This window comes from Heyndrickxia sp. NPDC080065 (assembly GCF_050281185.1).
Lineage (GTDB): Bacteria > Bacillota > Bacilli > Bacillales > Bacillaceae_C > Heyndrickxia.
Genome location: NZ_JBNNWS010000031.1, coordinates 1 through 43,317 on the forward strand (window position 1 = coordinate 1; position 43,317 = coordinate 43,317).

Genomic DNA, 43,317 nt, shown 5'->3' on the forward strand with positions numbered 1-43,317 from the left:
GCAAGCTCCCATCAGATTCGCTCGACTTGCATGTATTAGGCACGCCGCCAGCGTTCGTCCTGAGCCAGGATCAAACTCTCCAAAAAGATGTTTGAACGAATCAAAATCTTCGAATTTGATTTAGCTCATAAAAAGTTAATTAATTGACGTTTCGTTTTGTTCAGTTTTCAAAGATCAATTCCTCGCCGTTTTTTAACAGCGACTCTATTATCATATCAAGTTAATTGTTTTTTGTCAATAACTTTTTTTATATTTTTTCGTCACTACTGAAGTTCGTTTTTCAGCGTTGTTCAGCAGCGACGTTTATTAATATACCAAGTATTATTCTTTTCGTCAACACCTTTTTTAATATTTCACGATAATTTTTTTCTAACCATATAATGACGATGATAAATACTAGGACTTTTCGTTTCAATCTTAACTTCCTCGATAATGTTTTTATCAATTAAAAACTCTAAAAGGATTCCTAAATCAACACTATAATGTTCAAGATCAGGATTTGAAAGTAAGTCATTGATTGTCCATTCTTCTTGATCTTCCATAATCTCCAGTATATGTGAAGCACAGAAACGTGTTCTTGAGTGGATTAAAAACTCACTTGCCAAAAAGAGCAATTCGAGTCTTTTTTCAATCGATTCATCACTCGTAATTAATTCTTCATATAACTTAAATATTTCCGGCTCAATTTGCTTCACTTGATTCCAAACAGTGATTTCTGGATGAAAACCATTCTCTATAACAGCAAGTCGTGCAAGGTGATGGAGAGCATGAACGACATGGTTATAAGCATCTAAGTAGTGTTTATTATCAAAAAACACTTTCCCATCCATATATCTTCTTACAAGCTTTGCAAATTCTAAACCAATTTTTAATTTCCTCTTATAGAAAGGAAACTCTCTCAGTTCATTTTTCAAATTGGACATATACTCATTACGATCGAATAGGATTCTTCCCTGGGCAATCCATTCCACAATTTTACGATTAGAACCTAATAGAAGCCATTCCTTTAATTGGGCTTCACTTACAATATGAAGCGATGCTTTTTGATTTTCGTAAATATAATGTTTTAAAGAAACGGGAACTTCTAACTCTTTTACAATTATTAATAATACAGCATCAAATGTATCAGTAGCTGAACCTTCATTTTGCTTCTTTTCAATTAATAGTACAGCTAATGTGTTTGCTTGACTTGCTCTTTCCTGGTAAATAGGTCGAAGGATGTCCTCCATAATTTATTCCTCCAAAATATCTAGTAGAGATATTACTTCGACAATAATAATAAATTTCCTGCTAATTGAAAAGCTGTTTTTTCTGGGATTACATTAAAATTTCAAACTCTTAAAGTACATGTTCAAAAAGATCCGAGAAGTTCGAGGAAGTGTGAGGAAGTGCGAGAACCGAGTACCAGAGCGAATGCTTTTAATACGTGAGGAGCTAAAGTTGCATGCTGATGAAAAAATTCGACAACTATTTTTCCCGGACTTTTTTGAAAAACTTCTTATATAACCTTTTGTCCCAATTTATCGCTTTATGGTATATTACTTTTAGGAGGGAGCACCGTGGCAAAATATTCGAATAAAATAAATAAAATACGTACATTTGCGTTAAGTTTAATATTTGTTGGATTTATTATTATGTATTTTGGAATCTTTTTCAGAAAACATCCATTAGTCATGACAATATTTATGATTCTTGGTCTATTAAGTATCATTGCAAGCACTGTTGTTTATTTCTGGATAGGAATGCTATCAACGAAAGCGGTCCAAGTTGTTTGTCCAAACTGCAATAAACCGACAAAGCTTCTTGGTCGTGTTGATATGTGTATGCATTGTCGTGAGCCACTTACCTTAGATCGTAATCTAGAAGGTAAAGATTTTGATGAAAATTATAATCGAAAAAGTCAACAAAAGAATTAAAAAAAAGAATTGTTCGATGTTACATCGAACAATTCTTTTTTTAATGCACCTCGCGCTTACTGCATTCCGGACATGTTCCGTAAATTTCCATGCGATGATGACTTACCTTAAAGCCAGTGACATGTGATGCTAGTTGTTCCACCTCATCTAACCCTGGATAATGGAAGTCGACGATTTTCCCGCAACTTTCACAAATAATATGATAATGACTTGTTGTGACAAAATCGAATCGACTGGATGAATCCCCGTAAGTTAGTTCCTTCACGAGACCAACTTCACGAAATACACGTAGATTATTATATACGGTAGCCACACTCATATTCGGGAATCTTCCTTCAAGTGCTTTATAAATGTCATCAGCTGTTGGGTGTGACATTGATTGAATTAAATACTCCAGTATCGCATGACGTTGAGGTGTGATACGAACTCCAGTTTCTTTCAAAGTTTCAATAGCCTCTTTGATTTGATGTTCAGACACCGTCATGCACCTCTTTTCTAAAAAAATTTATTATTATTTTATAATGTTTATAATTAGTTTACTAATGTTCAAGCCTATTTGTCAATTAAATCAATGCTATAATCCTTGATGTAACGACATTTCTTGTTCACCTAAGCTGCTATTGATATAACGTGCTGAAACAAATAGCAAATCTGAAAGGCGATTTAGGTAAGCTAACACAAGTGGATTTACATTCTCAATTGCAACCGCACATCTTTCAGCTCTTCTTACAACTGTACGAGCACAATGTAATGCTGCACCCGCAGGATGTCCTCCTGGCAAAATGAAGTTTTTAAGCGGATCTAATTTAGCATCCCATGTATCAATCGTTTGTTCCAACTCTTTAATATCCTCATCTTTTATCTTCCATTTTACTTCTTTCCCCTCTGGTGTAGAGAGTTCGGCCCCCACATGAAAAAGTGCTGTTTGGATCTTGTGAAAAAACGTATTGATTTCTTCTTTATTGTCAAACGAGGAATTTTTCAAATAGCTCAAAGCAAGCCCTATCATCGAATTTGCTTCATCACAAGTACCGTATGCTTCAACTCGTATATCATTTTTAGCGATACGTTGTCCATAGACAAGGGATGTCGTTCCTTTATCACCAGATTTGGTGTAGATTCGCATCTTAGTATCCCCTTTCAAGATCAATAACATTTATAAAACGTTCTTTGTTATTAGTATATGTATGTAAATTTATTCGAAATATATCCAAGGCCCTAGGCAAATAATTTTTTGTTGTACTTGAGATATGAGGTGTGATGGATACATTCTCCATACTCCAGAAAGGATGATTCTCCGGTAATGGTTCAACTTGGAAGACATCCAAATATGCATGGGCAATCTCTTTATTTTTTAAAGCGTCCATTAAAATTTCCTCTTCGACAACATCACCACGACCAATATTGATAAATACGGCCGTTTCCTTCATCTGTTCAAAATGGCTTCTTTTAAAATAGTGAATGGTTTTCTTTGTACTTGGTAAAATCGAAACAATGAAATCTGCTTTATCAAGTACTGCTGAAATATTTTCTAATGTAACCATTTTATCAAAATTCTCGAGAGATCCGCCACTAGTATTGACACCTATTACATTCATTCCAAAAGCTTTTGCAAGCCTCGCAATTTCCTGACCGATTGCTCCAGCACCAACAATCATCATCGTCTTGTTATGGAGTTCGTTCAAAGGAGTGCTTTTATCCCAAACTTTACTGCGATTGTTTTTCCAAAGTCTTTGAAAGCTTTTCGCATAATCAAGAATTAATCCAATTGTGAATTCTGCCATCGGTATTTTGTGTATTCCTCTAGCATTCGTGACTAGGATGTTTTTTTCTTTAATGGCTTTAAAAGGCATTCTTTCTAGACCAGCTGAAGTGACCATAATCCATTTTAATTTTTCCGCTTGATAAATATGTTCATCGTCCAAGTCTTCTCCATAGGTAACAATGACTTCCGTATTTTTCATATCTTCTTTTGCAAGCTCAGCATTTTGAAAATAATGAAACTGAATATCTGGATAACTTGAATTTAAATCTGCTTTCATTTCAAAAGGAGGTTCAAATGTAAACACAATTTTCATAACATCCATCCTCGGAATTTTTACTTTAATCTTATCATATCCTCAGTATTAGTTTACTTGGATGCTTAAATATTCCGAAAAGGGGAAATCCTTGGGCTCAATTGTCTAGACGATGAAGCTCAAATAAAAAAAGGGACCGAGGTTAATCGGTCCGAAAGATTATCTGAGGAGGTATGCCCTAATATAAGGTATGTATTTTTGTTCTTTTTGAGTGGACAATAGCCGCTATTGTAAAAAAATAGGCCAAATTTATTGAAGTTTTTCTTTAATAAGGCACTTTTTACATTTCTCCGCTTTTTGAACATCTTATAATAACTACTTTCACATTGTTAAAATCGGCATTAAGATTTTAACTAATTATTCCAAACCATTCTTTATAAAAGTAAGTGCTTCCTCAACATGACCAGCTACTTTTACTTTTCTCCATTCTTTTACAAGCTTTCCGTCCTTACTAATAACGAAAGTGGATCGTTCAATTCCCATATATTCTTTACCAAAATTCTTCTTTAACTTCCAAACATCATATTCTTCCGCGACCTTGTGATCACTATCAACTAATAATAGAAATGGAAGGCCATGCTTTTCAATAAACTTTTGATGACGGGCAAGAGGATCCGGACTAATCCCTAAAATAACCGTATCTAATTCTGCTAAACTTTCATATTGATCACGAAAATCACATGCCTCTGTTGTACAACCTGGTGTCATATCCTTTGGATAGAAATATAGAACGATATGCTTATCTCCTTTAAAATCGGACAATTTTACGATTTCTCCGTTACTTGCTTCTAGTGCAAAATCTGGTGCCATATCTCCAACTTGAACTGTCATGACATTTCCTCCTTAAATTTTCCCACCAAGGACTCAAACTACAAGTCCATCTTTTTCACAAGGATATCCAATATCAATTTTTATCGCAAATAATATTATTTTTTCAATTCATTATTTTGTTCATAATCAATTACAGATTTAACGACAAATGCAGCTGGAATGGTATATCCGATTAAAGCTTCAACTACAACAAGAATTCTTCCAATTCCTATTGGGACGATATCTCCATACCCTACTGAAAATAAAGTTATCGCACTTAAATACATTGATGAATTTAGTTTATCAAAATAACTTCCTGTGAACAGAGATCCTTGTTCAACAATTACGTGAAATCCTTTCATCTCTAACAACATAAATAAGAGTCCAAAACCAATCATAATGACACTATAGGTAAAACCTAAAAAAAGAAAATTTTCAAAGGATACGAGTTTGTTTTTTAATTTTGAAGGAAAAAAAAGCGTTCTTAAACTCATGAATATACATATGATTACAGCTAACATGAGTGAATAAATCATAAACTGTCTCCTCAATTTTATTTTCATAAATATGCTTGTCATTCTATTCTACTCATACTTAATCCATTGTATGAAAAACAATATTAGAAAAAGCCTAATTGGACACATAATCATTTCGGTACTACAATATTAGAGAGGTTTATACTAGGAGGAAATCAAATGAATTTTTCTAATTCCAATCATTTACATAAGGAAGCATTAGAGCATATCGTTGGCGGAGTGAATAGTCCTTCTCGCTCTTATAAAGCTGTTGGCGGAGGATCACCTGTTGCAATGAAACGTGCACAAGGTGCTTATTTCTGGGATATGGATGATAATCGCTATATTGATTATCTTGCAGCGTACGGACCGATTATAACTGGTCATGCTCACCCGCATATAACTAAAGCTATTACAAAGGCAGCTGAAAATGGAGTATTGTACGGAACTCCTACTCCGTTTGAAGTTGATTTTGCAAAGATGCTGAAAGAAGCGATGCCATCACTTGAAAAAGTACGATTTATGAATTCAGGTACAGAGGCTGTCATGACAACAATTCGTGTAGCTCGTGCTTATACTGGCCGTGATAAAATCATTAAATTCGAAGGTTGTTATCATGGACATTCCGACCTTGTCCTTGTAGCTGCAGGATCAGGTCCTTCACAGTTAGGGATGCCAGATTCAGCGGGAGTACCGAAAAGTATCGCAAATGAGGTAATCACTGTCCCATTTAATGACATCGAGCCTTTTAAAGAAGCTTTAGATAAATGGGGAAATGAGGTTGCTGCTGTTTTAGTAGAACCTATCGTTGGTAACTTTGGTATCGTTGAGCCTCATCCTGGATTTTTAGAGCAAGTGAATGAGCTTACACATAATTCCGGAGCCCTTGTTATTTATGATGAAGTGATCACTGCTTTCCGTTTTATGTATGGGGGAGCACAAAATTTATTAGGCGTCACTCCAGATTTAACAGCAATGGGAAAAATTATTGGAGGCGGACTGCCGATTGGTGCTTACGGTGGACGCCGTGATATTATGGAAAAAGTCGCACCACTTGGACCTGCTTATCAAGCGGGAACTCATGCGGGAAATCCGGCATCGATTTTATCTGGAATTGCTTGTTTAGAGGTATTAAAAGAAGAAGGAGTTTATGATCATTTAGATCGTTTAGGAGCACAACTTGAAACCGGGATTTTAAATGCTGCTGCTAAATACAATACTCCGATTACAGTCAATCGCTTAAAAGGTGCGTTAACTATTTATTTCACAACAGAAAAAGTAGAGAACTATAAGCAAGCAGAAGCTACCGATGGTGAAATGTTTGCTAGATTCTTTAAACTAATGTTAGAACAAGGAATCAATCTTGCCCCTTCAAAATACGAGGCATGGTTTATTACAACTGCCCACACAGAAAAAGACATCGAAGAAACCATTCAAGCTGTTGAACATGCTTTTTCAAAACTATAAGATTAGATCAAAAGCGGAAGCGCCTTGCTCATCGACGTACAGGGAAAATTGGCAGTAAAATTTTCCTTGGAGGGACTTCGACTGAGATAAAGGAAACACGATGAGCCCTAAAGGGCGAATCAATGTTGACTTATCGTAGGGAGGAGTCCTGAAGCACGATAGGCGCTGGAGCTAGACGTAGACCGTTCATATAATATACTTATATAACTACCACTAACTGGCTAAACTTTCTGCTAGTTAGTGGTTTTTTCTTCGCGAATATTCTTCGAATCGCCTTCATACAAATAAATAACTAAAATCTTATAAATTTTTCTTGATATTCTTTTGCTGACATTGTATATTACTGACTTAGCGTTAATATGTTATATATATTATTAATATAAGGATTATTTCGAGAAAGGATACAAAGTATTTATGAAGCTAGGAGCCCGCATTTTCAAAACGGGAATTGCAATTGTTTTAGCATTATATATCGCAAAAATACTAGGAATGCCTTCGCCTGTTTTTGCAGGAATTGCTGCTATTTTTGCTATCAAACCGACTATATACCGGTCTTATTTATCGATTGTTGAACAGGTTCAAGGTAATTTAATTGGTGCGGTTATAGCAGTTATCTTCGGTTTAATATTTGAAAACAGCTATATTCTTGTTGGACTGGCTGCACTTATTGCAATCATCATTATGTTAAAGCTCAAACTGGAAAATAGTATTAGTTTAGCTCTTGTTACACTAATTGTTATATTAGAATCACCAGATCCTGATTTTCTCCATTTTGCCTGGATTCGTTTCTCGACCATTTTAATCGGGATTCTATCAGCATTTATTGTTAATTTAATTTTCTTACCGCCAAAATATGAAACAAAGCTTTTTTATCGGATGTCACATCTTACCGAAGATATTTTTACGCTCATTCGATTAGTATCTAGACATTCATCAGAGCATCAATTAATGAAAAAAGAAATTGATAAAATAAGTGAACGTTTAACGAAGGTAAATCAATTTTATACTTTATTTAACGAGGAGAGACGTTATTTCAAAAAAAGCAGCCCAGAAAAGAAACGAAAAACGGTTATCTACAGACAAATGGTTTCCACTTCACAGGATTGCTTTGATATTTTGAAATTACTTCATCGTTATGAAAATGATCTCATGCAATTACCTGAAACCTTTCAAGTTCAAATACAAGAACGTTTGGATTTCTTAGTGAATGAGCATCAAAAATTATTATTCCAATTTTTAGGGAAGATTCTTCACAACGATTTAGATGCTGAAGAAAAAGTGGATCCACAGCAGGTTGAATTATTAAATCTCTTTTTAGAAAAAATGAATGATGAAAGCTTTAGAGGAGATTTCCAAGCTTATCATCTAATGCGACTTTTATCAGCAATGGTCGATTATCAAGAGCAATTAAAGCATCTCGCTATATTAATTGACAGCTTTAAAAATTTCCACAAGGACGCCAATGAGATATCTATAAAAGAAGAAGATGAAGTATTATAGTAAAAAGGCGGTCCAAAAGTTTTGGTAAAGGGTTCTGTTTTAGGGTGCAAAACGTTAAATTAATACAAGAAATGGCATAAGAATTGACTATGCCATTTTTCTTTTTATATAAAGGCTTTTTTTACTTTTTACAGAGAATTTGACAGCCTAAGTGACATAGTTATTTTATAGGACAATGATTGTTGTACGCTAAAAAATAGTTGCCAATTAACATGTCAAATGAACAGTCAATTTCACTGACATTTTGATGTTAAATCATAAAAATTACCTAAGCTTATTCAACAAAGTAGTATTGTGGAAGTTAATCCTACAAAATGGTGCACAAAATGTCGGATGAATACATTCAACTCCTGTTATTCTATTGATGAAAGGAGGTCATCTAAATGGATTTGCTTAAGAACATGAATGCTGCTATGAAGTATATCGAGGAAAACCTTACTAACGAAATAGACTTCAAGATGGTGGCAAGGTTAGCTCATTGCTCCGAATATCATTTTAAAAGAATGTTTTCTTTCCTTGCAGGAATTACGTTATCAGAATACATTCGCCGTAGACGTCTTAGTTTAGCAGCATTTGAGCTTCATAATAGTAACAAAAAAATTATTGATGTTGCGATTAAATATGGATACAATTCTCCGGACTCTTTTACTAGAGCTTTTCAAAATTTACATGGTATAACACCGTCAGTAGCAAGAAACAATGGTCAGCAATTAAAAGCCTATCCACTGATGACCTTTCAATTATCAATTAAGGGAGGAAATGAAATGAATTATCGAATCGAACAAAAAGAGGCATTTAACATAGTTGGTATCATGAAAAGAGTTCCAATTATTTTTAAAGGAGAAAACCCGGAAATTACCGCAATGTGGAAATCTTTGACTATGGAAAAAATAGATCAATTAAAAAAGCTCTCTAATGTTGAACCTAAAGGGATGATTCAAGCATCTACAAACTTTTCCGAAGGACGCATGGAGGAAAAAGGAGAGCTTGATCAGTATATAGGAGTAGCAACAACACAAGAATGCCCTAAAAACTTTTCAAAACTTGAAGTCCCTGCTTTAACTTGGGCGATATTTGAATCAACTGGACCTTTCCCTAGTACGCTACAGGAAACTTGGGGAAGGATTTATTCTGAATGGTTTCCATCTTCCAACTATCAAGTAACAGAAGGACCTGAAATCTTGTCGACTAAAAGTAAAGATTTAACTTCACCATCAGTAAAAAGCGAAATTTGGATTCCGGTTTTGAAAAATAAATTAAATTTTAATTACTGAGCTGTCTCCGCAGCTCTTTTTTATTCTTACCAAATGGAATGATTGTGAATTTATAAACTAAACTTAAACTATCAGGTGCATTCCTTAAAAAAAGGATGCTTTTTTCTTATTGAGGTAAAGGGCAGTTTAGTTGAAAAAGAAGGGGAATAGACTTTTCTAATCGAAATTATGAATGTAATAATGTTTGGAGGGATAATTTTGGGTTTAGGTGATTTGTTATTTCAATTTGTTTTTGAAGGTGAAAAAGAAAATATAATTTTAAGTTCTTTTACGAATCCTTCAACCACTGTTAAAAATAACTATTATAATTTTCCAACTCCTGTTTGGAGAGATGCTATGTGCAATTTAATAAATAAGATTGTTATAACAGCTATCTTGGAGGAGAATTGATGAAACGATTAATCATGGTATTACTATTAGTTGGTTTGATTGTTGGAGGATTCGTTCTAAATAGTGAGAAGGGAACACTCACCTTACATGATCCAAAAATGGCGGCTGCCATACAAACCATCGCCCGCGATAAAGTAAGCGTGCTTCAAACGAACAAACTTGGTGACAAATCAGCGATCGCCTTCTTTAGCGTCAAAAGTGAAAAATACGGAGAGATGTACGGATTTGCATTGCTAGAGAAAAAATGGAACGGGAAGTATCGGATTCCACCCATCACAGAAAAAAACGATTGGATGGTCCAGTGGGGGACAAATGATCTGACAGCAAGTGTCATCGAAACAAAAGATGGTTTAAGTGAAATCCTATACGGAAAACGAATCAATGATTTATACGGGAATGTACCCATTGCAAGCGTCGTGTTACAAGCACAACAATTTTCCGTCACCAAACAAAAACATGTTACATCACACATCAAAACAACCGTTTCCGTACCAAAGAACAAAGACGCTTTCTTCATCGCTAAACCAGTCCCAAAAGACCTGTCACTACCATACTACAAAGGAGACAGAGCCAATCAAATCGGTTTAACGTTTAAGTTATTCGATGAAAGCGGTAAAGAAATCAACGTAAGGTAAGAACTGGTTTAGTTCTACCTTATTTGATCACTAAATGGAGGTAGGAAATTTAAAGTGATTTAACTTCTTCAACTAACGGGTGCTTGAGTTGAACAAGACATTTGTATTTTTTGCAGTCAAAAAGACTATATAAACCAGGAAATGGCTTGCCAAGACTGATGTCATTTAGCAAGCCATTTTTATTGTCATTTATATGATATACCTCTCAAAACGGAACCCTTTAAAGTATTGGGCAGCCATTTTTTAGAAAGGTAAAAAAGCATAAAATTCACTAAGGATATTAGGCATAAAAAGTGTCTGCTGTGCCTAGCGCAAACAGCCGTCGGCTAGCGGATTTCTCCGTCTTCTCCCTACGATAAGTCAACATCGGGTGAAATTTGAAGTGCCAATTTCACTACCTCGCCGTGACTCCTTTATCTCAGTCGAAGACTACGAAATCCGTACACTAGAGCTGCAGCGCTTGCGCTTTTATTATTTAAGAATCCAGCTTTTGAACTTGAAAAAGATTATAATAATGCCCTTTTTTACTCATCAATTCCTCATGAGTTCCTATCTCAGCAATCTTGCCATGCTCAATTAATACGATCCTATCTGCATGAGTGATAGTCGAAAGCCTGTGAGCAACGATAAAGGTTGTGCGATCTTTTGCTAATTTTTCCAGTGCTTCTTGAATTAAATGTTCGCTTTCTAAATCAAGTGCAGAGGTTGCTTCGTCCAAAATTAATATAGGTGGGTTTTTTAAAAATACGCGAGCAATTGCAATTCTTTGTTTTTGTCCACCTGAAAGCTTAACGCCTCTTTCTCCCACCTTCGTATCATATCCATCTATAAGATTCATAATAAACTCATGGGCGTTAGCTGCTTTTGCCGCTGCTATTACCTCAGCATCAGTAGCATCTGGTTTTCCAAGGAGGATATTTAATTTTACCGACTCACTAAATAAAATATTATCCTGTAAAACCATCCCGATCTTATCACGCAGACTTCTTACTTTAAAATTCCTAATATCCTTTCCATCAAACAGGATTTCTCCTCCGGTCACATCATAAAACCTTGGAATCAAGCTGACCAAGGATGATTTACCTCCACCGCTCATCCCGACTAAGGCAATCGTTTCACCTGCACGAACGTCCAAATTAATATCATTTAACACGATAGATTCGTTTTCATTATATGAGAAATTGACATGATTGAATGTAATATTCCCTATAACTTCCTTACATTCAATGGCATTAGGTGCATCATCTATATCATATTTTTGATCTAATAGCTCAAATACCCGATCCATCGAAGCAATGGATTGTGTTAATGTTGTTCCTGAATTCACTAACCTTCGTAAAGGACTATATAATCGATCTATATAAGCAATAAACGCTGCCATCGTTCCAATTGATAAATTCCCATGAATCGCTTGATAGCCTGCAAATCCAATTACAATTAGCGGTGCTATATCGGTTATTGTATTGACCACCGAAAACGCCTTCGCTGTCCAACTTGTATGCTGTAATGCTTTATCTAAAAAGTTTCTATTATGCACACGAAATCGCTGCTGCTCATGGTCTTCGATGGCAAAGCTTTTGATAACCGGCATTCCCTGCACACGTTCATGCAAATATCCTTGAACTTCCGCTAAGGCTTGAGAACGGACACGAGTAAATTTGCGTAAATTCCCGAAAAAGTATTTTACTGATATTGCGTATAAAGGAAAAACAAGTAGAGAAACAAACGTTAGTGGAACATCCATCGTAAACATAATCGAAACAGCAATTAAAATCGTTGCTGCATCAAGCCATACATTCATAAGGCCAGTCATGACAAAATCCTTCGTCTGTTCTACATCGTTAATGACTCGTGAAATAACCTCCCCCGCTCTCGTATTCGAATAATATTTAAAACTAAGCTTCTGTAAATGAGTGAATAATCGATCACGAATATCGTATAAAATTTTACTTGAAGTCCATTGAGCAAAATATTGACGATAATATTCAATAGGCGGTCTCAATATAATAAATACTCCAAGCATAATCGACATCGTCGTAATTAGTTTAGAGGTCTTTTCATCCGCAGTTAAATTACCATTTGTAACAACACCATCGATGACATATTTTATTAAAAGCGGTATAAGCAATGGTATAGCAAATTTAATTAATCCGATAATTAACGTTCCAATGATTTGAAAGGTATATGGTTTTACAAATTTCATGTATCTTTTAATACTGCCCAAATTCTTTCCTCCTACCTAAGGCCTTAGCTGCACTCTCATATTATCTACAAAGAAATTAGAACAAATGCGAAAGCGTCTTGATCAGCCCCCAAGCAAATAATCTATCACTAAGAAAGTCCTAAAGTCGACTTTTCTGCTTCAGGTTATTTGACGCAATGAAAAAACCTGTGGCTTCTGCTGCCCACAGGTACTCAATAATTTAGAGCTTCATCTCCGATATGTTAAATAACGTTCATACCATATATCGATAAAATCAGGGGAAAAGGGGCCTTTTCTCTGCCTGATCCACTTTACAAGGTTGTCTACATTTCGTTTTAAAATATGATCTATGACATCTGGATAACCCATTTTCTTTCTATGGTATTCATACTCATCCTCGTCTAAAAGCGTATAAGTCATATCTGGAAAAACTTTAATATCCAAATCATAATCGATATATTTCAATGCTTCTTTGTCATATACAAATGGAGATCCTAGATTACAATAATAATAAATACCATCTTCCCTGATCATCCCAATGATATTAAACCAATGATCCGCGTGAAAATAGCATATTGCCGGCTCTCGGGTAATCCAAGTTCGACCGTCAGACTCAGTTACAACCGTTCGATCATTCCCACCAATTACGAGAGATTTCGTACCTTTTAAGACAGTCGTCTCTTCCCATATTCGATGTATGTAGCCGTTATGTTTATAACTTTGTATTTGTATCGTATCACCTTCAATGGGAATACCCATACCTTTTTTCCCTTCTTTCCTATGTAATCCGTGCTCTATCCAAAATAGAATTTTTTACTATTATAACGTTTTTTGTGAAAATTTAAAACAAAAAGAGCCCTACTACTACGTAAGAGCTCCCTCTGTAGATACTTTAAACTCTTGATATTGACGAATAACATCATCTGTTTGTGATTCAAATATTTTATGAATTTTATTTAATTCTTTTTTCATTTGAGAGATTTCACTTTTCAAACTCTCTAATTTTTCCTTCTCTTGATGCTCTATTAGCTCTTGTTCTAATTCCTGGCAGCGTTCTATTTCCGTTTGTAAATTAAGCATTTGCTCCATGGTCTGCATCTGACCTTGAATCAATTCATTAAACTGTTTCATTTTTACACCTTCTTCGCTTCTATCATATATCTCATATAGGTATATTCGTTCTTTAAAGAAAAATTCCTTTGACTAGTTCTGTCACTTTCGATATGGTTTTGTCGAATAGAAAAGAGGATTTTTTTTAGATTATATCTGGATAGTAAAGCTACATAACAAAAGGGCATCCGATAAAATCAGATGCCCTCATTTTTAATTTATTTATTGTCCAGCGTTTTGCGATTTGCGAGATTCAGCTTGTTGGTTTTGTTTTTTTACTTGCTGCACATTTGTTTCACTACCGAACTCAGTTCCGAATTGTCCTTGTCCAGCAGCACCTTGTGCACCTTGCATACCTTGTGCAGATTGTGCGTTTTGTTGTCTTACTTCATTTACATTAGTTCCAGCTTGTGATGTTTTGTTAGTTTGCTTTGCCATTGTTATCACCTCCACGCTCATTAATGTAACCAAACATGGAGGGAGTTATGCTAATTTTTATATAGAAAAAATTGTCTTATGGATTATGTTGGAATTCCTATTTTACACTAACAAAGAGCGACCACCATCTACAATGATGGTTTGCCCTCTAATCATAAATGAATCGTCAGATACTAAAAACTTTATTACTTTCACCATATCTTCAATTTCCACCATACGTCCTGCTGGTGTGTGAAGACGAGCATCCTCCAGCAATTCCTCACGATTCGGAAAATGCTTTAATGCTTCTGTATCAATTGCTCCACCTGAAACCGCGTTAACTACAATATTTTTAGGTGCAAGCTCCACAGATAAATATCTTGTTAACGCTTCAACAGCTGCCTTTGAAACACCGACAGTTGTATAATTTTTTAAATAGCGGATCGATCCAAGTGAGCTAAGGCTGACAATTTTCCCGCCGCCGCTTTCTTCCATTAATTTAGCCGCTTCTTGGGCGCAGAACAGTAATGCTTTACTATTTATATTCATTGTCCAATCCCAATGAGATTCTTCAAGCTCCATTATAGGACGAAGTACACCTGAGGCAGCATTATTAATAAATACATCCAGACGACCAAAGTTGATTCGAATTTCTTCAAACATTTTTTTTACTTTTGAAACGTCCCCGACATTCGCTTTTACAAGCAATGCCTTTCTACCAAGCTTCTCAATTTCCTCTACTGTTTCAAGTGCAGCTGATTTACTGCGTGCATAATTTATAACAATATCATATCCTTCTTTGGCTAATGCAATCGCGGTTGCTTTACCAACACCACGGCTGCTTCCAGTAACTAAAGCAACTTTATTTGTCATAGCTATCACCTTCCTTTAATTTCATTCTCTATTTTATCGGTAAAATGAATAACAAACAACGTTTGTCTAAAAACTAAGAATTATTAAAGCTTTTTTCTAAAATATTAAGTTTAATATTAACAATAAGGAGGCCCTAACGATGACAATCGTAAGAGATATGACAGAATTATCAATGATGTCCATTACTGATTGGACTAATACCGAAATTAAGCATTTCCACTACAGCTTTCAACAAATTCTTCCTTATTTAAATGCAGAAGGTCAAACCATTTATAAAGATATTGTTGAAGAAATAGAAAGACGGAGCAGTCACTAGACTACATTTGAAAACGGTAAAGACGATCATAAAAAGATTTTAAAAATTGATATAGGAGCTTTTCCGACGGGGCCAGCTCCCTTTTTTTAGGAGTAATCACTCCCACCGAGCGGACAAATGATGGATCACTTATTTCCTTTGTCCTAACATCCTTTGGTAAATTATAAGAAAAAGCAAGCTCTGGTAAAATAGCAATTCCTACTCCCGCAGCAACAAGCCCCTTAATCGTATCCATATCTTCCCCTTCAAAAGCAATAATCGGCTGGAATCCTGATTGATGGCATGCTTTCTCAATCGTTTCCCTAATAAAGAAACCCGAACGGAAAGTAACAAACCTTTCCTCCTTAAGCTGCCCAATCCTAATGACTGGTTCTGAGCATAGATAATGATTTTCTGGAAGCAAAACAAGCATTTTCTCTGTAAAAAATATATCCCCTTTTACTACAGGATGATCACTTGTCACTGGTGCCACAAAGGCTATATCGATATCCCCTCTTTCGATTTGCTTGATCAAATATGGGGTAGTTCCTTGATGAAAATGAACATGTAAGTTAGGATGATTTTCTCTAAATTGAGAAAACATCATCGAAAAAGTACTTACAGATAGACCTGTTGAAAATCCTAGGTGAATAATTCCTGCCTCTGGATTTAAATATTCTTCTACTTTTTCTTTCGCTTTATCAAGCTCAATGACGACTCTCTCAGCATGCTCTAAAAATATCTTTCCTATATGTGTAAGCCTTACATTCCGGCCTTCTCGAATAAAAAGTGATGTACCTAATTCAGCTTCTAATAATGAAATTTGGCGGCTTATCGCTGACTGAGCAACATGTAAGTTTTCAGCGGCTTTAGTTACATGCTCCCGCTTTGCTACTTCGATAAAATAAATAATTTGGCGTAATTCCATTAAAAATCCCACCAATCTAATTTTGAGATTAATTCATTCTTAACTATATATTGTATAGATGAATTGTTTTAAAGTAAAATTTTTTAAAAAGTAAGAAAGTATAAAATTAATTAAGGATATTAGACATGAAAAGTGTCTGCTGTGTCTAGCTCCAGCGCCTATCGGCTAGCGGATTTCTCCGTCTCCTCCCCACGATAAGTCAACAACAGCTCGTGAACTACCTCGCTGTGTTTCCTTTATCTCAGTCGAAGACTACGAAATCCGTACGCCGATGAGCAAGGCGTTTGCGCTTTTCTTATTATCAAACTATTCGGATTTTATTTATGGAAGGAATGGTACCAAATGACTTTAGAATATAAACAACCGAATAATATAGGTCTATACCAGACAGAATTTGAACACGATGCTTGCGGAATTGGCTTTTATGCAGATATTAAAGGACGTCCTTCTCACGATATTATCTCATCGGCACTAATAATGCTCCAAAGACTCGACCACCGTGCAGGAAAAAGCAGTGATAATCGTACAAGTGATGGAGCGGGGATTCTAATGCAAATTCCCCACGAGTTTTTTCAAGAAAACTGCTCCTTTCAGCTGCCTGATCAAGGTAACTATGCGGTAGGAATGTTATTTTTACCCCATGATGAAGTAATTCAAAATCAAATCATTGCTGATTTCATATTGGAAGCCTCTAAATTAAATCTTCCCTTTATTGGAGAACGTACTGTCCCAGTCTCTTCTCAAGTTCTAGGTGAAATAGCAAAATCTACTCAACCACAAATCAAACAAATATTTTTCAAAAATACGAAGGATGTATCAGAAGAAATTTTCATGAAACAACTGTATGTATTGAGAAGAGTGATGGAAAAAAGATATAACGATCAAATTTATATTTCCAGTTTATCAAATCAAACCATTGTTTATAAAGGATTACTCTCAGCTGAGCAATTATCAAGTTTTTATAATGATTTAGCACATCCACAATTTAAATCTGCACTTGCCCTTGTACACTCAAGATTTAGTACAAACACATTTCCAAGCTGGGAACGCGCACATCCAAACAGAATCATCGCACACAATGGAGAAATTAATACAATCAAAGGAAATGTAAATTGGTTTAATGCGAAGATCTCTTCACTTGCAGATGACCTTGAACAACTAGACTTAGAATCCGTTTTACCAATTATTCAAGCTGATGGCAGTGATTCCGCTATGTTCGATAACGTTTTAGAATTTTTAACATTAAATGGATTATCGCTACCACAAGCTATAATGATGATGGTTCCAGAGCCGTGGGAGAACAATGATGAAATGGCATCTTATCTTAAATCCTTTTATGAATACCATAGTCTATCCATGGAGCCATGGGATGGTCCAATGGCTTTAGGCTTTTCAAATGGAAAACAAATTGGAGCTATTTTAGATAGAAATGGATTGCGTCCAGGCCGTTATTACATCACAAATGATGATCGAGTTGTCTTTTCTTCTGAAGTGGGTGTAATTGATATTGATGATGAAAACATAAAAGAAAAAAGACATTTAAAGCCTGGTGAATTATTATTTATTGATACTGAATTAGGAAGATTGATTCCAAATGACGAGCTTAAATCAAAAATTAGTAATAAACAACCTTATAACCAGTATTTAAAAAAGAATGTGATTCCATTGAAAAATAACATCAAGCAGTTACCTTTTCCTTCAATCCATGAACAGAAACAATTGATTTTTTTTCAAAGAGTGTTTGGGGTTACTTATGAAGAAGTAATGAAAATGATTCTTCCAATGTCAGTTGAAAAGAAAGAGCCGACTGGTTCAATGGGAATTGATACACCACTAGCCGTACTTTCAGAAAATCCTATGCTTTTATTTCATTATTTTAAGCAAGGCTTTTCCCAGGTGACAAACCCGCCTATCGATGCCCTTCGAGAAGAATGTGTCATTTCGACAGTAACCTGGCTTGGTCCCCAAGTTAAATTATTTGAGGGAAATCTTAAAGAACAAGCACTTCTAAAACTTGAACATCCATTTTTGAAGACTGTGGATTTTCTTTCATTACAAAACTCTGATTTTAAAATCCAAGAACTTAATATACATTTTTCCAAATCAGATGGAATTGAAAATGCTTTGAATCAAATATGTCAAAAAGCTTTAAATGCTATTAATGAAGGGACAGAGCTTTTTATTTTATCCGATCGTCAAACGGATATTAATCGGATTCCGATTCCCTCTTTATTAGCTACATCCTGTCTGCATCATTTCCTAATAAATAATGGAGTAAGAACGAAAGCAAGTATTATTGTTGATTCTGGTGAGCCAAGAGATCCCCACCATATGGCGATGCTACTTGGATATGGGGCTGATGCCATACATCCTTATTTAGCCTATGAAACGATTCATCAATTAGTTTTAGATAAGCATATTCATCTCCCTTTAAAACTAGCTTTACAAAATTATATTAAAGCCCTGACAGACGGTGTCGTAAAAATTATGTCTAAAGTCGGCATCTCTTCTATTCAGAGCTATCGTGGGGCACAAACTTTTGAAGCTCTAGGAATTGCGAAAAAAGTTGTTGATCAATATTTTACCGGGACTGTTACTCAAATAGATGGAATTGGTTTGAGTGAAATCGCAAGAGAATCCTTGATTCGTCATGAAAAAGCTGTTTCAGGGCTGACAACGCATGATTCCACACTGGACTCTGGTAGTGAACTACAGTGGCGAAGTGAAGGTGAACATCACCAATTTAATCCTTTAAGTATTCATACATTGCAGCGGGCTGCTAGAACGAATGATAAAAACGTATACAAAAAATTTGTTGATATGTATCAGCAAGGACCTTTTACAACAATCCGAAGCTTACTGGAAATTAAAAGTGATCGATCTCCTATTCCGCTTGAAGAAGTTGAGTCCATTGAAAACATCTTTAAACGATTTAAAACCGGTGCAATGTCCTATGGTTCATTAAGCAAAGAAGCCCATGAAGCACTTGCCATTGCCATGAATCGAATTGGCGGAAAAAGCAATAGTGGTGAAGGCGGAGAAGAATTAGATCGCTCTTTCATTGATGAAAACGGTGATTTAAGGAGAAGTGCAATCAAACAAGTGGCTTCTGGACGATTTGGTGTAACAAGCCAGTATTTATCAGAAGCAGATGAAATTCAAATAAAGATGGCTCAAGGTGCAAAGCCAGGAGAAGGCGGTCAATTGCCTGGAAATAAAGTATACCCTTGGATTGCCGAAGTAAGAGGATCTACACCAGGAGTGGGATTAATCTCCCCTCCACCCCATCATGATATTTATTCCATTGAAGATCTGGCCCAACTGATCTTTGATTTAAAAAGTACCAATCCAAAGGCAAGAATAAGTGTCAAGCTAGTAGCTAAAGCCGGAGTGGGAACCATTGCGGCGGGAGTAGCAAAAGGGCTTGCAGATACAATTTTAATTAGTGGACATGATGGTGGAACAGGTGCATCCCCGAAAACGAGTATTAAACATGCCGGAATTCCTTGGGAAATCGGACTTGCTGAAACCCATCAAACTCTTTTATTAAATGGTTTAAGAAACCGAGTCAAATTAGAAGCAGATGGGAAATTAATGACTGGCCAAGATGTAATTATTGCCGCATGTCTAGGTGCAGAAGAATTTGGATTTGCTACTGCTCCATTAGTTGTTCTTGGGTGTTTAATGATGCGTGCTTGTCATTTAGACACATGCCCTGTAGGAATTGCTACACAAAATCCAAAACTCCGAGAAAAATTTATGGGCAGCCCAGATCATATTGTTAACTACATGACATTCATTGCAGAAGAAGTTCGTGAAATTTTAGCTGAAAATGGTTATAGAAGCTTAAGTGAAATGGTTGGCCAATCACAATTATTACACCCAAAAGAAAACTTAGGAGAACATTGGAAAGCGAAGAAATTAGATTTATCAAAGCTTTTATATCGTTTTGAAAACAAAAAAGCAATCGTTCACACTTGTACAGAAAATCAAAATCATGAGTTAGAAAAAAGATTTGATCAGCATACACTCATCCCACTATTAAAACCGTATCTAGAAAATCAGCTTTCAGCGAAGTTTAACTTTGAAATCAAAAATACTGACAGGGCAGTAGGTACATTATTGGGACACTATATAACGACAGAATATGGTCCGACTGGATTACCTGAGAATAGTATTCAATTAAGTTTTAAAGGATCTGCCGGGCAAAGCTTTGGTGCTTTTCTTCCTAAAGGAATCACTCTTGAATTAGTTGGCGATGCCAATGATTATGTTGGTAAAGGCTTATCAGGGGGAACATTGTTGATTAAGCATAATGACCTTTTAGATAAATCTGCAGATCATGCAATTATCGGAAATACTACCTTCTTCGGCGCAACTTCTGGAGAAGCATATATAAGCGGAACAGCTGGTCAAAGATTTTGTGTCAGGAATAGTGGAGTTCATGCTGTTGTTGAAGGGGTTGGCGACCACGGATGTGAATATATGACTGGCGGAAGAGCTGTTATTCTAGGGAAAATAGGCAAAAACTTTGGTGCAGGTATGTCAGGTGGAACTGCCTATATTTACTCTGAATCAGACAATAACGAAGAAATCATGCGAAACCTTAACTTTGAAATGATAAATGTTGAAAATGACCTAACAAATGATGAAAAAACTGAACTTTATAAGATGATTCAAAAACACTATATATATACAGGAAGCCAAAAAGCCAAAAAGATTCTAAAACAATGGGATACATTAAGCAATTGTTTTCTAAAAGTGATACCAAATGAGTACAAAAATATGATCGACTTAATAAATGAACTAAAAGATCAAGGAATGGATAATAAAGAGGCAGCCCTAACTGCTTTTCAGCTAAAAAAAGAAGGTAAATCGATTGATACGATTAATAGCCCTTCGATGGGAATATCCCTCTAAAAAGGTTGTTCAAAAAGTCCGGGAAAAATAGCTCCACAGCGGTGTTTCCTCCAACTTCTCGGCTCTTTTTGTCCTCCTTTTTGAATACACATGTAAAGGAGTGAGTAATTTGGGAACTTCGACTGAATTTATCGATATTAAAAGGGCTAAGCCTTCTGAGAAAAATCCGATCGATCGTGTGAAGAACTGGAAGGAATACCAAAAGCCTTTTTCAGAAAAAAAATTAAAGCAGCAAGCGTCTCGGTGTATGGATTGTGGAACACCATTTTGCCAAATCGGGACCATTATCAACTCTAGTACAAGCGGATGTCCTCTTTACAATCTGATTCCAGAATGGAACTCACTTGTCCATCAAGGAAATTGGTATGAAGCATATCAGCGACTTGCTAAAACAAATAACTTTCCTGAGTTTACAGCAAGAGCATGTCCTGCTCCTTGCGAAGGATCTTGTACAGCAGGATTACCTAGTGAAGCTGTTACCATCAAAAGCATTGAAAAAGCAATCATTGATCGTGCTTTTTCAGAGGGCTGGGTTAAACCTAGAAAACCTTTAAGAAGAACAGGACTTAAAATTGCTGTTATCGGATCTGGACCTGCAGGATTAACTGCTGCAGATGATCTTAATCAAATGGGGCATTCCGTAACAGTATTTGAAAGAGAAGATCGTTTTGGTGGTCTTCTTATGTATGGAATACCAAACATGAAAATAGATAAAAAGCATGTGCAAAGAAGAATTGAGTTATTGCAAAAAGAAGGAATTGATTTTCGTGCAAATATGCATGTTGGAATTGATATTACAATTGAAGAATTAGAGGCATCCTTTGACACTGTCATTCTTTGCATTGGTGCTGAAAAACCACGTGAACTTAATATCGAAGGCAGGCATTTAAAAGGGGTCTATCCTGCAATGGATTACTTAACTGCTAGCACTAAATCCTACTTAAATAATAGTGAAGCTAAAATTACCGCCAAAGATAAAAGAGTGATTGTTATTGGCGGTGGTGATACAGGTGCTGACTGTGTTGCCACAGCCATTAGACAGGGTTGTAAAAGTGTTGTTCAGTTCGGAAAGCATGGAAAATTACCTAGTGAGCGACAAAAGAATAATCCATGGCCGGAAAATCCACATATTTTTTCTTTAGATTATGCTTATGAGGAAGCTGTCAATCTTTTCGGTGAAGATCCAAGACAATATTTTATCCAAACTAAATCATTCATTGGGAATGAAAAAGGAGAAGTTACAAGATTAAAAACAATTTCATTTGCTAGTGGAAATCATGAAGAGTCTTCTAGATACTGGGATGCTGATTTAATTCTAATTGCAATTGGATTTGAAGGAGTAAACGATAAACATTTTCAAGAAATTACAAAATCACAAAACCGTATCGCTACAAATAACAACAGTTTCCAAACGAATAAAGAAGGAATCTTTGCAGCAGGAGATGCCAGAAGAGGTCAGAGCTTGATCGTTTGGGCCATTCAAGAAGGAAAAAAAGCGGCAATAGAGATTGATAATTATTTAACTAGGAAAACAGCGGTAATTTAGGATCTATAACATTCGAGGCGTACTATATATGTAAATAGTACGCCTTGAATGTTATTTTACCAATATAGACTGATATCCCTTCCACATTTTTTGATGCGAAACAGGAAATGCATAGCTAAGTAATTCTTCCTCAGTCACTAATTTCATATTATTTTCTTCTTTTACTTGGCCGATTATTTTCCCAGTATAGACTTCTATGTCCCATGTTAAATGTGAAAAAACATGTTGTATATTTGTAATAGATTCCTTATCAATTTGAATCGTAATATCAAAATCGTTTTTCAAATAATCCTGGATAATGTTCTTAGGTTTAATTAAATTACTTTTTTCAACGTTTGGAAATTCCCATAAATTTGCTAGTAATCCCTGCTCTGGACGCTTATGAATTAAATATTTACCTTCCGTATTTTTTAGGATGACAGCAACTAATTCCACATGCCGAGTACTTTTTTTCTTTGTTTTTACCGGTAATTGATTTTGGACACCTTCCATAAAACCGTTGCAATGCTCTCTTACAGGACAAAGAAGGCATGATGGTGATGTTGGGGTACAAATTAATGCACCTAATTCCATTAATGCTTGATTGAAAAAGGATGGATTATCATGTGAAATAATTTGACGAACTGCCTCCTCAAATACTTTGCGAGAGGAAGCTTTAGCAATATCATCCCAAATCGTTAATATTCTAGATAAAACTCGCATAACATTTCCATCAACTGCAGGCTCAGGAACCCCATATGCTATACTTAAAATAGCTCCAGCAGTATAAGGTCCTACACCTTTTAAAGTTTTTATTTCTTCCGGTGTATCTGGAACCGTACCGTTATAGGTTTCGTGTACCTCTCTTACAGCAGATTGCAGATTTCGAACTCGGGAATAATATCCTAAGCCTTCCCATGCTTTTAAAACACTTTCTTCATCTGCTTCAGCAAGTTTTTCTATCGTAGGAAATTTTTCAATAAAGCGATTGAAATAAGGGATAACAGTATCTACCCTTGTTTGTTGCAACATAATCTCCGAGACCCAAACCTTATACGGATCCTGGTCCTTTCTCCATGGAAGATCTCTTTGTTCAGCTTTAAACCAATTAATTAAATCATTTTGAAATTCTTCTATATTCAAACGTTCAGTACTACTTATCATAAAAATCCTCCAAGATGTAAAATATCATTGTAATGGGGAAGAGTAATAAGAAAAGCGGAAGCGCCTTGCTTATCGGCGTACGGATTTCGTAGTCTTCGACTGAGATAAAGGAAACACAGTGAGGCACTTCTCGAGCCGATGTTGACTTATCGTAGGGAGGAGACGGAGAAATCCGCTAGCCGATAGGCGCTGCAGCTAGACAATAAGAAAAGCGGAAGCGCCTTGCTCATCGGCGTACGGATTTCGTAGTCTTCGACTGAGATAAAGGAAACACGGTGAGGCACTTCTCGAACCGATGTTGACTTATCGTAGGGAGGAGACGGAGAAATCCGCTAGCCGATAGGCGCTACAGCTAGACAATAAATATTAAAATTAGATTACAATTATGTTTATTAACCGAATGTCCATTGCATTCGACACATTTTTACCATATCATGTTTACAAAAATCTGCAAGTAATTAATATGGCTAGATGTTTCCACAAATTATTTGCTAACCCTCATAAGGAGGACATTTGTTTTGGATACAGGAACTCACCTTGTCATGGGGTTTGCCTTGGGTGGTTTAGCTACCCTAGACCCTGTTGTAGCTGACAATACTATAAACACCCATAGTGTATTAATTGCAACAATCATCGGATCACAAATACCTGATATCGATACATTTTTAAAATTTCGAAACAATGCTGTATATATTCGTAATCATAGAGGAGCCACCCATTCCATTCCAGCAGTCATATTATGGCCTTTGCTTATTACAGTATTTTTAGGATTTATCTTTCCAGAAGCAAATCTATTGCATTTATGGTTATGGACCTTCCTTGCCGTTTTTCTACATGTTTTTGTAGATATTTTTAATGCATATGGCACACAAGCTTTACGACCCTTTTCTTCTAAATGGGTTGCCTTAGGGACAATAAATACTTTCGACCCCTTTCTCTTTATTATCCATGTAATCGGTTTAATTATATGGGCTTTTGGAGGGAATCCAGGCATAACGTTTCTCATTATCTACGGCATTGTTGTATTTTATTATGTATTACGATTCGTAGAACAATGGTTTGTAAAAAAAGCTGTATTAAAAATAATTCCAAATGCAGAAAAAATCATTATCGCCCCTACTATGAGGTATTCCAAATGGAGAATTGTCATTATCACAGATACACAACTTTTTGTAGCTAGAGCACTGAAACATTCGATTACTATCTTAGACGAGTATGATCGTGTACCAATCCCCAAAAACAAAGTAATCGAAAAAGCGAAAGAAGATAAAAATATATCAGCTTTTTTGTCATTCTCACCAATTTATCGATGGGAGTTAAAAGAATTTAATAGTGGCTATGAAGTTCGATTTATTGATTTGCGCTATAGAAGTAAAGGTCACTATCCATTTGTTGCAGTTGTTCAAATAAATGAGGATTTAGACATTACTGGTTCGTATACGGGATGGATATATAACAAAGAAAAGCTTAGAAAAAAATTAGATGTTGCGCCTAGATAACCTGAGTCCTATAAAAAGGAAGAAACAATCATTCATAGGAAAGAAAATATTTTGTCATAATAAATAACACATGAGTTTTCCTCTTCTCATGTTATAAAGCGAATTGGGAGGCAGATACATGCGAAACAAAGCCAAAGGTTTTCCATATGGAAATGATAACAAATTCGAAGGCGAACCACGAGCAAAAGCAGAGTTTGCTTCCAAGCGTGCTGACGGAACAACCAATACACATCCCCAAGAAAGAATGAAAGCCTCTAGTAAAACCAGAGGCTAAAAGCTGAAGGTTAGAGTGGAAAGAATCAGTAAATGCTGATTCCTTCTGCTTCAACCTTTATTTAAAGGTAAGAAAGCATAAAATTCACTAAGGATATTAGGTATGAAAAGTGTCTGCTGTGTCTAGCTCCAGCGCCTATCGGCTAGCGGATTTCTCCGTCTTCTCCCTACGATAAGTCAACATCGACTCGTCCCTCGCCGTGTCTCCTTTATCTCAGTCGAAGACTACGAAATCCGTACGCCGATGAGCAAGGCGCTTGCGCTTTTCTTATAATTTCTTTAATAATGAGATTGGCAGTGCTTCCTCATCCTTCTTCCCACCTAAGCGAAAGCCCCATGCAAATACACCGTTTAAATAATCAATTTTAAAATAAACACCAGGATCTCCTTCAATTTCATAGATTTCACCTGGAATAAAGTCTTTAGGATTTAGCAAATAGGATTTTGCCATGATTATCTTTCTTTCCAAAACTGCATATTCATTAACAATGCCTAGTTGTTCTGCTTTCCTTGCTTTTTCTGTTAATAATGCAATTTCCTGTTTTAATTCATAGTCTGACATTTGACTGTATCTTCTATCCTGTTCCATTAATTACACCACCTTGTACAACTTTAAGTATAATGAATTTATAAAACATATTAAAGAATTACCTTATACTTCATATTCATTTAAAAACCGCTCTATAAGATCGATGGAGAATCCTTTCCGATACAATGCTTGCTTCATTTTCTGCTTATATTCATAGCCATCGTATTTTTGATATTTTCGTTTCGCCTTAGTACCTTGTTCAACAATTGCATCCCATTCTTCCGATTCATCTTTTGTAAAGTCTATTTCATCCATAGCTAATTGGATCGTTTCGATAAAATAACCTTTTCTTAATAAGGTTTGTTCGATTTTTTGTTTTAAGATTTTTTCTGAAAGCTTTTGATTTTGTCTTACTGTTTTTTCAACCAAGTCAATCGCATGTGATTGTTGCTGTTCATTTGTAAATTCTTGCAATGCTGTTTCAATATTATTTTCACTAATCCCTTTATCCCGTAATTCTATCTTAATGATACCTGGCCCTTTTTTTGTTGTATTCATTTGTGTCCGTACGAAGGCTATGGCAAATTCCAAATCATTTAAATACTTTAGACTATAGAGCTTATGGATAACTTCCTGAATAACCATTTCATTTATATCCTTTTGCTTCAAATAATCCGATACTTCCTTTTCAGAACGCATGCGGTAAGAAAGGTATTGAATGGCTGTATTTACTCCCTTACGTATATCATCTTGATAATCAATTTCGGAAATTTCTAAATCGGACAGTTCTTTCCCCTTTTGTAATTGAAAGCGAGCTAATACTTCCTCATCTACACTAAATGCATAATTACCATCAAGAAATACATTGTATCGTTCAGCATTATTTTTCTGTACAGATATTTTCGTTATTATCGGCATAAACACGCAACTCTCTTCGTCTTTATTTCATTTGGCTGTTTTGGAAAAGATTGTTGATTTTCGTAAATAGCTTAAAACTTAAATAAATTGGTTTCGTGCTCTTTTCTTCATCTCTTACTTTTTGTATAAGTGCAAAAATAACCGTAAAAAATCCTACTAGATATTTACTTCGTAAAATCTTTGATTTTTACTTTGCTATAAATAGCAACAAAGTATTAGAAAAGAGCCTTTCATTATCATTTTAACATCCGATACTGTATGTTTGCTACGTTTAGGGCAATAATGAAAATAACCATTAAATGAAAGGGTGAAATGAATGCCAAAGGATAGACGTGTAAAAGAAAAAAGCAATTTATCCAGTATGCAAGCAGTAACATATGCCCATGAATTTAAATCAGCAGATCGTGCTGGAGGGTATGAACAAAAGCGCAAGTCTTGATAGGGCAAATAGTGGATGAACTTTATCCAGGGTAAAAGTGAACTTATCCCCTTAACGATCTGGGTGCTAGAACGAATCGGAAAGAAAAGAATACGTAAATAGTTTCCTGTTTTAAATCATCCAGACCTACACACTATATACTTACGGAAGTTAATTTTCCGTAACTTATAACTTGAAAGGGGTTTTCGTTCATGGGTCGTGCTCACAAACAAAAAACTCGTGATAAAAATAAAAGTAAACTTCCTCAAGTACCAAAAAATTTAAAATCAGATGGCTTAGATGTCGAATACTCTGCGGAGCTAGCAGACCAAGCAGATCTGGAAGCTCAAGCAAGAGCAAATGCAGCAAATCAACGAGTCAAAAATAGAAAAAAGAAATAAGAAATAAGGTAAGTCAAAGACTTCTTAATCAATCGGCAAGTAAATCTTTAACAAGGAAAGTTGAAATTTGGACTTTCCTTGTTAAAGCCTTCATAAGCTAAGGGTTATATAGAAAATTGTAGATAAGTCTCTCTCTTTACTTCAATCCACATAATCTTCACATTTTAGATAAAAAAATTTTTTCTAACGAAGATAATTTCTTGAAATTTAAAGTAAAATCTTACATAATAGGACAGAATGATACTGAATATTCGAAATTAGAACAATGGTTCCATTTATTTCTCGAGAACAATTGTATTATAATTCAAAATATAGTAATAGCTTAGGAGATTAGGAGATTTTCAAATGAACATTGGAACAAGAATTCGTTATTATCGTTTGCTTAGAAAAATATCTCCCGAAGAATTAACAGAAGGCATTACATCTGTATCATTTCTATCATCTATAGAAAATAATGAACAGACTCCTTCTATAGAAATGCTTAGCCAGTTATGTGATCGTCTGGAAATTCCATTTATGACCTATCCTAATGAAGAACTTACGCAAATTTTTGGAAAGTGGAAGTATTCTTTACTACAGAATAATAAAGAAGAAGCCACTTTAATATTCAAAGAGTTGTCTAGTAAGATCTCACCCCGAGAAGATATTCAACTAATATTCAATTATCAAATTTATTTAATCCGGTACTTTATAATAGAAAATCAGTTTGAAAAAGCACTAGAACTTATCGAGCAAATAAAGCTATTCCAATTCGAACTGCCAGATGAATTGAATTTCTCATTTCAAAAGTTTTACGGGAATTATCTATATTGTACTGGGAACTTTATTGAAGCATCCAAATTATTCAACAACGCCAAAAATTACTTATTTTCGATTCTCGAATACTTAAATGAGGAAAAAGCTGATTTATTTTATATGTATGGACTAACCTTAGGGAGAATTAATAAAAATACTTTATCAATTTTTTATATTGAAGAGGCCTTAGCATTATTTCAGCAAATTTACCAGATGAAACGCTGTACTGATTGCCACATGATGCTTGGGTTAATTTATAGTAGAATGCAAGATTACGATGAAGCTGAAAAGAATTATATTATTGCTAAACAGCTTGCAGCATCACTGAAGTATTATGATTTACTTAATAACATTGAAAATAATCTTGGCTTATTAAAAGCAAAACAAGATAAGTCAGAGGAGGCTATTGAGCATTATTTAAATAGCTATTCCAATCACACAAAAAGTGATGATCAACTTCAAATTATTATTAATATTATTAAAGAATACTATAAAATCGGGTTTATTCATGAAGTGAAAATATGGCTTGATCAAGGTTTTAAGCTTCTTGAATCTGAAGAAAAACATAAGGATCAATATATTGAGCTTATGTTTTATCAATATATTGTGAATGGCTTTCCAGATGGATTTGAAAAATTCGTATTGGAAACAGCAATTCCTTATTATGAAAACATAAAGCAATATCACTCAATTGTACTATTTTCAAAAAAACTCGGTGATTATTATCAACAAAGAAAGAAATACCAAGAAGCTGCTACATCTTTTGCTATTGCAAATTCAGCATATGAAAAAATATTAAAACTTTAGGAGGAATCTAAATGAAGTTGAAAAAGGCTTTACTTGGAGGGATCTTAGCGTTTGGTATTTTGGCTGGTGTAGTTGTCCCAAATATAGGTGAGCTTTGGCCACCTACTAATAAGGCAACTGGTGGTGAGTTATGGCCACCTATTAATGGAACAGATGACATAGTAAAAAAAGATGTAGATTAAACAAAGGAGCCCTTATAAGGCTCCTTTGCTCTGCTTAATATTTTCAACTCGTTGTTTCTATACTTGCATTCTTTGTAGCAGAAATCAGCTTTTTAATAGAAATAAGATCATTTAATAGTAGAAGTTCAATGATTTTACTCCCTACGACAACCCCATCGCAATATTGACTTAATTCTATTACTTGTTCAGGAGTGGAAACTCCAAATCCTGCTAATACAGGAGTAATTGAGGCACTTTTTAATTCCTTTAAATATTCTCCTACTCCGTCACGATAAGAGTTCCTTGCTCCAGTGATTCCTGTAACAGTCACAGCATATAGAAATCCTTCCGTTCGCTCTGCAATTTCTAGGACCCTTTCCTTAGGGCTTGTTAATGCTGCTAGCCGTATGAGAGCAATATTATGCTTTGTTAATTCATCAGTAATTAGTTCTTCTTCTTCCATTGGTAAATCCGGAATAATAACTCCATCAACCCCCGCTGAAACACATTTTTCCGAAAAATTCTTTATTCCATAAGCATAAATAGGATTTACATATGACATTAACACAATAGGAATATGTCTTTTTTGTTTACATGCTTCCAATTCATTCAGTACCCCAGATAGTGTAGTCCCCGCTCTTAATGCTCGAATTCCAGCAGCTTGAATGGTGGGGCCATCTGCAACAGGGTCTGAAAATGGGATCCCAAGCTCTAAAACGGTAGCACCATTTTCTTCAAAAAATTCAATTCTATCTTTAAGTACATCAAGTCCTCCATCACCTGCCATAATATAGGGAACAAAAGCTTTTTCTCCATGCTCTAACACGCTTTTGAAAGCTGCATTTAATTTTTCTTTTCCCATATTACATTCCCCCCATAAGATTTTTTATCGTTTCCACATCCTTATCTCCTCGACCAGATAAACAAATAACAAGGGTTTCTTCCTTAGACATTGTACTGGCTAGCTTTGTTGCGTATGCAACAGCATGAGAGCTTTCCAAAGCTGGAATAATTCCTTCAGCTTTCGTTAACAGCCCAAATGCTTCTAATGCTTCTGCATCAGTAATTGATGTGTATTCAACACGTCCTGAATCCGCTAAATAGCTATGTTCAGGTCCAACTCCAGGATAATCAAGTCCAGCTGAAACTGAATGTGCTTCCTGGATTTGTCCATGCTGATCTTGGAGCAAATAAGTCATCGTGCCGTGTAAAACACCGATTTTTCCTTCTGTTAATGTTGCTGCATGTTTACCAGAATTTATTCCTGAACCACCTGCTTCAACTCCGTAAAGCTTCACTTCCGTATTATTTACAAATGGATAGAACATTCCAATAGAGTTGCTGCCCCCTCCAATACATGCGACAATTGCATCCGGTAGTTTACCTGTTTGCTCTAGTATTTGCTGCTTCGTCTCTTTACCGATAACACTTTGAAAATCTCGGACAATTTTTGGAAATGGATGAGGGCCGACAACCGATCCGATAATATAATGGGTATCTTCGACATGGCTTACCCAATATCTTAATGCTTCATTGACTGCATCCTTCAGTGTGCCACTCCCTTGTTCCACACTTCTTACTTCTGCTCCAAGTAGCTCCATTCGAAAAACATTTAATTTTTGTCTTCGAATATCTTCCGCTCCCATGAATACTACACATTCCAGTCCGAGTAAAGCACATGCAGTTGCGGTTGCAACCCCATGCTGTCCAGCACCTGTTTCAGCCACCACCTTCTTTTTTCCCATTCGAACGGTTAACAAAGCTTGACCTAGCGCATTATTAATTTTGTGGGCACCAGTATGGTTCAAATCTTCCCGTTTTAAATAAATGTTTGGACCATTTAATTGTTTCGTTAAGTTTTCTGCAAAATATAAAGGAGTTTCCCGTCCAATGTATTGTTTAAAATAGTAAACTAATTGTTGTAAAAACTCAGGGTCCTTCATTGCTTCATCATAAGCTTGTTCTAGCTCGAGAACGGCCGGCATTAATGTTTCTGGAACAAATCTTCCGCCAAACATCCCAAAATGTCCTTTTTGATCTGGTTGCATATATGTTGTCATTCTTCTTCACTCCCCTTTAATATTTGAAATGCTTGTTTTGCTGCTTTTACAAATGCTTTCATCTTTTCTGGATCTTTCTCTTCATTCGTTTCAACTCCACTGGAAACATCAATAACAGCTGGCTGCACACGATAAATCGCTTCTTTCACATTTTTTTCATTCAGACCTCCAGCAAGAATTAACTCATTTTTGTTTATTGGAAGTGAATCGATTAATGTCCAGTCAAATGTGTCTCCTGTTCCTCCTCTGTATCGTCCACCTGGAGGACTGTCGATTAAATGGTAATCACAAGGAAAGTTCGGCTCAATTTTTTGGAGAATGGACCATGCCTTTATAACTGGCCTACTAAGAGATTTTGCGAATTCAGGTGATTCATCACCGTGTAATTGGATATAATCAAGTCCGACAATATTACTAATCTCGATTATATTTTCGTACGTTTCATTAACAAAAACGCCAACTTTTTTCACATAATTTGGAATTTCATCTGCGATTTGTTTAGCATGTGTTGGAGAAATTCTTCTTCTACTTTCCGCAAAAACAAATCCAATTAAATCAGCTCCCCCATCCACCGCTGCCATCGCTGCCTCTACACTCTTAATGCCACAAATTTTAACCTTCACCTTATCCATCTCCTTCTTTCACTCATATCTTTCCTATACAGGAATTTTAAGTTGACGAAAAGTGTGATTTAGGTCAATTGCACGCATAAGGGTTTCCCCAACAAGGATTCCCTTCACACCAGCTTTTTTCATGATTTCTACATCTTCTTGTTGCTTAATGCCACTTTCACCGATGATAAGGACATCTTTTTCCTTGATTAAACTTGCTAATTTTTCTGTTACTCCTAAATCGACCTGAAAAGTTCTTAAGTCTCTATTATTGATTCCAATAATATTTGCACCAATTTCAAGCGCAATTTCTAATTCTGATTCGTTGTGAACTTCTACTAATACATCTAGGTTTAAGGATTTAGCATAGTCATACAACTCTTTTAACTGTTGTTTTGGTAAAGCCGCAACGATTAGTAAAATGATATTTGCTCCATAATCCTTTGCACGATCTATTTGGATCGGATCGATGATAAAATCCTTACACAAAATAGGAAGATTAACCACATCTCTCACTTCTTTCAAGTCATTCATCGACCCTTTAAAAAATGGTTCATCTGTTAAAACAGAAATAGCATTCGCCCCTAATGCCTCATATTGTTTTGCTTGAGCTGCTGGATTTACACTTGGATTAATATCTCCCTTAGAAGGAGAAGCTCTTTTAATTTCTGCAATAATACTCATTGTTTTTTCTTTTCGAAAAGTGTTGTATATCGATTCAGGAGTTTTTGTGGTCACCTGTTTCTGTGCTTGATAGACCTCTCTTAACCTGCGGACTTCCTTTTCTTTTTCAGCTAGGATTTTATTTAAAATTGTCATCTACATCACCTCTTCCTTTGAACGCTGGCTATAATTTATAAGATAATTTAACTTTTGAAGTGCTGCCCCAGAATCAATGCTTTTTCTAGCAAGCATGATTCCTTCTTGAACCGTTCTTGCTAATCCATTGGCAAAAATCGCGAGGCCTGCATTAAACAGAACTGTATCTCGGTAGGCACCTTTTTCTCCCTTCAAAACACTCATAATTATTTCAGCATTTTCTGCAGAGCTGCCACCGCGGATTTCACTATTATCATAATAGGGCAGGCCTACATCTTCAGGCTTTAAAGTAAAAGGAATGATTTCTCCGCGATCTAAAAGAACGAAATAATTTTCTCCAGACAATGAGGCCTCATCCATGTATCCAGCTCCATTTAAAATAAGAGCCCGCCTACGCCCTATCCGGTGTAGGACATTCGCCATCATCTCAAGCATGTCACGGCGGTAAATTCCTAATAATTGAGTATCTAAATCAATGGGATTTGTTAATGGTCCAATTAAATTAAAGATGGTAGGAATTTTTAAATCCTTCCGTATTTTCATGATTCTTCTTAAGCTGGGATGAAGATTGGGAGCGAATAAAAAAGCGATACCGTTTTCCTCAAGGACCTCACTTATTTGCTCAGGCTGAAGGTCTAATGATATCCCTAAGCTTTCTAATACATCAGCACTTCCAGTTCGGCTAGACACACTTCGATTACCATGCTTGGCAATCTTTATTCCTGCTCCGGCAATTACAAAGGCGGAAGTCGTACTAATATTAAAGCTTTGTGATCCATCCCCGCCTGTACCACAGTTATCCATTACATGATTGACATTACATTGAATTTTTAAGGATTTATCTCTGATGACTTGAACAAGTCCTGCAATTTCTTCCGCTGTTTCTCCTTTCACTTTAAGTGCTGCTAAAAATGCTCCCATTTCACTTTCAGATACATTCTCAGTAAATAAATATCCTGCCGCACTAGTCATCTCCTCAAAGCTTAGACTTTTTTGGTCGATCATTTTTTCAAGATATGGTTTCATACGTATGCTCCTTTCTTATATCATTCAAAAAATTGCGAATCATTCCCTTGCCATTTTTAGTACCAATTGATTCAGGATGAAATTGAACACCGTACAATGGATAATTTCTATGCTTAATGGCCATAATCTCTTGATCATCCATAGATGTGGCAACTATGTTCAACTCAGTTGGCAAACTCCTTTTTTCGATAACAAGGGAGTGGTAGCGCATCACTTCGAGCGGCTGTGACATATATTGAAAAACGCCTTCTCCCGAATGAATGATCCTTGATGTTTTTCCATGTTTAATTTCCTTTGCTTGAACAATTTTCCCACCGAAAACTGCTCCTATTGCTTGATGTCCTAAACAAACACCAAGTATTGGAATCTGTTGATAAAAGGCTTCGATAACCTCCATACATATCCCCGCTCGATCCGGCAATCCAGGACCAGGTGAAATAATAATCGCTTCAGGCTGCAGTTCATTTATTTCATTAAGAGAAATTTGATCATTTCTGACAACCTTCACTGTTTCTCCAGCCTCGGAAAGATATTGAAACAGGTTATAAGTAAATGAGTCATAGTTGTCTAACAAGAGAATCATCTTTATTCACCTCCAAAAGTGATTTCGCCTTATTTAAAGTTTCGATGTATTCATTTTCTGGGTCTGAATCAAAAACAATCCCAGCACCAGCTTGTAAATATGCAACCGATTCCTTTATGACTAGTGTTCGAATGGCTAAGGCAAAATCAAGATCACCATTGATATTGATATAACCAATTGCACCTGCATACACACCGCGCTTTTGCTTTTCCAACTCATTAATAATCTGCATGGCTCTTATCTTAGGAGCACCTGAGACGGTCCCTGCAGGTAAACATGCAATTAAAGCATCAATTCCCGTGTATTCTTGCTTTAATGTTCCTTGAACCTCTGATACGATGTGCATGACATGTTGATACCGTTCAACTGCCATATATTTAGGAATCGTAATACTGCCAGGTTCGCAAACTCTCCCTGCATCATTCCGACTCAAATCAACCAACATTTTATGTTCTGCGAGCTCTTTTTCATCTTCAAGCATCTCTTTTTCATAATGAACATCTTCCGCCTTCGTATTTCCCCTAGGTCGTGTTCCTGCAATAGGATTTGTGATTAATTGTTTCCCTTTTGTTTTTATTAAACTTTCAGGTGAGGCTCCGAGTAACACATAATCATCGAAATCGATATAAAACATATATGGAGAAGGATTCGCATTTCTCAGCCTTCGATAAAAATGAAATGGATCACTATCAAATCTTCCTTTCATCCGTTGTGAAAGAACGATTTGAAAAATATCTCCTTTTCGAATACATCTTTTCGCTTCCTCAACCTTTTTGATAAATTCCTCCTTTTCTATTAATGGTTTAAATGAAATAGCTGATGTATCTAGTTCTGTCACCTTTTCTCCATTTGTAATTAATTTCTTTAGCTCCTCTATTCTTTCCCCAAGCTCTTGTTCATTATGGCTATTATCAACTTTTAGAGAGATTAGGTATATCAACTGAGTGCGGTGGTCAAAAATAATAACATCCTCGTAAAACATGAAGTGGAGATCCGGCATTTGTATCTCATCAGCTAAACTTGCACCAATGTTTTCATACTGACGTATTGCATCGTATCCGATAAATCCGATGGCTCCTCCGAAAAACGGAAAATCTAGAGGAACTTGTTCGCTGTTTGGAAAATATTTTTTCAATATTTCAAGAGGCTGACCACGTTCCGATAGGATCACTTCATTTTTTTCCTTAATAATGGAGACTTGATCGCCTTCTGCAATAAACTCCATGTATGGATTCATACCAATAAAAGAATAGCGACCATTTTCATCATGCTTTAGTGAGCTTTCCAATAAGAATTTCTTTTTCCCTTTTAAACGATTAAATACGGCAACAGGTGTTAGCATATCTGCATTTAATTTTGAAATTTTATAATCCAGTACTTGAACCATCAACTTCACTCCCCTTATTAGTTAATAAAAAAAATCGTCCTCTATAAACACAGAAAAGACTATGTTTATAGAGGACGATTTTGACTCGTGGTGCCACCTCTTTTTGAAGGGAAAATAGAGTCCCTTCCTCTTTCAGGTACGGGACATAGAAATGCGGAAGCGCCTTGCTCAGCCCCGACAAGCAAATGCTCTTTCACAATGAAGTCCGCCCTTTGACTTCATTGGTGAAAGAACATTTGACCTCGAGGGGCTAGGCGCTGTAGCTAGACATGTATTAAGTCCGATACCCTATCCTTTTAACGGTGGAGATTCCGTGTTTCCCTACTAATATTCAAGAAACCTCTCATAAGCCCATTCCACTTCACTCCTCGTACCGGATTCACACCACCACCGGCTCTCTGCAACGATTTTAGTCAAGCGTACTCCTCTTATTCGACGATTTAGATTATTTTATTTTAAGGCTCTTTTCGTATAAATAGTTGTTTTTAGACTATAAACTTAGTCCGTTGATTTCCTCTCCAGACACTTGCTTTCCGCGGGGAGGGATGGGAGCCTCCTCAGCGTTACCGCATGTGGGGTCTCCCACTTCCCTCTTTTTCCCGCAGGAGTCAAGTGTCCTCCGCTACAATCAACTCTGATTGTTAATAAAATATCACTAAAAAAGCAACAACCTTTACGAAAACAGCCTATTTTAAAAACACAAAAAGGTCCCTCATCCAAAAGGACGAGGAACCCGCGGTACCACCTTTATTAGCTGACGAACAGCCCACTTTGACAATATCAGCTCTAGGGTAATCCTCGAGCTTAATATCCGTCTCTTGTAACGATAAGACATTCGCCAAAGCCTACTGCTCATTGTAGAATTTCGGTTTGGATGCTCAGAAGTCCATTCATTTATATGTTAATACTGGTTCACACCAACCACCAGCTCTCTTTAAGTAATCATATAAATTACTACTCTTCTTCAACGCATATTAATTTTCAAATATTGATAATTATATTAATGCTATTAAATGATAATGTCAATGGGGATATAAAAATTTTTATTCGAGTAGTTTCGACATACTGATTTATTATTTTCACTTTCAGCATTGTTAAACAATGCTGTTGCTTCTAATAAAACCCTGTATGGTATGTGTTCAGCTAGTTTTACTACGTAAAGAAATCGCTTCACACATACCATACAGGCGATTTTATCAACAATAATCATTAACAAAGCCTAACCTTCTTATAAAAAACTTTTTAACCCTTTACAAAATTAAAGTATATTGATAGAATATTTGAAACAATAAATAATTAAAGGTAATGATGAAGACGGTGTGATGAAAAAGCCCCAGAGAATCGGTGGATGCTGCGAACCGATGCTTTTCCCTCAAAGAACCAAGCACTTCTGAACTGGTCAGTTGAAAAATAAAGTAGACTGTCACGGCAATCTGCCGTTATTTGTACGAGGTTACTATTTTAGTAATAAAAGAGGGTGGCACCACGATTCATGACGTCCCTCATAACATGACAATTATGTCTGTTATGAGGGACGTTTTTGTTTATATTTTATCGATGAAAGGATGAAATCAATGCTTCTAAATCAGCAATATTTATTTACTCCAGGACCTACTCCTATTCCAGAACGGGTAAAGCTAGCGATGAATCAGCCGATGATCGGCCATCGTGGGCAAGCTTTCTCTCAATTATTGGAAGATGTATCTACACGGCTGGCACCTATTTTTGGATCAAAAAATCCAGTTTTATTGATTGCGGGGAGTGGTACATCTGCCCTAGAAACTGCAGTTGCCAATGTAATAGAAGATAATGATCATGTAGTTGTTATTGTAACCGGTGCTTTTGGAGAACGGTTTGCAAATATATGTGAAGCATTTGGAGCAAATGTCCATCGCCTAAATATTGAATGGGGAAAAACATGTGCTCCTGAAATATTAGAGGATTATATTAAAAAAATTGACGTTGATGTAAAAGCGGTTTTTGCCACTTACTGTGAAACTTCGACTGGTGTCTTAAACCCTATTAGACAATTAGGTGAAATCACCAAAAGATTAACGGACGCCCTTTTCATCGTCGATGGTGTCAGCTGTATCGGTGCAGTTCCGGTTGATATGGAAGAATGGGAAATCGATATTTTAGTATCGGGCTCACAAAAGGCATTAATGCTGCCTCCAGGTTTAGCCTTTATTGCGATCAATGAACATGCGAAAAAAGTAATCAAAACATGTAAAACAAAGCGATTTTATTTTGATTTAAATCGTTATCAATCATCGTTTGATAAAGACAAGTCAACTCCTTTTACACCTGCAGTTTCATTAATTTATGGCGCTCAGGAGGTTTGTCAAATGATTGAGGAAGAAGGATTTTCACAAGTTATTGAGCGCCAACAGTTATTAAAGAAAATGGTTAGAGAGGGCATTAAAGCACTTGACTTGCCCATGTTCGTATCAGATGAAGATGCATCCCCTACCGTTACAGCTGTCAAACCAATGAATGGAACAGCCGGTCAAATCAAAAAATTACTGCAAGACAACTATTCAATTACCGTTGCTGGAGGTCAGAAAAAATTAAAAGGGGAGATTTTTCGTATTGGACATATGGGTTATTGCACACCTTTTGACATTTTAAAAATATTAAGCGGACTTGAAATGTCTCTTTATGATCTAGATGGCAGGAAAGTATTCGGAAATGCTACAACGATAGCTGAGGAGGCTTGGAGAAACCATGTACAAAATACTAGTAACTGATTCAATTAGTGATATCGGATTAAAACAGTTATATGATCATCCAGATTTTCTTGTTGATAAGAAAGATAACCTTTCAGAACAAGAACTATGCGAAATTATCGGCACTTATGATGCTTTAATCGTTCGCAGTCAGACAGTTGTAACGAAGAACCTTTTAAAATACGGTACTAGATTACGAGTTATTGCACGCGCGGGTGTTGGTGTTGATAATATTGACATTGATGAAGCAACACGGAAAGGCATTATTGTTATTAATGCACCTGGTGCAAATACAATAGCAGCTACGGAGCATACATTAGCTATGTTGCTTTCACTAGCGAGAAAAATTCCACATGCACACCACTCCACCTCTTTGGGTGAATGGAAACGCGGTGCTTTTAAAGGTGTAGAGCTTTATGAAAAAACACTTGGAATTGTAGGTATGGGAAAAATCGGAACAGAGGTTGCTAAACGAGCTAAAAGCTTTCAAATGAAAATTCTAGGATTTGACCCTTATCTATCAGAAGAACGTGCGAAAAAGCTTGGCATAACAAAAGCAACATTAGATGACATAGCAAAAGAGTCTGATTTTATTACATTCCACACACCACTTACGAATGAAACACGCGGCCTTGTTAATGATGAATATATTAGTAAAATGAAAAAAGGTGTTCGCATTATCAATTGTGCTCGCGGTGGAATTATTAATGAAGCCGCCCTTTTACAAGCAATTCAAGAAGGACAAATTGCTGGTGCAGCGCTTGACGTTTTTGAACATGAACCCCCTACCAACCTAGAGATGCTTCAACATCCTAACATCATTGCGACACCACATCTAGGAGCGTCTACACAAGAAGCACAAGAGAAAGTAGCACAAGAAGTAAGTGAAGAAATCATCAATATTTTTGAAACAAGTTCCATTCGACATGCCGTCAATATGCCACAGATTTCCGGAGATTTACAGCAAAAAATAAAGCCTTACTTACAATTAGGTGAACACGTGGCACAATTAGCCATCCAACTTTTAAAGCAAGCACCTGATAAGATTGAAATTAATTATTATGGAGAATTAGTAGAGGAAGATACAAGCTTGTTAACCCGAATAATTATTAAAGGAATTCTTTCCTATCATTTTAGCGATTCCGTTAATCTGATCAATGCACTCCATTTATTAAAAGAACACGGGCTTACATACAATGTCCAAAGAAATGCTAAAAATAAGGGATTTGCTAATTATATAGAATTAACTCTACACAAAGAAAATAAAGCAATCAAAATCGGTTCGACTGTTTTAAATGGGTATGGTGCTAGGATTGTAAAAATAAATAATTATCGTGTAGATATTCGACCTGAAGAGCATCTGTTGTATATTAAACATTTTGATATACCTGGCATGATTGGACATGTAGGATCCATACTTGGAAACTATCATATTAATATTGGTTCGATGCAAGTAGGGCGTGAAACCATTGGTGGAGAAGCAATAATGGTGTTATCACTGGATAAAAAAATAGATCAAGTAGTTATAAATGAACTACAAGTGTTAAATGGTTTAGAGGACGTTCAAATTCTAGAACTAACGAATGTGAACACCATTCAAAAGAATAGGAGTATAACTGTTTAATAAGAGATGCTAAAATTATGGTAAACTTCAGTGCAAAAGCCAAAAAGAAGGAATTCGAATTTGTTTGTTCAGAACGTCTTCCTTCTCGTTTGGCATTGTTTATTCAATTTATCAAGAAATGCTAATCTTTAATAATCAATCCCATTAGCGTTGCAAACTGAATTGCCTGATAGGACGATACCTTGCAGCCCTTTAAACTTTCGATGGAAACAGTAAGTGTATCAAAAGCAGACGAACTTATATCGATTCCTTTTAATGATGTTTGATCAAAGTTTGCTCCATCAAGGTTACATTTTTGGAATTCAACTTTTTTAAGTTTGCAGTCATAAAAATCTGTACTATTTAATGAAGCTTCTTCAAATATAACTTTTTCTAGCTTAGAATTTCCGAATCCCGCCATATTTAATATTGAATTCTCAAATTTAACATTCCCTAAGCTAGATTCTGGAAAGTTTGAACCGAGTAATTTACTGTTAATAAATTCTACTCTGTGGATGGAAGAATTACTCATATTCACATTTGTAAAGTCACAGTTTTCAAAACGGACATCTGTAATATCAATATTACTAAAATCTGTATTCGTGAACTTACAATTCTTTATCACTGCATTATATAGTCTGACTCTATCTAAGGCTTCATTTTCAAAAGCGGAGTCGATGATTTTACACATTTCGAGTATTGGATCTTCTTTATAAAAAATATCGTTAAAATTCCTTGAAGATAACTCTGGCGAAATTTTTGGAATATCAATTTTCATATTAAATCCTTCTTTCAAATAATTAGTTAGCTAACTAGCAAATATAGAGTATCATACACATAGTTGGTTAACTACTGAAATTTAAGAAGTGCTTTTTGAATTTTAGTAAGTGGCGATATAAGCACATTGCATTCATTAGGGGAAAGTTGTTTAGTAATATCATCTTCAGTTCCTCGTTCTCAAATTAAATTATCAATTTCCTCATCAAATATCGAGTTTGTACTTGTAGGTGATAACATAAAGTCACTTAATTCTTGTTTTTGACTCATAACATTATCAATCTTCTCCTCTAATGTATTTACTGTGATGAGTTTATGAACTTGTACAAAGTTTTCTTGGCCAATACGGTGTACCCAGTCAGTTGCTTGATTTTCTACTGCTGGATTCTACCAACGTTCAAAATGTATAACGTGGTTAGCAGTCGTAAGGTTTAAACCTATTCCTCCAGCTTATCCAAGAATCAAGGTGAGTTACTTGATGAATCATTGGAAAAAGTTAAAGAAGAATTGAAGGAATATATTGAGGGAAATTTATTAGATGTAAGTTAACGTTCTTATTCAGCTAAAAGTGTACAAGAGTTACAGAGCAAGCTGCCATAAAGAGCGGCTTTTCTTATTGAGCTGCTCAGTTAGTTCAACACACCCAAAACTAAAAATGATATAAATAATGAGATATTTTCGTTACTTCCACCACCCATATTTACCAATTGACTTTTTCTTTGAGGCAAAGTAATATGAAGTTAACTTCATACGAAATAAACTTCATATGAAATAAACTTCACTTTGAAGAATAAATAGGTTAGAGGTGGTATGTTTGAAAAATCTGTTCATACAGCGTTTGATGTTTTCAGCTTTACTCATTGTATTGGGAATCATTCAAATAACTCTCGATACGTCAGTAGGATTTAATTTTGTTTATTTCATAGTATTAGGTGGAATAATTTTTGCCTACTCAACAATTTCTTACATTAAAAACCGAAAGAATAAATCTCTAGAAAAAGAATTAGCTAAGGACTATGACGAAAGAGATACTTTAATCGATGGAAAAGTTGCCCGTTTTTCTTTACACATTCTGATATGTGAAATCATTATTCTTATGTTTTTAACTAATTTTGTAGTAATCACAACAAATACTGTGTTTGTTGTTGTCTTTGTGTCATTAATAATTAGTGAATTTGGGGCTAGAAAGTATTATAGTCATGTCCTTTAATTAGGAGGATTTATGGAAAATAGGGTAAAAGAATTACGGTTAGAACATAAAATAACACAGCAAGAATTAGCTGATAAAGTAAGTGTATCTGCTAGAACAATCATCTCATTGGAAAAACAAAAGTATAATCCATCTGTGTTACTTGCGTATAAAATAGCTTCAGTTTTTAATTTATCAATTGAAGAAACGTTTATTTTTGACGAGGATGACAAGTAATACATTACAAAAAGAAGCACATATCAATAAACAACGGAGGCATATAAATGAGTATCATATTATTTATTATAGGTGCAATTTTAATAGTTTGGGGTATTTATTGTATGAAAACAGAGGATGGCTTATTTGGAAAAAATCGAAAAAGTAAAAACATATTCAATTTACTACTTATGGGAGAGGCTTCAGGATTAGGGCAATTTTTAGGTGGAATTCTATGTGTTATAATTGGGATTATCGCATTTTTCATAAAATAGCAACGAACAACAATGCTATTTTATGGATATTAATTTTTTTCTATTGAAAGTTTGTAAAGTATTTCACTTAAACTGCACCTTTAGTTAAACAAGATTAAATAATAAATACACAAAAAACACCATACTAATTTGTACTGCACCCCAATTGTTAGACACCATTTAACAATTGGAGGTGCTTTTATTATGGCTAAATTTACAATCGAAGAGAAACTGACAGCGGTAAA

Annotated in this window: 43 protein-coding genes, 1 rRNA gene, 1 pseudogene and 3 other annotated features; of the genes and pseudogenes, 20 read left to right on the plus strand and 25 right to left on the minus strand. The window is 35.6% G+C overall.

The window, feature by feature from the left end:
- Nucleotides 1-86, minus strand: a 16S ribosomal RNA gene (locus ACQKP0_RS24165); the annotation flags it as partial.
- Nucleotides 87-353: 267 nt separating this feature from the next.
- Entirely contained in the window at nt 354-1,229 is an 876-nt protein-coding gene (locus ACQKP0_RS24170) for a nucleotidyltransferase-like protein (protein WP_427408365.1), read from the minus strand.
- 330 nt (nt 1,230-1,559) lie between these two features.
- Here ACQKP0_RS24170 and ACQKP0_RS24175 point away from each other — a divergent pair, with 330 nt between their 5' ends.
- Nucleotides 1,560-1,916 (plus strand): YgzB family protein, encoded by a 357-nt coding sequence (locus tag ACQKP0_RS24175; RefSeq protein ID WP_427408366.1) that lies wholly within the window; start codon nt 1,560-1,562, stop codon nt 1,914-1,916.
- A 40-nt stretch (nt 1,917-1,956) separates the two neighbouring features.
- Here ACQKP0_RS24175 and perR read toward each other — a convergent pair whose 3' ends face one another.
- The 5 genes from perR to ACQKP0_RS24200 all read right to left on the minus strand — a co-directional run bounded on the left by perR (nt 1,957) and on the right by ACQKP0_RS24200 (nt 5,166).
- A complete protein-coding gene (gene perR, locus ACQKP0_RS24180; RefSeq protein ID WP_427408367.1) occupies nt 1,957-2,400 on the minus strand; it encodes a peroxide-responsive transcriptional repressor PerR in 444 nt (147 codons plus the stop codon).
- 90 nt (nt 2,401-2,490) lie between these two features.
- Nucleotides 2,491-3,042: a cob(I)yrinic acid a,c-diamide adenosyltransferase gene (locus ACQKP0_RS24185; RefSeq protein WP_427408368.1), complete on the minus strand. Its 552-nt coding sequence runs from the start codon at nt 3,040-3,042 to the stop codon at nt 2,491-2,493.
- A gap of 1 nt (nt 3,043) precedes the next feature.
- Nucleotides 3,044-3,994 (minus strand): D-2-hydroxyacid dehydrogenase, encoded by a 951-nt coding sequence (locus ACQKP0_RS24190; protein ID WP_427408369.1) that lies wholly within the window; start codon nt 3,992-3,994, stop codon nt 3,044-3,046.
- A gap of 357 nt (nt 3,995-4,351) precedes the next feature.
- Nucleotides 4,352-4,825 carry a thioredoxin-dependent thiol peroxidase gene (bcp, locus tag ACQKP0_RS24195; protein ID WP_427408370.1) on the minus strand — a complete coding sequence of 158 codons (474 nt, stop codon included), beginning with the start codon at nt 4,823-4,825 and terminating at the stop codon, nt 4,352-4,354.
- A 95-nt stretch (nt 4,826-4,920) separates the two neighbouring features.
- Complete coding sequence (locus ACQKP0_RS24200; protein WP_427408371.1) at nt 4,921-5,166, minus strand: potassium channel family protein; 246 nt, start codon at nt 5,164-5,166, stop codon at nt 4,921-4,923.
- 333 nt (nt 5,167-5,499) lie between these two features.
- Between ACQKP0_RS24200 and ACQKP0_RS24205 the strand changes: the two genes are divergently transcribed.
- The 5 genes from ACQKP0_RS24205 (at nt 5,500) to ACQKP0_RS24225 (ending at nt 10,585) form a co-directional block, all read left to right on the plus strand.
- Nucleotides 5,500-6,786: a glutamate-1-semialdehyde 2,1-aminomutase gene (locus ACQKP0_RS24205; RefSeq protein WP_427408372.1), complete on the plus strand. Its 1,287-nt coding sequence runs from the start codon at nt 5,500-5,502 to the stop codon at nt 6,784-6,786.
- A gap of 414 nt (nt 6,787-7,200) precedes the next feature.
- On the plus strand, nt 7,201-8,286 hold the full coding sequence (locus tag ACQKP0_RS24210; RefSeq protein ID WP_427408373.1) for an FUSC family protein: 1,086 nt from the start codon (nt 7,201-7,203) through the stop codon (nt 8,284-8,286).
- A gap of 383 nt (nt 8,287-8,669) precedes the next feature.
- Nucleotides 8,670-9,560 (plus strand): AraC family transcriptional regulator, encoded by an 891-nt coding sequence (locus ACQKP0_RS24215; protein WP_427408374.1) that lies wholly within the window; start codon nt 8,670-8,672, stop codon nt 9,558-9,560.
- Nucleotides 9,561-9,758: 198 nt separating this feature from the next.
- Nucleotides 9,759-9,950, plus strand: a complete 192-nt coding sequence (locus ACQKP0_RS24220) for a hypothetical protein (RefSeq protein WP_427408375.1) — start codon at nt 9,759-9,761, stop codon at nt 9,948-9,950.
- Nucleotides 9,950-10,585, plus strand: a complete 636-nt coding sequence (locus ACQKP0_RS24225; protein ID WP_427408376.1) for a hypothetical protein — start codon at nt 9,950-9,952, stop codon at nt 10,583-10,585. The genes ACQKP0_RS24220 and ACQKP0_RS24225 overlap by 1 nt, the downstream gene beginning before the upstream one ends.
- A gap of 475 nt (nt 10,586-11,060) precedes the next feature.
- Here ACQKP0_RS24225 and ACQKP0_RS24230 read toward each other — a convergent pair whose 3' ends face one another.
- The 5 genes from ACQKP0_RS24230 to fabL all read right to left on the minus strand — a co-directional run bounded on the left by ACQKP0_RS24230 (nt 11,061) and on the right by fabL (nt 15,188).
- Nucleotides 11,061-12,809 (minus strand): ABC transporter ATP-binding protein, encoded by a 1,749-nt coding sequence (locus ACQKP0_RS24230; RefSeq protein WP_427408377.1) that lies wholly within the window; start codon nt 12,807-12,809, stop codon nt 11,061-11,063.
- A 207-nt stretch (nt 12,810-13,016) separates the two neighbouring features.
- The gene (gene ntdP, locus ACQKP0_RS24235; protein WP_427408378.1) at nt 13,017-13,547 is read right to left on the minus strand and encodes a nucleoside tri-diphosphate phosphatase; all 531 of its coding nucleotides are present in this window, start codon (nt 13,545-13,547) and stop codon (nt 13,017-13,019) included.
- 105 nt (nt 13,548-13,652) lie between these two features.
- Nucleotides 13,653-13,919 (minus strand): YgaB family protein, encoded by a 267-nt coding sequence (locus tag ACQKP0_RS24240; protein WP_427408379.1) that lies wholly within the window; start codon nt 13,917-13,919, stop codon nt 13,653-13,655.
- 201 nt (nt 13,920-14,120) lie between these two features.
- On the minus strand, nt 14,121-14,336 hold the full coding sequence (locus tag ACQKP0_RS24245) for a gamma-type small acid-soluble spore protein (protein ID WP_427408380.1): 216 nt from the start codon (nt 14,334-14,336) through the stop codon (nt 14,121-14,123).
- Nucleotides 14,337-14,438: 102 nt separating this feature from the next.
- Nucleotides 14,439-15,188, minus strand: coding sequence for an enoyl-[acyl-carrier-protein] reductase FabL (gene fabL, locus ACQKP0_RS24250; protein ID WP_427408381.1), 750 nt, complete (start codon nt 15,186-15,188; stop codon nt 14,439-14,441).
- Between the two features lie 139 nt (nt 15,189-15,327).
- On the opposite strand from fabL, the gene ACQKP0_RS24255 reads away from it, so the two are divergent.
- Nucleotides 15,328-15,504: a hypothetical protein gene (locus ACQKP0_RS24255; protein ID WP_427408382.1), complete on the plus strand. Its 177-nt coding sequence runs from the start codon at nt 15,328-15,330 to the stop codon at nt 15,502-15,504.
- 1 nt (nt 15,505) lies between these two features.
- Here the strand turns inward: ACQKP0_RS24255 and ACQKP0_RS24260 are convergent, their stop codons facing one another.
- Nucleotides 15,506-16,411, minus strand: a complete 906-nt coding sequence (locus ACQKP0_RS24260; RefSeq protein ID WP_427408383.1) for a LysR family transcriptional regulator — start codon at nt 16,409-16,411, stop codon at nt 15,506-15,508.
- Between the two features lie 342 nt (nt 16,412-16,753).
- Between ACQKP0_RS24260 and gltB the strand changes: the two genes are divergently transcribed.
- Together gltB and ACQKP0_RS24270 are read left to right on the plus strand one after the other, a co-directional pair.
- On the plus strand, nt 16,754-21,331 hold the full coding sequence (gene gltB / locus ACQKP0_RS24265) for a glutamate synthase large subunit (RefSeq protein WP_427408384.1): 4,578 nt from the start codon (nt 16,754-16,756) through the stop codon (nt 21,329-21,331).
- A gap of 109 nt (nt 21,332-21,440) precedes the next feature.
- Nucleotides 21,441-22,877 (plus strand): glutamate synthase subunit beta, encoded by a 1,437-nt coding sequence (locus ACQKP0_RS24270; RefSeq protein ID WP_427408385.1) that lies wholly within the window; start codon nt 21,441-21,443, stop codon nt 22,875-22,877.
- Between the two features lie 51 nt (nt 22,878-22,928).
- Here ACQKP0_RS24270 and mutY read toward each other — a convergent pair whose 3' ends face one another.
- Entirely contained in the window at nt 22,929-24,020 is a 1,092-nt protein-coding gene (gene mutY / locus ACQKP0_RS24275) for an A/G-specific adenine glycosylase (RefSeq protein WP_427408386.1), read from the minus strand.
- A gap of 518 nt (nt 24,021-24,538) precedes the next feature.
- Between mutY and ACQKP0_RS24280 the strand changes: the two genes are divergently transcribed.
- The gene (locus ACQKP0_RS24280; RefSeq protein WP_427408387.1) at nt 24,539-25,519 is read left to right on the plus strand and encodes a metal-dependent hydrolase; all 981 of its coding nucleotides are present in this window, start codon (nt 24,539-24,541) and stop codon (nt 25,517-25,519) included.
- 118 nt (nt 25,520-25,637) lie between these two features.
- Nucleotides 25,638-25,793 carry a small, acid-soluble spore protein K gene (locus ACQKP0_RS24285; protein ID WP_427408388.1) on the plus strand — a complete coding sequence of 52 codons (156 nt, stop codon included), beginning with the start codon at nt 25,638-25,640 and terminating at the stop codon, nt 25,791-25,793.
- Between the two features lie 267 nt (nt 25,794-26,060).
- Here the strand turns inward: ACQKP0_RS24285 and ACQKP0_RS24290 are convergent, their stop codons facing one another.
- Complete coding sequence (locus ACQKP0_RS24290; RefSeq protein ID WP_427408389.1) at nt 26,061-26,381, minus strand: YfhH family protein; 321 nt, start codon at nt 26,379-26,381, stop codon at nt 26,061-26,063.
- Nucleotides 26,382-26,444: 63 nt separating this feature from the next.
- Nucleotides 26,445-27,239 carry a recombination regulator RecX gene (recX, locus tag ACQKP0_RS24295; RefSeq protein WP_427408390.1) on the minus strand — a complete coding sequence of 265 codons (795 nt, stop codon included), beginning with the start codon at nt 27,237-27,239 and terminating at the stop codon, nt 26,445-26,447.
- 316 nt (nt 27,240-27,555) lie between these two features.
- Between recX and ACQKP0_RS24300 the strand changes: the two genes are divergently transcribed.
- From ACQKP0_RS24300 to ACQKP0_RS24315, 4 genes are all read left to right on the plus strand, one after another.
- Nucleotides 27,556-27,678 carry a YfhE family protein gene (locus ACQKP0_RS24300; protein WP_427408391.1) on the plus strand — a complete coding sequence of 41 codons (123 nt, stop codon included), beginning with the start codon at nt 27,556-27,558 and terminating at the stop codon, nt 27,676-27,678.
- Between the two features lie 191 nt (nt 27,679-27,869).
- Nucleotides 27,870-28,058 (plus strand): YfhD family protein, encoded by a 189-nt coding sequence (locus ACQKP0_RS24305; protein ID WP_427408392.1) that lies wholly within the window; start codon nt 27,870-27,872, stop codon nt 28,056-28,058.
- 345 nt (nt 28,059-28,403) lie between these two features.
- A complete protein-coding gene (locus ACQKP0_RS24310; RefSeq protein WP_427408393.1) occupies nt 28,404-29,660 on the plus strand; it encodes a tetratricopeptide repeat protein in 1,257 nt (418 codons plus the stop codon).
- Nucleotides 29,661-29,671: 11 nt separating this feature from the next.
- Complete coding sequence (locus ACQKP0_RS24315; protein ID WP_427408394.1) at nt 29,672-29,842, plus strand: hypothetical protein; 171 nt, start codon at nt 29,672-29,674, stop codon at nt 29,840-29,842.
- Nucleotides 29,843-29,885: 43 nt separating this feature from the next.
- Here ACQKP0_RS24315 and trpA read toward each other — a convergent pair whose 3' ends face one another.
- Genes trpA through trpE form a run of 7 tightly spaced genes read right to left on the minus strand, consistent with a single transcriptional unit; the run spans nt 29,886 to nt 36,307 of the window.
- On the minus strand, nt 29,886-30,683 hold the full coding sequence (gene trpA, locus ACQKP0_RS24320; protein ID WP_427408395.1) for a tryptophan synthase subunit alpha: 798 nt from the start codon (nt 30,681-30,683) through the stop codon (nt 29,886-29,888).
- A gap of 1 nt (nt 30,684) precedes the next feature.
- Entirely contained in the window at nt 30,685-31,881 is a 1,197-nt protein-coding gene (gene trpB / locus ACQKP0_RS24325; protein ID WP_427408396.1) for a tryptophan synthase subunit beta, read from the minus strand.
- The gene (locus ACQKP0_RS24330; RefSeq protein ID WP_427408397.1) at nt 31,878-32,504 is read right to left on the minus strand and encodes a phosphoribosylanthranilate isomerase; all 627 of its coding nucleotides are present in this window, start codon (nt 32,502-32,504) and stop codon (nt 31,878-31,880) included. The genes trpB and ACQKP0_RS24330 overlap by 4 nt, the downstream gene beginning before the upstream one ends.
- Before the next feature lie 33 nt (nt 32,505-32,537).
- Nucleotides 32,538-33,311, minus strand: a complete 774-nt coding sequence (trpC, locus tag ACQKP0_RS24335) for an indole-3-glycerol phosphate synthase TrpC (protein ID WP_427408398.1) — start codon at nt 33,309-33,311, stop codon at nt 32,538-32,540.
- Nucleotides 33,312-34,337, minus strand: coding sequence for an anthranilate phosphoribosyltransferase (gene trpD, locus ACQKP0_RS24340; RefSeq protein WP_427408399.1), 1,026 nt, complete (start codon nt 34,335-34,337; stop codon nt 33,312-33,314).
- Nucleotides 34,321-34,920 carry an anthranilate synthase component II gene (locus ACQKP0_RS24345; RefSeq protein WP_427408400.1) on the minus strand — a complete coding sequence of 200 codons (600 nt, stop codon included), beginning with the start codon at nt 34,918-34,920 and terminating at the stop codon, nt 34,321-34,323. Before ACQKP0_RS24345 ends, trpD begins: the two co-directional genes overlap by 17 nt.
- A complete protein-coding gene (gene trpE / locus ACQKP0_RS24350) occupies nt 34,895-36,307 on the minus strand; it encodes an anthranilate synthase component I (RefSeq protein WP_427408401.1) in 1,413 nt (470 codons plus the stop codon). Before trpE ends, ACQKP0_RS24345 begins: the two co-directional genes overlap by 26 nt.
- A 67-nt stretch (nt 36,308-36,374) precedes the next feature.
- Nucleotides 36,375-36,752, minus strand: a binding site (T-box leader).
- 272 nt (nt 36,753-37,024) lie between these two features.
- Nucleotides 37,025-37,284: a binding site (T-box leader), on the minus strand.
- 319 nt (nt 37,285-37,603) lie between these two features.
- Nucleotides 37,604-37,813: a binding site (T-box leader), on the plus strand.
- Between the two features lie 59 nt (nt 37,814-37,872).
- On the opposite strand from trpE, the gene ACQKP0_RS24355 reads away from it, so the two are divergent.
- Together ACQKP0_RS24355 and serA are read left to right on the plus strand one after the other, a co-directional pair.
- Nucleotides 37,873-39,054: a pyridoxal-phosphate-dependent aminotransferase family protein gene (locus ACQKP0_RS24355; protein ID WP_427408402.1), complete on the plus strand. Its 1,182-nt coding sequence runs from the start codon at nt 37,873-37,875 to the stop codon at nt 39,052-39,054.
- Nucleotides 39,032-40,657: a phosphoglycerate dehydrogenase gene (gene serA, locus ACQKP0_RS24360; RefSeq protein WP_427408403.1), complete on the plus strand. Its 1,626-nt coding sequence runs from the start codon at nt 39,032-39,034 to the stop codon at nt 40,655-40,657. Before ACQKP0_RS24355 ends, serA begins: the two co-directional genes overlap by 23 nt.
- A gap of 121 nt (nt 40,658-40,778) precedes the next feature.
- On the opposite strand, the gene ACQKP0_RS24365 is transcribed toward serA, so the two are convergent.
- Nucleotides 40,779-41,414: a pentapeptide repeat-containing protein gene (locus ACQKP0_RS24365; protein WP_427408404.1), complete on the minus strand. Its 636-nt coding sequence runs from the start codon at nt 41,412-41,414 to the stop codon at nt 40,779-40,781.
- Between the two features lie 179 nt (nt 41,415-41,593).
- Nucleotides 41,594-41,863: pseudogene (locus ACQKP0_RS24370) on the minus strand (helicase-related protein); the annotation flags it as partial.
- A gap of 364 nt (nt 41,864-42,227) precedes the next feature.
- Between ACQKP0_RS24370 and ACQKP0_RS24375 the strand changes: the two are divergent.
- The 3 genes from ACQKP0_RS24375 to ACQKP0_RS24385 are packed head-to-tail and all read left to right on the plus strand — an operon-like array spanning nt 42,228 to nt 43,093.
- Nucleotides 42,228-42,623, plus strand: coding sequence for a hypothetical protein (locus ACQKP0_RS24375; RefSeq protein WP_427408405.1), 396 nt, complete (start codon nt 42,228-42,230; stop codon nt 42,621-42,623).
- Between the two features lie 12 nt (nt 42,624-42,635).
- Nucleotides 42,636-42,839: a helix-turn-helix transcriptional regulator gene (locus ACQKP0_RS24380; protein WP_427408406.1), complete on the plus strand. Its 204-nt coding sequence runs from the start codon at nt 42,636-42,638 to the stop codon at nt 42,837-42,839.
- 47 nt (nt 42,840-42,886) lie between these two features.
- Complete coding sequence (locus ACQKP0_RS24385; protein ID WP_427408407.1) at nt 42,887-43,093, plus strand: hypothetical protein; 207 nt, start codon at nt 42,887-42,889, stop codon at nt 43,091-43,093.
- The last annotated feature ends 224 nt before the right edge of the window (nt 43,094-43,317 follow it).

What these genes read in the sequence shown, in the direction of transcription:
- ACQKP0_RS24225 (WP_427408376.1), top strand. Translation starts at nt 9,950, where the DNA reads ATGAAACGATTAATCATGGTATTACTATTAGTTGGTTTGATTGTTGGA.
- ACQKP0_RS24255 (WP_427408382.1), top strand. Translation starts at nt 15,328, where the DNA reads ATGACAATCGTAAGAGATATGACAGAATTATCAATGATGTCCATTACT.
- ACQKP0_RS24345 (WP_427408400.1), bottom strand. Translation starts at nt 34,920, where the DNA reads ATGATTCTCTTGTTAGACAACTATGACTCATTTACTTATAACCTGTTT.
- ACQKP0_RS24385 (WP_427408407.1), top strand. Translation starts at nt 42,887, where the DNA reads ATGAGTATCATATTATTTATTATAGGTGCAATTTTAATAGTTTGGGGT.
- ACQKP0_RS24380 (WP_427408406.1), top strand. Translation starts at nt 42,636, where the DNA reads ATGGAAAATAGGGTAAAAGAATTACGGTTAGAACATAAAATAACACAG.
- ACQKP0_RS24210 (WP_427408373.1), top strand. Translation starts at nt 7,201, where the DNA reads ATGAAGCTAGGAGCCCGCATTTTCAAAACGGGAATTGCAATTGTTTTA.
- ACQKP0_RS24185 (WP_427408368.1), bottom strand. Translation starts at nt 3,042, where the DNA reads ATGCGAATCTACACCAAATCTGGTGATAAAGGAACGACATCCCTTGTC.
- ACQKP0_RS24240 (WP_427408379.1), bottom strand. Translation starts at nt 13,919, where the DNA reads ATGAAACAGTTTAATGAATTGATTCAAGGTCAGATGCAGACCATGGAG.
- bcp (WP_427408370.1), bottom strand. Translation starts at nt 4,825, where the DNA reads ATGACAGTTCAAGTTGGAGATATGGCACCAGATTTTGCACTAGAAGCA.
- trpB (WP_427408396.1), bottom strand. Translation starts at nt 31,881, where the DNA reads ATGACAACATATATGCAACCAGATCAAAAAGGACATTTTGGGATGTTT.
- ntdP (WP_427408378.1), bottom strand. Translation starts at nt 13,547, where the DNA reads ATGGGTATTCCCATTGAAGGTGATACGATACAAATACAAAGTTATAAA.
- trpE (WP_427408401.1), bottom strand. Translation starts at nt 36,307, where the DNA reads ATGGTTCAAGTACTGGATTATAAAATTTCAAAATTAAATGCAGATATG.
- ACQKP0_RS24305 (WP_427408392.1), top strand. Translation starts at nt 27,870, where the DNA reads ATGGGTCGTGCTCACAAACAAAAAACTCGTGATAAAAATAAAAGTAAA.
- recX (WP_427408390.1), bottom strand. Translation starts at nt 27,239, where the DNA reads ATGCCGATAATAACGAAAATATCTGTACAGAAAAATAATGCTGAACGA.
- ACQKP0_RS24215 (WP_427408374.1), top strand. Translation starts at nt 8,670, where the DNA reads ATGGATTTGCTTAAGAACATGAATGCTGCTATGAAGTATATCGAGGAA.
- ACQKP0_RS24260 (WP_427408383.1), bottom strand. Translation starts at nt 16,411, where the DNA reads ATGGAATTACGCCAAATTATTTATTTTATCGAAGTAGCAAAGCGGGAG.
- perR (WP_427408367.1), bottom strand. Translation starts at nt 2,400, where the DNA reads ATGACGGTGTCTGAACATCAAATCAAAGAGGCTATTGAAACTTTGAAA.
- ACQKP0_RS24300 (WP_427408391.1), top strand. Translation starts at nt 27,556, where the DNA reads ATGCCAAAGGATAGACGTGTAAAAGAAAAAAGCAATTTATCCAGTATG.
- serA (WP_427408403.1), top strand. Translation starts at nt 39,032, where the DNA reads ATGTACAAAATACTAGTAACTGATTCAATTAGTGATATCGGATTAAAA.
- ACQKP0_RS24310 (WP_427408393.1), top strand. Translation starts at nt 28,404, where the DNA reads ATGAACATTGGAACAAGAATTCGTTATTATCGTTTGCTTAGAAAAATA.
- ACQKP0_RS24290 (WP_427408389.1), bottom strand. Translation starts at nt 26,381, where the DNA reads ATGGAACAGGATAGAAGATACAGTCAAATGTCAGACTATGAATTAAAA.
- ACQKP0_RS24365 (WP_427408404.1), bottom strand. Translation starts at nt 41,414, where the DNA reads ATGAAAATTGATATTCCAAAAATTTCGCCAGAGTTATCTTCAAGGAAT.
- ACQKP0_RS24205 (WP_427408372.1), top strand. Translation starts at nt 5,500, where the DNA reads ATGAATTTTTCTAATTCCAATCATTTACATAAGGAAGCATTAGAGCAT.
- trpD (WP_427408399.1), bottom strand. Translation starts at nt 34,337, where the DNA reads ATGAAACCATATCTTGAAAAAATGATCGACCAAAAAAGTCTAAGCTTT.
- ACQKP0_RS24285 (WP_427408388.1), top strand. Translation starts at nt 25,638, where the DNA reads ATGCGAAACAAAGCCAAAGGTTTTCCATATGGAAATGATAACAAATTC.
- ACQKP0_RS24355 (WP_427408402.1), top strand. Translation starts at nt 37,873, where the DNA reads ATGAAATCAATGCTTCTAAATCAGCAATATTTATTTACTCCAGGACCT.
- ACQKP0_RS24170 (WP_427408365.1), bottom strand. Translation starts at nt 1,229, where the DNA reads ATGGAGGACATCCTTCGACCTATTTACCAGGAAAGAGCAAGTCAAGCA.
- gltB (WP_427408384.1), top strand. Translation starts at nt 16,754, where the DNA reads ATGACTTTAGAATATAAACAACCGAATAATATAGGTCTATACCAGACA.
- ACQKP0_RS24315 (WP_427408394.1), top strand. Translation starts at nt 29,672, where the DNA reads ATGAAGTTGAAAAAGGCTTTACTTGGAGGGATCTTAGCGTTTGGTATT.
- ACQKP0_RS24190 (WP_427408369.1), bottom strand. Translation starts at nt 3,994, where the DNA reads ATGAAAATTGTGTTTACATTTGAACCTCCTTTTGAAATGAAAGCAGAT.
- mutY (WP_427408386.1), bottom strand. Translation starts at nt 24,020, where the DNA reads ATGATAAGTAGTACTGAACGTTTGAATATAGAAGAATTTCAAAATGAT.
- fabL (WP_427408381.1), bottom strand. Translation starts at nt 15,188, where the DNA reads ATGACAAATAAAGTTGCTTTAGTTACTGGAAGCAGCCGTGGTGTTGGT.
- ACQKP0_RS24245 (WP_427408380.1), bottom strand. Translation starts at nt 14,336, where the DNA reads ATGGCAAAGCAAACTAACAAAACATCACAAGCTGGAACTAATGTAAAT.
- ACQKP0_RS24200 (WP_427408371.1), bottom strand. Translation starts at nt 5,166, where the DNA reads ATGAAAGGATTTCACGTAATTGTTGAACAAGGATCTCTGTTCACAGGA.
- trpC (WP_427408398.1), bottom strand. Translation starts at nt 33,311, where the DNA reads ATGACAATTTTAAATAAAATCCTAGCTGAAAAAGAAAAGGAAGTCCGC.
- trpA (WP_427408395.1), bottom strand. Translation starts at nt 30,683, where the DNA reads ATGGGAAAAGAAAAATTAAATGCAGCTTTCAAAAGCGTGTTAGAGCAT.